The sequence below is a fragment of the Corynebacterium sp. Marseille-P3884 genome (assembly GCF_017942225.1).
In the GTDB taxonomy this organism is placed as follows: Bacteria; Actinomycetota; Actinomycetes; order Mycobacteriales; family Mycobacteriaceae; genus Corynebacterium.
Map to the genome: position 1 here is coordinate 1 of NZ_JAGKSD010000011.1, position 56140 is coordinate 56140.

General features: G+C 63.3%; 56 protein-coding genes and 1 pseudogene (1 of these 57 cut by a window edge). 35 read left to right on the forward strand and 22 right to left on the reverse strand.

The window, feature by feature from the left end; all coding sequences use genetic code 11:
* Positions 1-191 precede the first annotated feature (191 nt).
* On the forward strand, positions 192-2090 hold the full coding sequence (locus J5Y21_RS07680; RefSeq protein WP_210574172.1) for a hypothetical protein: 1899 nt from the start codon (positions 192-194) through the stop codon (positions 2088-2090).
* Between the two features lie 487 nt (positions 2091-2577).
* Here the strand turns inward: J5Y21_RS07680 and truB are convergent, their stop codons facing one another.
* Positions 2578-3486 carry a tRNA pseudouridine(55) synthase TruB gene (gene truB, locus J5Y21_RS07685; RefSeq protein ID WP_210574174.1) on the reverse strand — a complete coding sequence of 303 codons (909 nt, stop codon included), beginning with the start codon at positions 3484-3486 and terminating at the stop codon, positions 2578-2580.
* Positions 3487-3517: 31 nt separating this feature from the next.
* Between truB and J5Y21_RS07690 the strand changes: the two genes are divergently transcribed.
* The 5 genes from J5Y21_RS07690 (at position 3518) to J5Y21_RS07710 (ending at position 9700) form a co-directional block, all read left to right on the forward strand.
* Positions 3518-4501, forward strand: a complete 984-nt coding sequence (locus J5Y21_RS07690; protein ID WP_210574175.1) for a bifunctional riboflavin kinase/FAD synthetase — start codon at positions 3518-3520, stop codon at positions 4499-4501.
* Positions 4502-4564: 63 nt separating this feature from the next.
* Positions 4565-5521 carry a nucleoside hydrolase gene (locus J5Y21_RS07695; RefSeq protein ID WP_210574176.1) on the forward strand — a complete coding sequence of 319 codons (957 nt, stop codon included), beginning with the start codon at positions 4565-4567 and terminating at the stop codon, positions 5519-5521.
* Positions 5522-5704: 183 nt separating this feature from the next.
* Positions 5705-5974 (forward strand): 30S ribosomal protein S15, encoded by a 270-nt coding sequence (rpsO, locus tag J5Y21_RS07700; protein WP_210574177.1) that lies wholly within the window; start codon positions 5705-5707, stop codon positions 5972-5974.
* Between the two features lie 134 nt (positions 5975-6108).
* Positions 6109-8415 (forward strand): polyribonucleotide nucleotidyltransferase, encoded by a 2307-nt coding sequence (locus J5Y21_RS07705; protein ID WP_210574178.1) that lies wholly within the window; start codon positions 6109-6111, stop codon positions 8413-8415.
* A gap of 88 nt (positions 8416-8503) precedes the next feature.
* Complete coding sequence (locus tag J5Y21_RS07710; protein ID WP_210574179.1) at positions 8504-9700, forward strand: copper oxidase; 1197 nt, start codon at positions 8504-8506, stop codon at positions 9698-9700.
* Here J5Y21_RS07710 and J5Y21_RS07715 read toward each other — a convergent pair.
* Together J5Y21_RS07715 and J5Y21_RS07720 are read right to left on the reverse strand one after the other, a co-directional pair.
* Entirely contained in the window at positions 9697-10104 is a 408-nt protein-coding gene (locus tag J5Y21_RS07715) for a cupredoxin domain-containing protein (protein ID WP_210574181.1), read from the reverse strand. The genes J5Y21_RS07710 and J5Y21_RS07715 overlap by 4 nt on opposite strands.
* Positions 10105-10131: 27 nt before the next feature.
* Positions 10132-10770 carry a hypothetical protein gene (locus tag J5Y21_RS07720; protein WP_210574182.1) on the reverse strand — a complete coding sequence of 213 codons (639 nt, stop codon included), beginning with the start codon at positions 10768-10770 and terminating at the stop codon, positions 10132-10134.
* A 179-nt stretch (positions 10771-10949) separates the two neighbouring features.
* Here J5Y21_RS07720 and dapB point away from each other — a divergent pair, with 179 nt between their 5' ends.
* The 8 genes from dapB to J5Y21_RS07760 all read left to right on the forward strand — a co-directional run bounded on the left by dapB (position 10950) and on the right by J5Y21_RS07760 (position 21481).
* Entirely contained in the window at positions 10950-11696 is a 747-nt protein-coding gene (gene dapB / locus J5Y21_RS07725) for a 4-hydroxy-tetrahydrodipicolinate reductase (protein WP_210574185.1), read from the forward strand.
* A complete protein-coding gene (gene thyX / locus J5Y21_RS07730; RefSeq protein ID WP_210574186.1) occupies positions 11697-12449 on the forward strand; it encodes an FAD-dependent thymidylate synthase in 753 nt (250 codons plus the stop codon).
* Between the two features lie 74 nt (positions 12450-12523).
* The gene (gene dapA / locus J5Y21_RS07735; protein ID WP_210574187.1) at positions 12524-13432 is read left to right on the forward strand and encodes a 4-hydroxy-tetrahydrodipicolinate synthase; all 909 of its coding nucleotides are present in this window, start codon (positions 12524-12526) and stop codon (positions 13430-13432) included.
* Positions 13433-13434: 2 nt separating this feature from the next.
* Positions 13435-15534: a ribonuclease J gene (locus J5Y21_RS07740; protein WP_282597877.1), complete on the forward strand. Its 2100-nt coding sequence runs from the start codon at positions 13435-13437 to the stop codon at positions 15532-15534.
* Positions 15535-15590: 56 nt separating this feature from the next.
* Positions 15591-16217, forward strand: coding sequence for a TIGR03085 family metal-binding protein (locus J5Y21_RS07745; RefSeq protein WP_210574188.1), 627 nt, complete (start codon positions 15591-15593; stop codon positions 16215-16217).
* A 72-nt stretch (positions 16218-16289) separates the two neighbouring features.
* Entirely contained in the window at positions 16290-19502 is a 3213-nt protein-coding gene (locus J5Y21_RS07750) for a DNA translocase FtsK (protein WP_210574189.1), read from the forward strand.
* 3 nt (positions 19503-19505) lie between these two features.
* Positions 19506-20108, forward strand: a complete 603-nt coding sequence (locus J5Y21_RS07755; protein WP_210574190.1) for a DJ-1/PfpI family protein — start codon at positions 19506-19508, stop codon at positions 20106-20108.
* 197 nt (positions 20109-20305) lie between these two features.
* On the forward strand, positions 20306-21481 hold the full coding sequence (locus tag J5Y21_RS07760; protein WP_210574192.1) for a TerC family protein: 1176 nt from the start codon (positions 20306-20308) through the stop codon (positions 21479-21481).
* A 1-nt stretch (position 21482) separates the two neighbouring features.
* Here J5Y21_RS07760 and J5Y21_RS07765 read toward each other — a convergent pair whose 3' ends face one another.
* The gene (locus J5Y21_RS07765; protein WP_210574193.1) at positions 21483-21767 is read right to left on the reverse strand and encodes a YciI family protein; all 285 of its coding nucleotides are present in this window, start codon (positions 21765-21767) and stop codon (positions 21483-21485) included.
* Positions 21768-21791: 24 nt separating this feature from the next.
* Here J5Y21_RS07765 and pgsA point away from each other — a divergent pair, with 24 nt between their 5' ends.
* The 4 genes from pgsA to J5Y21_RS07785 all read left to right on the forward strand — a co-directional run bounded on the left by pgsA (position 21792) and on the right by J5Y21_RS07785 (position 24318).
* Entirely contained in the window at positions 21792-22370 is a 579-nt protein-coding gene (pgsA, locus tag J5Y21_RS07770) for a CDP-diacylglycerol--glycerol-3-phosphate 3-phosphatidyltransferase (RefSeq protein WP_210574195.1), read from the forward strand.
* Entirely contained in the window at positions 22367-22963 is a 597-nt protein-coding gene (locus J5Y21_RS07775; protein WP_210574197.1) for a CinA family protein, read from the forward strand. The genes pgsA and J5Y21_RS07775 overlap by 4 nt, the downstream gene beginning before the upstream one ends.
* An 8-nt stretch (positions 22964-22971) precedes the next feature.
* Complete coding sequence (locus J5Y21_RS07780; protein WP_210574199.1) at positions 22972-23352, forward strand: helix-turn-helix transcriptional regulator; 381 nt, start codon at positions 22972-22974, stop codon at positions 23350-23352.
* Positions 23353-23460: 108 nt separating this feature from the next.
* The gene (locus J5Y21_RS07785) at positions 23461-24318 is read left to right on the forward strand and encodes a PspA/IM30 family protein (protein ID WP_210574201.1); all 858 of its coding nucleotides are present in this window, start codon (positions 23461-23463) and stop codon (positions 24316-24318) included.
* Positions 24319-24328: 10 nt separating this feature from the next.
* Here J5Y21_RS07785 and J5Y21_RS07790 read toward each other — a convergent pair whose 3' ends face one another.
* The 3 genes from J5Y21_RS07790 to J5Y21_RS07800 are packed head-to-tail and all read right to left on the reverse strand — an operon-like array spanning position 24329 to position 26250.
* Positions 24329-24925 (reverse strand): energy-coupling factor transporter transmembrane component T, encoded by a 597-nt coding sequence (locus J5Y21_RS07790; protein WP_210574203.1) that lies wholly within the window; start codon positions 24923-24925, stop codon positions 24329-24331.
* Positions 24926-24942: 17 nt separating this feature from the next.
* Positions 24943-25656 carry an ABC transporter ATP-binding protein gene (locus J5Y21_RS07795; protein ID WP_210574204.1) on the reverse strand — a complete coding sequence of 238 codons (714 nt, stop codon included), beginning with the start codon at positions 25654-25656 and terminating at the stop codon, positions 24943-24945.
* A 9-nt stretch (positions 25657-25665) separates the two neighbouring features.
* Positions 25666-26250, reverse strand: a complete 585-nt coding sequence (locus tag J5Y21_RS07800) for a biotin transporter BioY (RefSeq protein WP_210574206.1) — start codon at positions 26248-26250, stop codon at positions 25666-25668.
* A gap of 94 nt (positions 26251-26344) precedes the next feature.
* Here J5Y21_RS07800 and J5Y21_RS07805 point away from each other — a divergent pair, with 94 nt between their 5' ends.
* From J5Y21_RS07805 to J5Y21_RS07815, 3 genes are all read left to right on the forward strand, one after another.
* Positions 26345-26560 (forward strand): DUF3046 domain-containing protein, encoded by a 216-nt coding sequence (locus tag J5Y21_RS07805; RefSeq protein WP_210574209.1) that lies wholly within the window; start codon positions 26345-26347, stop codon positions 26558-26560.
* Positions 26561-26727: 167 nt separating this feature from the next.
* Positions 26728-27846 (forward strand): recombinase RecA, encoded by a 1119-nt coding sequence (recA, locus tag J5Y21_RS07810; protein ID WP_210574212.1) that lies wholly within the window; start codon positions 26728-26730, stop codon positions 27844-27846.
* Between the two features lie 6 nt (positions 27847-27852).
* A complete protein-coding gene (locus tag J5Y21_RS07815; RefSeq protein ID WP_210574214.1) occupies positions 27853-28485 on the forward strand; it encodes a regulatory protein RecX in 633 nt (210 codons plus the stop codon).
* Here J5Y21_RS07815 and J5Y21_RS07820 read toward each other — a convergent pair.
* Positions 28482-29366 carry a glutamate ABC transporter substrate-binding protein gene (locus J5Y21_RS07820; RefSeq protein ID WP_210574216.1) on the reverse strand — a complete coding sequence of 295 codons (885 nt, stop codon included), beginning with the start codon at positions 29364-29366 and terminating at the stop codon, positions 28482-28484. The genes J5Y21_RS07815 and J5Y21_RS07820 overlap by 4 nt on opposite strands.
* Before the next feature lie 141 nt (positions 29367-29507).
* On the opposite strand from J5Y21_RS07820, the gene miaB reads away from it, so the two are divergent.
* The 4 genes from miaB to J5Y21_RS07840 all read left to right on the forward strand — a co-directional run bounded on the left by miaB (position 29508) and on the right by J5Y21_RS07840 (position 32497).
* Positions 29508-31025, forward strand: a complete 1518-nt coding sequence (gene miaB, locus J5Y21_RS07825) for a tRNA (N6-isopentenyl adenosine(37)-C2)-methylthiotransferase MiaB (protein ID WP_210574278.1) — start codon at positions 29508-29510, stop codon at positions 31023-31025.
* Positions 31026-31035: 10 nt separating this feature from the next.
* Complete coding sequence (locus tag J5Y21_RS07830; RefSeq protein ID WP_210574218.1) at positions 31036-31671, forward strand: hypothetical protein; 636 nt, start codon at positions 31036-31038, stop codon at positions 31669-31671.
* Positions 31672-31817: 146 nt separating this feature from the next.
* Complete coding sequence (locus J5Y21_RS07835; RefSeq protein WP_210574219.1) at positions 31818-32087, forward strand: AbrB/MazE/SpoVT family DNA-binding domain-containing protein; 270 nt, start codon at positions 31818-31820, stop codon at positions 32085-32087.
* A complete protein-coding gene (locus J5Y21_RS07840) occupies positions 32087-32497 on the forward strand; it encodes a PIN domain-containing protein (RefSeq protein ID WP_210574220.1) in 411 nt (136 codons plus the stop codon). Before J5Y21_RS07835 ends, J5Y21_RS07840 begins: the two co-directional genes overlap by 1 nt.
* Here J5Y21_RS07840 and J5Y21_RS07845 read toward each other — a convergent pair.
* The gene (locus tag J5Y21_RS07845) at positions 32494-34035 is read right to left on the reverse strand and encodes an FMN-binding glutamate synthase family protein (RefSeq protein WP_246875078.1); all 1542 of its coding nucleotides are present in this window, start codon (positions 34033-34035) and stop codon (positions 32494-32496) included. The genes J5Y21_RS07840 and J5Y21_RS07845 overlap by 4 nt on opposite strands.
* A gap of 201 nt (positions 34036-34236) precedes the next feature.
* Between J5Y21_RS07845 and J5Y21_RS07850 the strand changes: the two genes are divergently transcribed.
* Together J5Y21_RS07850 and J5Y21_RS07855 are read left to right on the forward strand one after the other, a co-directional pair.
* Positions 34237-34554 carry a DUF3592 domain-containing protein gene (locus J5Y21_RS07850; RefSeq protein WP_210574222.1) on the forward strand — a complete coding sequence of 106 codons (318 nt, stop codon included), beginning with the start codon at positions 34237-34239 and terminating at the stop codon, positions 34552-34554.
* Positions 34555-34776: 222 nt separating this feature from the next.
* Complete coding sequence (locus J5Y21_RS07855; RefSeq protein WP_055090314.1) at positions 34777-35121, forward strand: metalloregulator ArsR/SmtB family transcription factor; 345 nt, start codon at positions 34777-34779, stop codon at positions 35119-35121.
* A gap of 149 nt (positions 35122-35270) precedes the next feature.
* Here the strand turns inward: J5Y21_RS07855 and J5Y21_RS07860 are convergent, their stop codons facing one another.
* The 5 genes and pseudogenes from J5Y21_RS07860 to J5Y21_RS07880 all read right to left on the reverse strand — a co-directional run bounded on the left by J5Y21_RS07860 (position 35271) and on the right by J5Y21_RS07880 (position 40118).
* Positions 35271-36458, reverse strand: a complete 1188-nt coding sequence (locus tag J5Y21_RS07860) for an MFS transporter (protein ID WP_210574223.1) — start codon at positions 36456-36458, stop codon at positions 35271-35273.
* 85 nt (positions 36459-36543) lie between these two features.
* Positions 36544-37146 (reverse strand): TetR/AcrR family transcriptional regulator, encoded by a 603-nt coding sequence (locus J5Y21_RS07865; protein WP_042529878.1) that lies wholly within the window; start codon positions 37144-37146, stop codon positions 36544-36546.
* Between the two features lie 213 nt (positions 37147-37359).
* A pseudogene (locus J5Y21_RS07870) lies at positions 37360-37764 on the reverse strand (DDE-type integrase/transposase/recombinase); the annotation flags it as partial.
* The gene (locus tag J5Y21_RS07875; RefSeq protein WP_210574225.1) at positions 37733-38788 is read right to left on the reverse strand and encodes a GNAT family N-acetyltransferase; all 1056 of its coding nucleotides are present in this window, start codon (positions 38786-38788) and stop codon (positions 37733-37735) included. The pseudogene J5Y21_RS07870 and the gene J5Y21_RS07875, both read right to left, overlap by 32 nt.
* A gap of 1 nt (position 38789) precedes the next feature.
* Positions 38790-40118 (reverse strand): DUF349 domain-containing protein, encoded by a 1329-nt coding sequence (locus tag J5Y21_RS07880; protein WP_210574279.1) that lies wholly within the window; start codon positions 40116-40118, stop codon positions 38790-38792.
* 208 nt (positions 40119-40326) lie between these two features.
* Between J5Y21_RS07880 and J5Y21_RS07885 the strand changes: the two genes are divergently transcribed.
* From J5Y21_RS07885 to dapF, 3 genes are read left to right on the forward strand one after another with little or no spacing between them, the layout of a single operon-like run.
* Positions 40327-40923: a hypothetical protein gene (locus J5Y21_RS07885; protein WP_210574227.1), complete on the forward strand. Its 597-nt coding sequence runs from the start codon at positions 40327-40329 to the stop codon at positions 40921-40923.
* Positions 40916-41836 (forward strand): tRNA (adenosine(37)-N6)-dimethylallyltransferase MiaA, encoded by a 921-nt coding sequence (gene miaA, locus J5Y21_RS07890; protein ID WP_210574228.1) that lies wholly within the window; start codon positions 40916-40918, stop codon positions 41834-41836. Before J5Y21_RS07885 ends, miaA begins: the two co-directional genes overlap by 8 nt.
* A complete protein-coding gene (gene dapF / locus J5Y21_RS07895; protein ID WP_349236970.1) occupies positions 41833-42711 on the forward strand; it encodes a diaminopimelate epimerase in 879 nt (292 codons plus the stop codon). Before miaA ends, dapF begins: the two co-directional genes overlap by 4 nt.
* Before the next feature lie 10 nt (positions 42712-42721).
* On the opposite strand, the gene J5Y21_RS07900 is transcribed toward dapF, so the two are convergent.
* Complete coding sequence (locus tag J5Y21_RS07900) at positions 42722-43237, reverse strand: hypothetical protein (protein WP_210574229.1); 516 nt, start codon at positions 43235-43237, stop codon at positions 42722-42724.
* A gap of 29 nt (positions 43238-43266) precedes the next feature.
* Entirely contained in the window at positions 43267-44016 is a 750-nt protein-coding gene (locus tag J5Y21_RS07905; protein ID WP_210574281.1) for a hypothetical protein, read from the reverse strand.
* Positions 44017-44145: 129 nt separating this feature from the next.
* Here J5Y21_RS07905 and hflX point away from each other — a divergent pair, with 129 nt between their 5' ends.
* The 3 genes from hflX (at position 44146) to J5Y21_RS07920 (ending at position 48232) form a co-directional block, all read left to right on the forward strand.
* Positions 44146-45666: a GTPase HflX gene (hflX, locus tag J5Y21_RS07910; RefSeq protein ID WP_210574230.1), complete on the forward strand. Its 1521-nt coding sequence runs from the start codon at positions 44146-44148 to the stop codon at positions 45664-45666.
* 44 nt (positions 45667-45710) lie between these two features.
* The gene (locus tag J5Y21_RS07915; protein ID WP_210574231.1) at positions 45711-47027 is read left to right on the forward strand and encodes a solute carrier family 23 protein; all 1317 of its coding nucleotides are present in this window, start codon (positions 45711-45713) and stop codon (positions 47025-47027) included.
* Between the two features lie 119 nt (positions 47028-47146).
* Positions 47147-48232 carry an HNH endonuclease signature motif containing protein gene (locus J5Y21_RS07920; protein ID WP_210574233.1) on the forward strand — a complete coding sequence of 362 codons (1086 nt, stop codon included), beginning with the start codon at positions 47147-47149 and terminating at the stop codon, positions 48230-48232.
* 47 nt (positions 48233-48279) lie between these two features.
* On the opposite strand, the gene J5Y21_RS07925 is transcribed toward J5Y21_RS07920, so the two are convergent.
* The 5 genes from J5Y21_RS07925 to lexA form a co-directional block, all read right to left on the reverse strand.
* Positions 48280-48549, reverse strand: a complete 270-nt coding sequence (locus tag J5Y21_RS07925; protein WP_210574235.1) for an HPr family phosphocarrier protein — start codon at positions 48547-48549, stop codon at positions 48280-48282.
* A gap of 64 nt (positions 48550-48613) precedes the next feature.
* On the reverse strand, positions 48614-50638 hold the full coding sequence (locus J5Y21_RS07930; RefSeq protein ID WP_210574237.1) for a fructose-specific PTS transporter subunit EIIC: 2025 nt from the start codon (positions 50636-50638) through the stop codon (positions 48614-48616).
* Between the two features lie 13 nt (positions 50639-50651).
* Positions 50652-51617 (reverse strand): 1-phosphofructokinase family hexose kinase, encoded by a 966-nt coding sequence (locus J5Y21_RS07935; RefSeq protein WP_210574239.1) that lies wholly within the window; start codon positions 51615-51617, stop codon positions 50652-50654.
* 144 nt (positions 51618-51761) lie between these two features.
* Complete coding sequence (locus J5Y21_RS07940; protein ID WP_210574241.1) at positions 51762-52541, reverse strand: DeoR/GlpR family DNA-binding transcription regulator; 780 nt, start codon at positions 52539-52541, stop codon at positions 51762-51764.
* A gap of 131 nt (positions 52542-52672) precedes the next feature.
* Positions 52673-53347 (reverse strand): transcriptional repressor LexA, encoded by a 675-nt coding sequence (gene lexA / locus J5Y21_RS07945; protein WP_210574243.1) that lies wholly within the window; start codon positions 53345-53347, stop codon positions 52673-52675.
* A 323-nt stretch (positions 53348-53670) separates the two neighbouring features.
* Here lexA and J5Y21_RS07950 point away from each other — a divergent pair, with 323 nt between their 5' ends.
* Both J5Y21_RS07950 and nrdR read left to right on the forward strand, forming a co-directional pair.
* The gene (locus J5Y21_RS07950) at positions 53671-53997 is read left to right on the forward strand and encodes a hypothetical protein (RefSeq protein WP_210574245.1); all 327 of its coding nucleotides are present in this window, start codon (positions 53671-53673) and stop codon (positions 53995-53997) included.
* A 72-nt stretch (positions 53998-54069) separates the two neighbouring features.
* On the forward strand, positions 54070-54534 hold the full coding sequence (gene nrdR, locus J5Y21_RS07955) for a transcriptional regulator NrdR (RefSeq protein ID WP_210574246.1): 465 nt from the start codon (positions 54070-54072) through the stop codon (positions 54532-54534).
* Between the two features lie 36 nt (positions 54535-54570).
* Here nrdR and hrpA read toward each other — a convergent pair whose 3' ends face one another.
* Positions 54571-56140, reverse strand: partial view of an ATP-dependent RNA helicase HrpA gene (gene hrpA / locus J5Y21_RS07960; RefSeq protein ID WP_210574247.1) — the 3' end only. 2348 nt of this gene lie beyond the right edge of the window; the window shows 1570 of its 3918 coding nt (coding positions 2349-3918); its start codon lies off the right edge, out of view; it ends in the stop codon at positions 54571-54573.

Below are 56140 nucleotides of genomic sequence, written 5' to 3' on the forward strand. Positions count from 1 at the left end.
CACGAGCGGTTGCATTCCTCGCTCGGGCATATCCCGCCGATCGAGCACTACACCAACTACCAACGAGAACACTACGCAGGCCTTCACGCCGCGTAACACGCCACTCTCAAAAATTCAGGCCGATTCACTGGCCTGGAAGGCAAGAGAATATTATTACACTCCACTGCAAACCAAAAGGCTAAACGGGCGAAATGGCCATGTCCATTGACTATGTGCGCTGGATTGGAATTGCAGCGTGGACCAGTGGTTTAGCCGTCCCACGAAACTGCCAGGCATTGGCTGTTCTTCCGGGGGATTCTCCCGGAAGAATCTTGGTCCAGAGCGCCGGGGGACGCGCCACAACATTCGAGGATATTGAGCGTGAGTACACACATATCCAGTGGTTGCTAGCCGGAGCTCCTAGTGATGAATCTGTGCTGGATTATGTGTACCACCAGAAGCTCTGTTTAACGCATTATGAGCTCATCGACCATGACTTCGCCATCCTGGATGTCAGCGATAGCGCGTGCGAGAGCAAAAACTTCTCTTTCAGACAGTCGTCTGCCGCTGATCGCCGCCCCGACTACAGTCCCAAGGCAGCATTAGCCGCAGCTCAGCGCCTCAGCAACTCCGCAAGAGGATCGGCTCTTTCAGAACATATTCCTGCCTGGAATATGGCCGAGCCATTAGGACTGCTAGCTCTTGCTGTTCGTGAATACTTCACGGGCGCGGTAGTACGGGAACTTACTCGGAAGTATGTAAAGGATCTTCGTTCGGATTCTCGAAACACCCAGGAAGTTCTCGGTTGTGGCCGCCTTGCTTATAGCGTGGCATTCAAAGTTGATGATGACTCTGCAACCACCGCTCCGGCGATCACCCTGCACGTTCAGGACGATGATCCTCTTTTCACAGAATCAGTGTTGAGGCACATCCTTGACCGGGCACAGGCCTTCGCTAGCGCATGTGGAAGTGGCGTTCATTGTGGGTCGGTATTCCACAACATCATTTTCCACCAGGCGTTCCCTAGCACCGTCTATGAACCGGATGCTGAAGAAACACCAATCATTCTGTACCGGATCCCGCTCAGCACTGAGCTTCTCCCTGTCCAATCCTTAACGCAGGTGTTGGGGGACAGCGCCGCCCGCACAGCCGATGACGCACTGAGAGAACCTCCTCAACGGACTTCGCTAAGTATTCGTCGGCTCCCAGATAGCGGCATCATCCGGGTACGCAGCTTCATCCCAGGAACAAGTATCATCGATCGTGCAATTCACCGCGGTGGCTATCTCGCATCCTCGGAAATTGTTTCTAAGCTACAACAGGAAAAGGCGATGGCTGATCCTGATTGTCTCGCCGCAGCTGTAACACCGGCGCTGATCTGGGAATCTCTCAGCACTTGGGGTCTCGCGTCCGGCAGCACAGCAAGTTCGTGTTCCGTGCTTAGCGTGCGTGCCAATAGCATCTCCGCTGTGGAAGGTTCCATTCATCAACCACTGTTGACAGTTGAGGTCGATGCGCAGGCGCCACTCGGCACTGTGGCACATGACGTGTGTGATGTTCTCGGTGACCTGGGCATCGATTCCTTTACGGACTTCCCGATTGAGTTACTGTGGTTCGATCCGCCGAAAGAGGCCGGTGTCAGCGCATCCTCTCCGAACGCTGTACGCCCACAGGCCACGTCGCTGGAACTCCCCGTCTTATGGCCTCGTGCGTTAGGGGCACGATCAATAGCTGCCACGAATCAGGCACTCGCACTCGCTGCCGTTCGCCGAGCTCTGCGCCATTGTTGCACTAAGGGCCTGTCGTGGATCGGGGTCGCTCATGCTAGAACAACCTCTGCCAGTGGGAGGCATCTGATTAGGGTGGCGGTCGCGTTCGAGTCTGAATACGCAGACAGAGTGGCCGTCAATCAGGAATTGTACCTGGCAGTGAATGCGGTTTGTGCCGAAAACTCTATCGGTCCACATGTCACGTGCGAGGTTATCGATGCTCATCAAATAACCGACGTTTCAGCGTGGGTCACGGCGGCTGGGTACCATCCCGTTACTGGTTTCTTGCCTGCATATATTCAGCTTGAACACCTCAACACCGGCTATGCACCAAATTCTTGATCGCTATCACCCGAGGTTTGATACCCATGCTGGAGTGGTCTGAGAATTAGGGTCAGGAGGCTTAAGCGACTGCATGCTGTTCTTTCTTCCAATTCTCCAAGCCGCGCCGAGGGATTTGGCTTCCCCAAGGACAACGCCCGACCAGAACAAGTCGATGTAACCGCCACCGCCGGTGGAAACGCGCGCGGCGTCGCGCTCGAACAGATCAACACATTAAGAAATGATGCCGAAGCAGCGTAGAAGGTCAGACCAGAACTATTGCGCGTGCGACTTGTCCGTGTGCTTCTTTTTTGCCACCTTCCATTTATCAATCCGCGGCCGCCAGCAAGCGACCAAGCTGTTGATGTTGGTGCGGATGAAACCACGATCACGTGGCTCAAGAGGGTTTGAAATAACTGAACATGGCTCGTGGGTATAGTGCCCACAAGCCATGTTCAGTTAAGAACGAACAGGTGAGATCGAACCAGTGAGAGTGAGCTGGCGCGGGCTAGAGGGTTGAAGGGCGGGCGACGAAGACCGTCGATAAGCGTGAGCCTTTCTCCTTAACCAGCGCGACGGCGCGGCCGTCCGGGCCTACTGCTGCGTGAACCCCTTTCAACCCGCGGGGTTTAAGCCATTTGCCCATGGCCAACGCCGCGTACTCCTCGGAGGTCACGTCAGATACGGGCCAGCCAGTGATAAGCGCCTCGTCGATTGTCAGGGACAACGCCGGGGTGTCTGCCAGCTCGTCGAGGGTGCGGGCGTGCGTGAGGTGGAAGGGGCCAGAGGAGTGGCGTCGTAAATCAGTCAGGTGGCCGCCCACCCCCAGTGCCTCGCCCATGTCGCGGGCGAGCGAGCGCACGTAGGTGCCGGAGGAGCAGTGGACGGTGGCATCGACGTCGATAAGCGTGTCCCCGCGGCGAACGTCGGTGATTTCGAAGCTAAACACGGTGACCGGGCGCGGCGGAATGTCCACCTCCTTGCCTTCGCGGGCGAGCTCGTGTGCGCGTTTGCCGTTGATTTTGATGGCGGAGACTTTGCTGGGCACCTGCATGATCTCGCCCGTCAACGCGGCGACCTGCGCGGCGATCTGCTCATCGGTGATCCCGGACGCGTCAGTCTGTGCAATGACTTCGCCCTCCGCATCGTCCGTGCTCGTGGACACGCCGAGGCGAATCGTGGTCGAGTAAACCTTGTCATCCGCCACGAGATGTGCGAGCAGCTTGGTTCCGCGCTCAATGCCTGCGACCAGCACCCCCGTCGCCATCGGGTCGAGCGTGCCCGCATGCCCCACTTTGCGGGTGCCGAAAATACGCCGGAGACGCGCGACGACATCATGGCTGGTCAGCCCCGCTGGCTTATCGACGACAACCACGCCCGAGGTGGAGAGCGGATCTGCAGTTTGGTCCACGTTCATAGACACCACCCTATGCACTACGCTTTCCGGCGTGGATATTTTGTCTGGGCTCGGCCAGGTTCCCGCCGACATGCGCGACCCCGTGGTGACCATCGGTGTCTTCGACGGCGTGCACCGCGGCCACCAGAAACTCATCCGGCGTGCCGTAAAGCTCGCCCATGAAGCGGGAGTGGAATGCGTCGTGATGACTTTCAACCCGCACCCGGTGAAGATCTTCGCCCCCGAGCACACCCCGGATACGCTCCTGCCGCTTGCAGAGCGTGCCCGCCTCATCGCGGAGCTCGGTGTCGACCACCTGCTGGTCATCGACTTCACCAAAGAACTGGCGGGGGAGAGCCCCGAGGACTACTTCCGCTCTGTCATTGTGGACACTCTGCATGCTTCTCGCGTGGTGGTGGGGGAGAACTTCACTTTCGGGGCGGGCGCGTCCGGCACGGCGCAGACCATGCTCGCGCTCGGGCAGAAGTACGGGGTCGACGTCGACGTCGTCACGCTGCTTTTCGACGGCACCGAGCGCATCTGCTCCACCGCCATCCGCGATGCCCTGCGCGGCGGTGACGTGGCGCAGGCCTCCGAATTCCTCGGCCGCGAATTCTCCGTCACCGCCGAAGTCGAGCGTGGCGCCGGCCGGGGCGGACGCGAACTGGGGTACCCAACGGCTAACCAGTACGCCGCCGACACCGAGGCTGTTCCCGCCGACGGGGTCTACGCCGGGTGGTTCACCGTCCTGGCAGAAGATGAGCATTCCTCCTTGGGCCCGATCGAGGGCGATATGGAGCCCGGTATCCGCTACCCAGCGGCGATCTCCGTGGGTACCAACCCCACTTTCGGCGACCACCGCCGCAGCATCGAGTCTTTCGTGCTCGACCGCGATGCCGACCTGTACGGGCGGACTGCACGCGTGGAATTCATCGCGAAAGTGCGCGACATGGTGAAATTCGACTCCGTGGACGAGCTGCTGGAGAATATGGCGCGCGATGTCGCGCGGGTCCGCGAGATTCTCTCCTCGTCCTAGTTCTAGTCCGGTCTCAAGGTCCTGTCTCAAGCTGCTGCCCGCGAGAGGCTAGTGTGGTGTGCCATGACCCGCAAAATGATTCTGGATCTGGACACCGGCATCGACGATGCCCTCGCTCTCGCCTACGCCCTCGGCTCCGAAGAAGTCGACCTGATCGGCGTCACCGGAACCTACGGCAATGTGCTCGTGGAGACCGGCGTGCGCAATACCTTGGCCATCCTCGAACTGTTCGGCCGCACCGATATCCCGGTCTTTGCCGGACCGGGCCATGCCAGCGCGAAAGACGCTTTCGAGGTGCTGGAGATCTCCGAATTCATCCACGGTAAAAACGGCATCGGTGAGGCGCAGCTGCCGGAACCGCAGCGCGCGGTGGAGACGAAGTCCGCGGTCGACTTCCTCGTTGAATCCGTCGAGCAGTACGGCGATGAGCTGGTCATCGTGCCCACCGGCCCCTCGACCACCATCGCGGCGGCAGCCAAGGTCAGCGAGACCTTTGCAGACAACGCCCACATCGTCATGATGGGCGGCGCACTGACCGTGCCCGGCAATGTCTCGCCCTGGGCCGAGGCGAATGTGAACCAGGACCCGGAGGCCACCGACGCGATCTTCCGCCGCATGAAAGACATCACCATGATCGGCCTGGATGTCACCCTGCAGACCCTGCTGACGGTCGAAGAGACCGCCAAGTGGGAAGCACTCGGCACACCGGGCGGCGATTTCTTGGCGGCAGCCACGAACTACTACATCGACGCCTACAAGACCACCGCACCGCACCTCGGCGGTTGCGGACTGCATGACCCGCTGGCCGTCGGCGTGGCCATCGACCCGACCCTGGTCAACACCTTGGACATCAATCTCAAGGTCGACACCGACGGGGAGACCCGCGGCCGCACCATCGGCGATGAGACTCGCCTCAACGACGAGGAGAAGACCGCCAAGGTCGCCGTCGGAGTGGACAAGCAGCGCTTCCTCGAGGAGTTCATGCGCCGACTAACCGGCCTCGCCTCCAACTCCCAGTAAGCGCGATTAACGGTTGCTGGCCCGCATGCGCTAGCATTGCTCTCTCGGTAACGGCTCCGGTTCTGTGCCCCGCGCAGCACCGCAAATCAATGAGACTGTGGTTCGCAGCAGTCGCCGGCACCGCTTCACGGTCAGCGTGAAGATCCGCAGAATGCGAACTGAAATAACCAAGGAGATTGAATCATGGCTTTGTCCACTGAGAAGAAGGCTGAGATCCTCAAGGAGTACGGCCTGCACGAGACCGACACCGGCTCCCCGGAAGCTCAGGTCGCACTGCTCACCGAGCGCATCAACAACCTGACCGAGCACCTCAAGGGCCACAAGCACGACCACCACTCCCGTCGTGGCCTGCTGCTGCTCGTCGGCCGTCGCCGCGGTCTGCTGAAGTACCTGCGCGAGAACAACGTTGAGCGCTACCGTGAGCTCATCGCCCGCCTGGGTCTGCGCCGCTAAGAACAGCGACGCTTCACGACGGCCACCGGATTACCGGTGGCCGTTTTTCTATGCCTGCTGGTAATATGCCTGGTTGTTGCATTTGGAAACCATCAACGGGCGGCACCGATGATCGCCACTTTGAATGAGAACCCATGGAAAGGGATCTGTTGAGCAAGAACCGCACCCACACCCCCGACAACTCCGTCGAGTTCAATATCGACGAGGACTTCGGCATCACCGACGCAGTAGCCGTGCTGGACAACGGCGATTTCGGTGAGCGCACGGTCCGGTTCGAGACCGGCCAGCTCGCACGCCAGGCAGGCGGTTCGGTGACCACCTACCTCGACGACGAGACGATGCTGCTGGCCACCACCACCGCGTCGAACCAACCGCGCGAGGGCTTCGACTTCTTCCCGCTCACCGTCGACGTGGAAGAGCGCATGTACGCCGCCGGCAAGATCCCGGGCTCCTTCTTCCGCCGTGAGGGCCGTCCGTCCACCGAGGCGATTCTGGCCTGCCGCCTGATTGACCGTCCGCTGCGCCCGACCTTCGTGAAGGGCCTGCGCAACGAGGTCCAGGTCGTCATCACCGTGATGAGCTGGGACCCGGAGGAGTACTACGACGTTGTGGCCATCAACGGTGCTTCTGCCGCAACGCAGCTGTCGGGCCTTCCGGTCTCCGGTGCAGTCGGCGGCGTGCGCATGGCGCTCATCGCTGACGAGGATCACCCGGACGGCCAGTGGGTCGCTTTCCCGAACCACGAGCAGCACGAGCAGGCCGTCTTCGAGATGGTCGTCGCCGGTCGCATCGTGGAAAAGAAGAAGGGCCGCAAGAAGGTTGAAGATGTCGCGATCATGATGGTCGAGGCAGGCGCCGGTGCCAACGTGGTCTCGCTCATCGAGGACGGCGCCCCGGCCCCGACTGAGTCCACCGTTGCGGAAGGGCTCGAGGCGGCCAAGCCGTTCATCAAGACGCTGTGCGAGGCTCAGCGTGGTCTGGCCGAGCGCACCGCGAAGGAGACCCAGGAGTTCCAGCTCTTCCCGTCGTACAGCGACGAGATCTTCGACGCCGTGGAGAAGAAGGCTACCAAGAAGTTGTCGAAGCTTCTCACGATCAAGGGCAAGGCTGAGCGCGACGACGCGACCAACGAATACATGGAGGAGATCGAGTCTGATCTGCTGGGCTCCCTGCCGGTCGAGGACGATGAGGACGCCTCTAAGCAGATCCGCGCCGCTTATAACGCGGTGATGAAGCAGATCGTGCGCAACAAGATCCTCACCGAGGGCTTCCGTATCGACGGCCGCGGGGTCACCGATATCCGCGACCTCGGCGTTGAAGTCGAACTGGTTCCCCGCGCCCACGGCTCCGCTCTGTTCGAGCGCGGCGAGACTCAGATCCTCGGCGTGACCACCCTGGACATGCTGAAGATGGAGCAGCAGCTGGATTCCCTCCACCCGGAGACCTCCAAGCACTACATCCACCACTACAACTTCCCGCCGTACTCCACGGGCGAGACTGGCCGCGTCGGTTCGCCGAAGCGCCGCGAGATCGGCCACGGTGCGCTCGCCGAGCGCGCCCTCGTTCCGGTGATCCCGTCCAAGGAGGACTTCCCGTACACGATCCGCCAGGTCTCCGAGGCACTCGGTTCCAACGGTTCGACCTCTATGGGCTCGGTCTGCGCCTCCACGCTGTCGCTGTACAACGCCGGCGTCCCGCTGGCGGCCCCGGTCGCCGGTATCGCGATGGGTCTGGTCTCCGGCGAGATCGACGGCGAGACCAAGTACGTCGCGCTCACCGATATCCTCGGCGCCGAGGACGCATTCGGCGACATGGACTTCAAGGTCGCGGGCACGTCCGAGTTCATCACTGCTCTGCAGCTGGACACCAAGCTCGACGGCATTCCGTCCGATGTCCTGGCGAACGCGCTGAACCAGGCCAAGGACGCCCGCGAGGCGATCCTGGACACCATGGCTGAGATCATCGAGGGCCCGGACGAGATGAGCCCGCTCGCCCCGAAGATCACCACCGTGAGCGTCCCGGTGTCCAAGATCGGCGAGGTCATCGGCCCGAAGGGCAAGACCATCAACCAGATCACCGAGGACACCGGCGCAGACATCTCCATCGAGGACGACGGCACGATTTACGTCGCCGCCGCCACTGGTGAGGCAGCCGATGCCGCGATCGAGAAGATCAATTCGATCGCCAACCCGCAGCAGCCGAAGGTGGGTGAGCGCTACCTCGGCACCGTGGTCAAGACCGTCGCTTTCGGCGCATTCGTGTCGCTCACCCCGGGCCGCGACGGCCTGATCCACATCTCCAAGCTCGGCGGCAACAAGCGCATCGAGAATGTCGAGGACGTGGTCAACGTCGGCGACAAGGTCGAGGTGGAGATCGCCGACATCGACAACCGCGGCAAGATCTCGCTCGTCCCGGTCAACGAGGATGAGGACGACGAGTAAACAAAGCTTCTCGACGAGCGCACCCATCTCACCGTCACCATCGTCCCGTTGGGACCCGCGGGTGTGGCACCGCAAGGTGTCGCGTCCTGTGTCGGTGTGGATGGGTGTGTTCGTTCTCGTCGGCCTTGTGCACACCTTGGTGCCTGAGCCGCGCGTTCTACTGATCCACATCTTCACTCTGGGCGTTCTGACGAATTCCATCGTGGTGTGGTCGCAGAACCTCACCGAACGTTTCCTCCAGCAGAAGCTGCCGGATTCAGCGCGGCCGGCCCAATTGCTGCGGTCCCGTGTCCTCAACGCCGGAGTCGTGGCTGTGTTGCTCGGCCACCTGTTCAGCGGCGCCGACTGGCACTGGATCATTCTCTGCTTCGGCGCAGCGCTCGTCGTGGGGGCAGTGGGGTGGCATGCGGTAGGCGTCGCTAAGCAAATTGCTTCGGCGGATCCTGCGAAGCGTTTCCGCCCTGTTGTGTGGGGGTACGTGGCTTCTGGCGCGTGCCTTGTTCTCGGCGGGTGTTTTGGCGCCGCTCTTGCGCTGGATTTGCGCGGCGGCTGGCAGCAGCGTGTTTTGCTGGCTCATCTGCTTGCGAATATCGGCGGTTTCGTCGGCTTCGCGGCGATGGCTTCGCTTGTCGTGCTGCTGCCCGCGATGTGGCGAATGAAAGCGATGCTCACGCACCCGCGCGCCGTATTCGGCGTGATGGGCGCGGGTCTTTTCGCTGCCATCGCCGGGGCGCTGTCCAACAGCGGTCTCCTTTTGGGAATCGGCGTGCTCGTGTACGCCGCGGCGTGGGCGTGGGCGCTGCAAACATGGTTCGCGGGAGTGCTGTCCACCTCCTGGCGCGAACGCGTCACGTACCCGAGCTTGTCCGCGCTGCTCGCCATCGCATGGCTCGTGGCATCGCTCGTGGCTTTCGGCACGTCCACATTGCTTATCGACGGCTACCTCGACGCCCTTACTCCTCCCACCCTTCCGCTTCTCGCCGGTTTCGCCGCGCAGCTTCTCATTGGAACGATGAGCTACCTCATGCCCACGACGATCGGCGGCGGACCTGCTGCAACGCGGGCGGGCCTGGCGGAGCTGAACCGTGCGGGCGTGGTGCGCGTGGTCGTGTTCAACGCCGCGCTGCTCGGCTGGCTCTTCGCGCCGTCGTCGATCGCGCGCATCGTGTGCAGCATCGTTGTGTGCGCGTGCCTCGTCGCGTTCATTCCGCTGATGGTGCGCGGCGTGCGCGCCCAGCGCGCAGTGATCATGGCGAATGCCGCCGCGCGGAAACAGGGAAGCTAGTCCGCCATCACGACGTCGTAGACCATGCCCCGGGATTTGTGCGAGGCCATGGTGCACCAGCCTTGAGTGTTGGTGGAATACGTGCCGAAATCGCGCACGACTGTTGTACCTGGAGCGATGATGCCTGAGTAGTGCGAACCGATCTTCAGGTCGTGGTTGCGGTCGTCATTGTTCGTGATCTTGAGCACGACCGGGGTCGAGGCGTCGACCTCTACACGCGCGGGAGAAAAACGCATTCCTTCGATGGTCACTTCCTGGATCACCGGGCCGGATAGATCCCGCGCGTCGCCGGCGCGTGCATGCGACACGAGAGCTCCTGCCACCGAGGCGATCACCAACAAGGCCACGACGGCCCACGCTGCAATATTGCTGCGTCGAGTTGAGGCAGTGCGCGGAGAAGTCATGAAAGAAACCGATCGTTGGGCTATAGGCTAGTTCTGGAAGTCGACGACAAGACGTGTCGGCTCGTGCAGGATCTCGACCTTGTACGGGCGCTCGCTTTTCAGACCCACGACGTACTGGGAGGTCGCCTCGAAGGCGCCGCCGTTGTACACATCGACGATATTGCCGCTGGTCAGGCCGAGGTTGGTATTCGGCTTGTACTTTGCGTCCGGTGACATATCCGGGGCGGTTCCGTGGACAATCATCTCCAGCTTCGCGGCGCCGGGCACGTCGATGGGGAAGCCGGAGCCGTCCTGGCGGGGGTCGTTGTTGTAACCGATGTGGTAGCGCGGTTCCCCGGTGCCCTCGAATTCGATGACGAGCCGGTCGAAGCCGTCGTGGGAACCGACGCGGACATCGGTCGTGCGCAGCTCGCCGTAGCCGTCGCCGAATTTCTCGGTCGGCTCTGTGCTGAACCCGTCGGCAGCGGCAGCGGGATCCATCGCGGCCTGGCGGGTCTGGCTGTCGGCCTCGGACGTGGCGGATTCCGTCTGCTCCTGGGCTTCGGTCGTCGCCTCGGGCGTCTGCGCGGTCAGGGCGGGCTCGGCGACGTTGCCGCCTGCGCACCCGGCCAGTGCGAGTCCCGATGCGACGATGACTGCCGTTAACTGGAGTGACTTGAGTTTCATATGTTTCATTCTAGCTGGGGGAATGGCGCGAGGCGACTACTGACAGGCCGCTTGAGCGCGGAAGTGAGGCCCGCAGCGAGGTTTCGGCGGCGTGGTCACACGGCGGCGCTATGGTAGTTAGGCAGAAAGCGAACGACTAAAGAAAAGTGCCGGTGCTCATACCGGCAGGAAGGCGGATCATGTCTATCAAGGTCGGAGTGCTGGGCGCGAAGGGCCGCGTGGGCTCCGCGGTCGTTGCAGGCGTTAACGCGGCCGACGGCGTGGAGCTTGTCGCTGAGGTCGACGCCGGCGACTCGCTTGACATGCTCGTGGACAACGGGGCAGAGGTCGTCGTCGACTTCACCACCCCGGGCGTGGTCATGGACAACCTGGAGTTCTGCATTAGCCACGGCATTCACGCGGTGGTGGGCACCACTGGCTTTGATGACGCGCGCTACCAGCAGGTGCGCGACTGGTGCGCCGCCAGCGAGGGGGTGGGCGTTCTGATCGCCCCGAATTTCGCCATCTCCGCTGTGCTTGCGATGGCATTCGCCCGTCAGGCCGCGCCGTTCTTTGAGTCGGCTGAGGTCGTCGAGTACCACCACCCGAATAAGCTCGACGCACCGTCCGGTACGGCGGTGAAGACGGCGCAGGGGATCGCGGAGGCTCGTCGAGAAGTGAATATGTCCGCGATGCCGGATGCGACCGAGCAGGCGCTCGACGGCTCCCGCGGTGCGGACGTCGACGGTGTGAAGGTGCATGCCGTGCGTATGCAGGGCATGGTTGCGCACGAGGAGATCATCTTCGGCACCACCGACCAGTCGCTGACGATCCGCCAGGATTCTTATGGCCGCGATTCCTTCGTGCCGGGCGTGCTCACCGGTGTTCGCCAGGTCGCGGACAATCCGGGTCTCACTGTCGGGCTGGATAGCTACCTGGGTCTGTAGATGACGCAGAGTAGAAAGCTGGACGTTCAACTCGTCGCGGCGACCTCGTTCGCGGCGCCCGCCGACGTCGATTGGGACCAAGACCCCGCCGCAACGGATGCAGAAGCGCTCGTCGAATTCGCGGGCCGCGCCTGCTACGAGACCTTCGACAAGCCGAACCCGCACACCGCGAGCAATGAGGCGTACCTGCGCCACATCCTCGAGGTGGGCCACGACGCGCTCCTCGAGCACGCCACCGCGACGCTGTACGTGCGCGGGCTGTCGCGTGCGGCGGGCAATGAGCTGTTGCGTCACCGCCACCTGTCGTTCTCCCAGCTCTCCCAACGTTTCGTGCCGGCGGGGGAGGCCGATGTCGTCATGCCCGACGCGATCGCGGAAGATGAGGACCTAGCGCGCATGTTCCTCGCCGCAGTCGACGAACAACGCTTCATCTACGAGGAACTCCTCCAGGCGCTCGAGAACAACCTCGAGGCCGAACCGAACGCTTTGCTGCGCAAGAAGAAAGCGCGCCAAGCCGCGCGCGCAATCCTGCCCAACGCGACCGAAACACGCTTCGTGGTCACCGGAAACTACCGGGCATGGCGCGAATTCATCGCCGCGCGCGCCAGCGAGCACGCCGACACCGAAATCCGCGAACTCGCCGTTGCCTGCCTGGAGATCCTCAAAAAACAAGCACCTGCGCTTTTCGACGACTTCCTCATCAGCACGCTTGCCGACGGCTCTGTCATGGCCACCAGCCCATACGCCGGATGAGAATTCTGCCCCCGCCACAAAAGCCCGATAGGGCTACACAGATTGGCGGGGAAGAGAATGTACCCTAGATAACCATGGGCATTTCAACGAAAGCACAAACCGGTGCAGAAGAACTCGGCACTGTCGGTGTCGCAATGGTCACCCCGTTCGATCGAAACGGCGAACTCGACCTAGAGGCCGGGCGAAAGTTGGCTGCCCACCTTGTCGACAACGGTGTCGACTCTCTCATCCTCGGTGGCACCACCGGCGAATCCCCGACGACATCCCCGGACGAGAAGATCGCACTGATCAAGGCCGTCCGTGAGGAGCTCGGCGACCGCGTCAAGATCATGGCTGGCGTCGGCACGAACGACACACGCTCCACGATCGCGCTGGCCAAGGTTTCCCGCGATGCTGGCGCTGATTCGCTTCTCGTGGTCACGCCGTACTACTCCAAGCCGTCCCAGGCTGGATTGCTCAAGCACTTCACGGCCGTGGCTGAGGCGACCGAACTGCCGATCTGCCTGTACGACATTCCGGGCCGTTCCGGCATTCCCATCGCCGGGTCCACGATCCGCGCTCTCGCCGAGTTGCCGACCGTGAAGGCAGTCAAGGACGCCAAGGGCGACATGCTTGAGGCGACCGCGATTATCAACGATACGGACCTTGCCTGGTACTCTGGCGACGACGTTCTCAACCTGCCGTGGTTCTCCGTCGGCGCGACCGGAGTCATCTCCGTGATCGGCCACGCAGCCCCAGGTCTGATGAGAGAAATGGTGACAAGCTTCGAGGAAGGCGACCTCGCCCGCGCGCGGGAAATCAACGCCACCACCATGAGCGTGCTCGCTGGACAGCAAGCAGCGCTCGGTGGAGTGACATTTGCAAAAGCGGCCCTGCGTCTGCAGGGCATCGAGGTCGGAGACCCCCGCCTGCCTGTTGTCGGAGTAGATGACACGCAGCTGGAGGCTCTGCGCCGCGACATGGAAAAGGCTGGAGTCCTATAAGTATGAACGAACCCCGCAATCGCTCCCGTAAAGTGACCCGCAAGGCGGGCCCGCCGGAGGCCGGCGATCAGCAGCCGGTCTTCCAGGCTGCGGATACCCAACCCGGCGACAACGGGGGCAACAACGGTTCCGGCAACGGAAACGGCAACGGCGGCGGCAACCGCGACAACAACGGTTCTGGCAACGGAAACGGAAACGGCAACAACCGCGGCGGTGGCAACGGTGGCAACCGTGGCGGACGCGGCAATAACGGCGGCGGCAACGGCCGTGGTCGTGGACGCGGTCGTGGCCGTGGACGCGGCGGTCGCGGTGGCGGCGACAACCGCCGTAACCCGGTGAAGGGTATGCAGGGCGCCGACCTGACCAAGCGTCTGCCCGCACCGCAGAAGCCCCCGCAGAATGGTCTGCGTATTTACGCCCTTGGCGGTATTTCCGAGATCGGCCGCAACATGACGGTCTTCGAGTACAACGGGCGTCTGCTCATCGTGGACTGCGGTGTGCTCTTCCCGTCTTCCGACGAGCCGGGCGTGGATTTGATCCTGCCGGACTTCGGCCCGATCGAGAACAAGCTGGACAAGGTCGATGCGCTCGTGGTCACCCACGGCCACGAGGACCACATCGGCGCTATCCCGTGGCTGCTCAAGCTGCGTCCGGATATCCCGATCTACTCGGCGAAATTCACCAACGCGCTCATTGCCGCGAAGACCAAGGAGCACCGCCAGCGTCCGAAGCTGAACGAGGTCAACCCGAAGTCCGAGGTGACAGTCGGCCCGTTCAACCTGCGCTTCTTCCACGTCGGTCACTCCATTCCGGACTGCCTCGGCGTGGTCATCAAGACTGGCGCTGGCACGGTCTGCATGACCGGCGACGTCAAGGTCGACATGACTCCGTACGACAACAAGCCGACGGATCTCCCGGCGCTGGCACGCTACGGCGACGAGGGCATCGACCTGTTCCTCTGCGATTCCACCAACGCCACGATTCCGGGCATCTCTGCTTCTGAGGCCGGCATCGAGGAGACCCTGATCCGTCTCGTGCAGGCTGCGAAGCAGCGCGTCGTCTTGGCATCCTTCGCGTCGAACGTGTCGCGTGTCCAGATGGCGGTCAACGCGGCCGTCGCCTCGGGCCGCAAGGTCGCCTTCAACGGCCGCTCCATGATCCGCAACATGGAAATCGCCGAGAAGATGAATCTGCTCAAGGCTCCGAAGGGCACGATCATCCCGATCGAGGAAGCCGCGAAGATGGCTCCGCACCGGGTCATGCTGATCACGACCGGTACGCAGGGCGAGCCGATGGCTGCTCTGTCGCGCATGTCCCGCCGCGAGCACCGTCAGATCACCGTGCGTGACGGCGACACGATCATCCTGTCCTCTTCGCTCATCCCGGGCAACGAGGAAGCGGTTTTCGCCGTGATCAACAACCTCGCCCAGATCGGTGCGAACGTGATCACCAGCGATGACGCTCACGTTCACGCATCCGGCCACGGTTACGCCGGCGAGCTTTTGTTCCTCTACAACATGGCCCGCCCGCGCAACGCAATGCCGGTGCACGGTGAGTGGCGCCACCTCCGCGCCAACAAGGAGCTGGCGATCGCTACCGGCGTGAAGCCGGAGAACACCGTCCTGGCGCAGAACGGTGTCGTCGTGGACATGGTCGACGGCAAGCTCAAGGTCGCTGGCCAGTACCAGGTGGGCAACCTGTACGTGGACGGCACCACGATGGGCGATGTGGATCCGGACGTCCTGACCGACCGCACGAACCTCGCTGCCGGCGGCGTCATCTCCATCACCTGCGTGATCGACGACCGCACGAGCCGCCTCATCGAGCGCCCGGTCGTGTCCACCACCGGTCTCGTCGATGACGATCGCGGTGTCCTGCCGGACCTGGTCGAACTGGTGGAAAACACCATGTTCGATCTGGCGGCGGAAGGCGAGAACGATCCGTACCGCATGGTGCAGCAGATCCGTCGCCGCGTGTCCCGCACGATCGAGCAGAAGTACAAGCGTGAGCCGGTGATCCTGCCGACGGTCGTTCCGATGAACGCCGACGACACAGCACCGCTCAGCAACGAGGACGTCGAGGCATCGCGCGAATCCCTGTAATTCGCTTCACGACGAACCCCGGAACCATAGGCCCCAGCCACGCTAGGCTGGGGCCTATGTCGTTTCAGCAAAAAGAACGTGAAAAGCTGGCCCAGCTGATGCTCGAAAAGGGGCCCGATGCCCCGACGTTGTGCGACGGATGGACGACCGCTGATCTCGCCGCGCACCTCTACCTCCGCGAGCGCAAGCCGCACTTGGCTGGCGGATACTTCCTGCCGGCGCTGTCGAAGACGACAAAAGACGCTCAAGCCAAAGTGAAGCAGCGCCCATTCGACGATGTAGTCAAAGAGTGGGCAGCAGGACCGCCGGTGTTCATGAAGCCCTTGGACAAGGCAATGAACACCTCGGAGCACTTCATTCACCACGAGGATGTCCGCCGGGGTGGGGGAGAGGTTGCGCCCCGCGAGTTTTCCCGCGCGGTGGAAAACGACCTCATGAAGGCCGCGAAATTAATGGGGCTGATGGCGCTCAAAAGTTCCGCTGTGCCAGTCGTCTTGACTCCACCGAACCACCCGCCAGTCACGCTCGGCGGCAAACGGGGTGTGGTGGACCAGGGCGACCGGGTCGTCCGCGTCTCCGGCGAGCCCGGGGAACTGCTGCTGTGGGTCACCGGCCGCGATGCGGTCGAGGTTCGCATTGACGGCAACGAGCAGGCGGTTCAGGAAGTCAAGCGTCGACTCTAGACTCAATGAAAATTGAGCGCGCCGGTGTGGCGCATGTGACTTGAGGTGTAACTGGGCATTACAGTGGTGGCCATGTCTGTCACCAGTACCCAGCGCCGCCAGAAAGGTCGCCCCAAGACCGGGCCGAAGAGCCGTGATACCCGCACCACAGGCGGGTACTCGCGCAATTCTGCATCCGGAACCATGGTCGCCGCCGCTTCCGCTGATGAGCGCGTCGGCTCCGCTGTCGGTGCGGTCGGGCGAGGAATGGGCAATGCTGCCCGGGAGGTGACGGGAGCGTTTTCTGCTGTCGGCCGTAAGGCCACAGGCTCACAGAAGCGCCGCGCCGACGATGAGATGGATGGCGCACCTGCGCGCCGCCGCCGGAGGCGTGCGGCGCAGCCGGAGGGGTACGACGATTCCTACGACGCACCCGAGGAGGCTGGGGACATGGATGATTCCTTTGATGCTCATGACGGACACGACGACGTCCCGGGGCGCGGTCGCCATGTCGATGCCCTCGGCCTGATCCTCATCGGCCTCGCAGCTGTGCTCGGCGCGTCTGTCTGGCTGGATATCGCAGGTCCTGTCGGTGCCGCTATCGCAAGTGGCGTGCACTGGGTGATCGGTGCTGGTGCACTTGTTCTTCCCGTGATCCTCGTCGGCATCGCCGTCGCCATCATGCTCGGGCTCGGCAGGACCGCGTCCGAACGCGCCCACAGCGGTGCAGGTCTCACGATCATTGCGGTCTGCATGCTCGGTCTGATCCATATCTTCGCCGGTACGCCGGAAAGCTGGGCTGACAGGAAGATCGCTGGCGGCGCCATCGGCGCCATTATCGGTGGACCGCTCAGTGCTGGATTCACTCCATTTGTCGCAGTTCCGCTGCTCGGTCTCGTCATTGTCTATGCGGCACTTCTCGCCACCGGAATCACCGTGCGCGAATCCTTCGACTACATCCGGAACGTGCTTCGCAGCATCGTGTCGAATGCGCACACTCCGGATCCGCACGAAGATGAGGCCGAAGACGACGACATGTACGGCTACGTCGACGGCGATCTCGACGACATCGCCGAGGGGCGTGAGCGTCGCCCGCGCGAGCGCGTCCAAGGCCGCAGCCAGCCGCGTAAGCGCCGCACGCCGATGGACAATTACCCAGTCGAGCCCGCCGACGAGGAAGCCGGCGACCCGACGCTTTTCGACGCCCCCGCCGAGCCCGCTCCCCGTCGCCGCCGGACCAACTCCCGTCCTTCGGCAGCCAACGAGACCCGTGCGATGTCCCGTTCGGCAGCGCAGGACGAGGTGTACGACTTCAGCAGCGAGTTCGACTTTGACGATCAGTTCACTGAGCAGATCCCGGCTTCTCCGGCGGTTTCTGCTGCTGAGGCTCTGGCACCAGCTCCGGCTGAAGCACCGCGCCGCAAGCCGGCACCGAAGGCTAAACCTGCGTCGAAGCCGTCTGATACCGCACCGATCCAGAAGGTCGGCGGTGCAGCGACCGCTGCTGGTGCCGGGGCTGTTGCTGGGGCGGCCGCTGCTGGTGCCGCCGGCGCAAGCGATGCAGTGACGCAAGCGCGCGAAGAAATGCGCAAGCAGATCGTCGCTCGTTCGGGCATCGATGCCTCGGCTATCCCGGCGTCCACGCCGAATTCCGAGAAGGAGCAGCAGGCAGCCAATGCTCCGGCCGCACGGGAGCCGGAGGGGGCAAGCGACTACAACCTGCCGTCGACAAGCTTGTTGCTGCCGGGCAACGCACCGAAGACCCGTACTGAAACCAACGACCGGATGATCGAAGCGATCACCGACGTCTTCGACGAGTTCAAGGTCGACGCGGCGGTGACCGGTTTCTCGCGCGGCCCGACAGTGACGCGCTACGAGGTCGAGCTTGGCCCAGGCGTGAAGGTTTCCAAGATCACGAACCTGCAGTCCAACCTCGCGTACGCTGTGGCCACCGATAACGTGCGTCTGCTGACTCCCATTCCGGGCAAATCTGCCGTGGGTATCGAGGTGCCGAATGCCGACCGCGAGATGGTCCGTCTGCGCGATGTGCTCGATGCGCCGCAGGTGCGCAGTGAGCAGGACCCGATGCTCATCGGCCTGGGCAAGAATATTGAGGGCGATTTCGTCTCCGCCTCCGTGCAGAAGATGCCGCACCTCCTTGTCGCCGGTTCGACCGGTTCCGGTAAATCCGCGTTCGTGAACTCCATGCTGGTTTCGTTGCTGACGCGCGCGACGCCGGAGGAAGTCCGCCTGATTCTTGTCGACCCGAAGATGGTGGAGCTGACTCCGTACGAGGGCATCCCGCACCTGATCACACCGATCATCACCCAGCCGAAGAAGGCTGCCGCGGCTCTCCAGTGGCTCGTCGAAGAGATGGAGCAGCGCTACATGGACATGAAGTCCGCGCGCGTGCGCCACATCAAGGACTTCAACAAGAAAGTCCGCTCCGGCGAGCACACCGCTCCTTTGGGCTCCGAGCGTGAGATGCGCCCGTACCCGCTGATCGTCTGCGTTGTCGACGAGCTCGCCGACCTCATGATGACCGCGCCGAAGGAAATCGAGGACTCGATCGTCCGCATCACCCAGAAGGCGCGTGCGGCGGGCATCCACCTCGTGCTGGCAACCCAGCGTCCGTCCGTGGACGTGGTCACCGGCCTGATCAAGACGAACGTGCCGTCCCGTCTCGCCTTTGCGACATCCTCTCTTACCGACTCCCGCGTCATCCTCGACCAGGGCGGTGCGGAGAAGCTCATCGGTATGGGCGACGCGCTGTTCATTCCGCAGGGTGCCGGTAAGCCGCAGCGTCTCCAAGGCGCATTCGTCTCCGATGAGGAGATCCAGGCCGTCGTCGATGCCGTCAAGGAGCAGGGCGAGCCGCACTACACCGAAGGCGTCACAGAGGAAAAGGCTCCGGAGAAGAAGGAGATCGACGAGGAGATCGGCAAGGACATGGACGACCTCCTCGAGGCCGTCGAGCTCGTCGTCACCTCCCAGCTCGGCTCCACGTCCATGCTGCAGCGTAAGCTCCGCATCGGCTTCGCCAAGGCCGGCCGCCTCATGGACCTCATGGAATCCCGTGGTGTCGTCGGCCCGTCCGAAGGCTCCAAGGCGCGCGAGGTCCTGGTCAAGCCCGAGGAACTCGAGACCATCCAGTGGATGATCAAGGGCGCCGACCCCGCCGAAGCGCCTAAGGAAGTGCTCGAAGAGCAAGCCGCGGCAGAAGAAGCGTCCAGCGATTCGGATGCAGCAGATGGCGACACCCAGACCGTGAAGGCCACCTACAACCCGACCGGGGGTGCGTTCTAACCGATGGGTGCTACTCCTGGGCTTCGGTTCTCTGTCGTCCTTTTCGACAATGTTGAGCTGCTCGATGTGGCTGGCCCGGTTGAAGTGCTGTCCAAAGTTGACGACTTCGACGTGGAAATGCTTTCAGCGGACGGTGGTTCCGTCGCGAGTTCTCAAGGCGTCCGGCTCGGCGTGGACGGCGACTTTAGTTCGGCAACCGGGGATGTGCTGTTCGTGCCGGGTGGCATGGGGACGCGCCGGCTGGTCGAAGACGACCACTTCCTCGCCCAGTTGAATGCGCTGGCCGACCAATCGCAGATCTTGATGTCAGTGTGCACGGGATCCGCGCTTCTCGCTGCAGCCGGCCTGCTCGAGGGATATGCAGCGACGAGCAATAAGAGAGCCTTCGAGTGGGCCACGAGCTTTGGCGAAAATGTCGAGTGGCACCGGTCGGCGCGGTGGGTGCATGACCGCGACCGGTGGACATCTTCGGGAGTAGCCGCAGGTACCGACATGGCCGCGGCGTTCATCGCCGACTGCCGCGGCGATCATCTTGTAGCCGAGATCGCCGATGCGATTGAGCTCCGGCTGAATCTCGATGCCGACGACGATCCCTTCTCCGTTTAGGCCGCGGCTCTGAGGGTCGGGCTATGTGCTCGCCGGGGCGATCAAGTAGTCTTGCTCTCTGTTGGAGGGGAGTACCCCGAAAGCGCCTCGGATCGTCAACACGGCCAACCTATGCGGTTCCCGGTCCGGGTGGCCCATCACGTGAGAGGGTGGGGGAGACCTCCGGTTAGTTTTCGTTCCAACCGGAGGTTCTATTCATGCATGTGCCTGTGTCTATTTGGTTGATCACCTCGGCGGTGATCTTGGGCTTTTTCATCTTCGACTTCGTCTCGCACGTGCGCACCCCGCATGAGCCGACGATGAAGGAATCGGGTGGCTGGGCCGCGTTCTACATGACGATGGCGTGCGTCTTCGGCGGCCTCGTGTGGGTCATGTGGGACTCGGAGCACGCCGTGCAGTTCTTCACCGGCTACATCACGGAGCTGTCGCTCAGTGTGGATAACTTGTTCGTGTTCGCGCTGATCATGGGATCGTTCAAGATCCCGCGCGCGTACCAGCAGAAGGTGCTTCTCATCGGCATCGTCATCGCCCTGATCTGCCGTTTGCTGTTCATTCTGCTCGGCGCAGTGATCATTGAGGCGTGGTCGGACGTCTTCTACATCTTCGCCGCCTTCCTTCTCTACACCGCGATCAAGCTGGTGTACGACGAGGCGACCGATCAGGAGGATCCGGACCCGAAGGACATGTTCGTGGTCAAGACGCTGCGCAAGGTCATTCCGGTGACCAGGTCCTACCACGGCGACCGGTTGTTCTCCATGACGGTGGCAGGCAGGAAGGCGGTCACGCCGCTGTTCGTTGCGCTTTTGTCTATCGGCTTCATCGACGTGATGTTCGCCTTTGACTCCATTCCGGCGATCTACGGCATCACCCAGGAAGCATTCCTGGTGTTCACGGCTAACGCATTCGCACTGCTGGGACTGCGCCAGCTGTACTTCCTGCTCAACGGTCTGCTGGACAAGCTCGTTTACCTGCCGTACGGCCTCGCGGTGGTGCTGGGCTTCATCGGTGTGAAGCTGTTGCTGCATGCCCTGCACGAGAACAACCTGTCGTTCATCAACGGCGGTGAGGGCATGAATGTGCCGGAGGTCGGCACCGTGCTGTCCCTGGCGGTGATCGTCGGCGTGCTGGCGGTGACGGCGGTGGCCTCGATCATGAAGGATCGCGCCGATGTGAAGGCGGGTCGTTCCAGCCGCGAGGAGCAGAAGTACCACATCGACTTCGATGACCACGGCAACCGCCGCAAGGTGGACAACCACGGTCACCATATCGAGTGGATCGATGACCCGGCGACTTCGGGCAAGGGCGATCACACCGCGACCGGTTCGCGCGAGACCGACCACTTGGACGTCGCGCGCGGCGGCCGGAAGAAATAAGTCAGTCCCAAATATTGATGACTGGGGTCCATTCACGGATGTCCCGGTCGGTCAGGGCGCCGGCGGCGAGGTAGGGGTCGTCGTCAAGCAATGCTTCGACATCGGCCTGTGTTGCGCCCTCAGCAAGGCGCACGATGATCGCGGATTGCGTATCGCCGCCAAAAGGTCCGGCTGCGACGATCTTTCCTTCGTCTTTGAGCGAAGCTATGAAGTCGCGGTGTGCCGGGCGCGTGTTGTGGATGAGCGCTTTCTTGCCGTACGTGTACGTCGCAATGAAGTAGGCCATGGGCGCGAAGTCTAGCGCGGGAGCATGGAATGTAGGGTTGAAGGCGTGAATGCTCCGAGCCAGACCACACAGTCGAACTGGAATCTGCCCAATATCTTGACGTCGTTGCGCATCCTGTTCATCCCCGTCTTCGCGTGGCTAGTGCTCACGGAACGGTGGTGGTGGGCGTTCGGGCTCTTTGTCGCGCTGATGATCACCGACAAACTCGACGGCGATATCGCGCGCTCGCGGGGCCTGGTCACGGACTTCGGCAAGATCGCCGACCCGATTGCGGATAAAGCGCTGATGATCACGGCGCTGGTCACGCTCAATATCGCGGGCCCGCTGCCGATCTGGATCACCGTCGTGATCATCGCGCGCGAGCTGGGCATCACCTTCTGGCGAATGGGCATGCTGCGAAACGGCAAAGTCGTGCCCGCATCGAAGGGCGGCAAACTCAAGACAGTGCTCCAAACCATCGGCGTGGCCATGTATCTGTGCCCGCTGCCTGGCTGGATGGATATCCCGACGCTCGTTGTCATGCTCATCGCCGTCGTGGTCACGGTGGTCACGGGCGTGCAGTACCTCGTCGACGGTGCCAAGGCGAACAGGAAGGACGCATGACACAGGACACGCTTATCGACGTCCCCGCTGCCCCCGACCTCATCCGCACCCTCGCGTCACGCGGCGAGACCGTCGCTTTTTGCGAGTCCCTGACAGCGGGACTGGCCAGCGCGACCGTGGCGAAAGTTCCCGGTGCCTCCAATGTGCTGCGCGGGGGATTGATCACGTACGCCACGGACCTGAAGGCATCACTGGCAGGTGTGCCCGAGTCTGTGCTGGAAAAGCACGGCCCTGTGGCCGCGGTGACTGCCCGGCACATGGCCCGTGGCGCGCGCGAGAAATGCGGCGCGACGTGGGGTGTGGCTTTAACGGGTGTGGCCGGCCCCGATCCGCAGGACGGGCACCCGGTCGGCGAGGTCCACATTGCGGTCGCGGGACCGTCACGCACCGTCTCACTGCCGGCCGCGGACATTCTCGCCGGTAATTCCCAGGAAGCGCTAGCGACGCAGTTCGCGCTGGTTCCGGGGAGCCACGAACCAGTGCGAGTGCTGGTGGGGCAGCGGCAGGAGATCCGCGAACTGGCCGTCGCTGCGGCTATCGTGGCAGTACTTCATGAAACTGATCGGGAACAAAAACAAGAGGACGATCGTTGAACGACGTGATGGCAACTACGACGACGCTCAATTACCAACCTGTTACGACCCGAACTGAGGACGGTGCGCACGGAAATTCTGCGAAGAAGACGCAGACGAAGGTACGCGAACCGCTGCTGCGCGAGGCATTGGGAATGTCGCTTCGCGCCTTCCGTGCCGACAAGGGCGTGACGCTGCGCGAGCTGGCGAACGAGGCACGCGTCTCACCGGGCTATATCTCCGAATTGGAACGCGGCCGCAAGGAAGTCTCCTCCGAGCTTTTAGCCTCCGTGTGCATCGCGTTGGACACCACCGTGGCCGAACTGTTGCTCGAGGCGGCGGCGAACCTCTCCCTGCAGTCGATGGAGCACGAGCTGGCTCATACCCCGCCGGCAGCCGCCGAGGTTTAGAAAAACTCCCGCGCGCGACCTGTCGTGCTCCGCTACCATTGAACCGTTAGCGATTAATCACGTGACGTGGTGAAACACCACGCGGTAGAAAGGCGAGACTGAAACACCATGGCGAATCCTTTCGTTAAAGCCTGGAAGTACCTCATGGCGCTCTTCGACAACAAGATCGAAGAGAATGCCGATCCGAAGATCCAGATCGAGCAGGCGATCGGTGAGGCTCAGCGTCAGCACCAGGAGCTGTCTCAGCAGGCTGCGGCCGTCATCGGCAACCAGCGTCAGCTGGAGATGCAGCTGAACCGACGTCTGGCTGATGTGGAGAAGCTGCAGGCGAACACCAAGCAGGCTCTGAAGCTGGCTGACAAGTCCCGCGCCGACGGCGATAATTCCAAGGCCGTCGAGTACGAGAACGCCGCTGAGGCTTTCGCTGCCCAGCTGGTCACCGCTGAGCAGGGCGTCGAGGACACCAAGAGCCTGCACGACCAGGCTCTCCAGCAGGCAGAGCAGGCCAAGCAGGCTGTGGAGCGCAACTCCATGAAGCTGCAGCAGCAGGTCGCTGAGCGTTCTAAGCTCCTGTCCCAGCTCGAGCAGGCCAAGATGCAGGAGAAGGTCGCCGAGTCCCTGCAGTCCATGAACTCGCTCACCGATGGTTCCTCCCCGAACCTGGACCAGGTGCGTGAGAAGATCGAGCGCCGTTACTCCAACGCTCTCGGCCAGGCCGAGCTCGCCCAGAACTCCGTCCAGGGCCGCATGGCCGAGGTGGAGCAGGCTGGCATCCAGATGGCCGGCCACAGCCGTCTGGAGCAGATCCGCGCCGAGATGGGCGGCGAGCTCGAGTCCGGCAAGAAGCCCGCCATCGAGCAGGGCACCTCGTCCGCGTCCAATGCTGCTAATTCCGCCACTGACTACTCCAACGTCGACCAGGACGCAGTCGCAGCGCGCATGCGTGAGCTGCGCGGCGAGCGTTAATCAGTAGCTATTAATCCACCGCACCGCGCGCCATGAGCGCCTCGCCCGTGAGCTGGGCGTGGCGGACGCTGCGGATGACAAGCGGGGTACCGAAGGCCAGGAGCGATAGATTCGCGCCCCTGGCCTTTCGTGCGTCGAGGGACTCGTTGGCGGTGCCGAGCAACACCGGAATCTGGCGAATGGTCAAAGCGATAGCCAGGCTGATGGTGTCCACGGGCACGCCGATGCGCTCGAGCGGAGCCATATTGGTCTCCAGGGCCTCCATGAGGTCCTCGATAGTGGTGGTCAGCGTGAACAGGCTCGCAGCCATCAGGGCGGCGATGAGACCGAAGACGGTGATGAGCATCTTCGCCAGGCCGTTTTGCCACCACAGGAAGGCGCCGATGAAGGCCATGAACGGCAGGATCGGCAGGACTTGGCGCAGGGCAGTTCGGAGCGGAATCTTGGCGACGGCGTACAGCACAGCGACGCCGCCGGCCGCGGCGAGCGGGTGCCACGGCTTCGTCGGCAGCACCGTGATCAAAATGATGAAGAGCAACAGCCCTGCGAATTTCGTGGCGGGAGAGGCGCGATGAACAGGCGTCGTGCCAGGGACGTAGACGCCCATGGGAAGTTCTCTGATTCTCACGTCTCACCGTCCCAGTCAACGTCGTCAAGCTTGTCCATCAGGTCGGTGTAGAACGCGATGGCCTCGCGCGCTGGGCCGTCAAATACGATGTCGCCGTCGTTGACGCACAGGACGCGTTCGAATTCGGTGAGCATGTCGATGTCGTGGGTGACCACGATGACCTGCTGGTCGAGGGATGTCAGCTCGCGAATGATGCGGCGGCGGTTGCGCATATCGAGCAACGTCGTCGGCTCGTCGGCGATGATCGTCTCAGGCTCGATGACCATGACAGCTGCTAGGGCGAGCATCTGCTTCTCGCCGCCGGAGAGAGTGTGCGGGGAATTCTCGGCGCGGTCGACAAGCTGGAAGCGCTCCAGCATGTCGTCCACGCGCGCATTGACTTCAGCCTTGGGCAGCTTGAACCGGCGCAGGGAGAACGCGATGTCGTCGCGGACCCGCGGCATGACGATCTGTGCTTCGGCGTCGGAGAAGATGAAACCGACCTTCTTGCGCACGTCTTTGCCGTGCTCGGCGACGTCGAGGCCGTTGTAGGCCACGGTGCCTGATGACGGCTCGATCAGCCCGTTGATCAGCCGCACCAGCGTTGATTTGCCGGAGCCGTTGGAGCCGATGATGCCGATGCGTTGCTCGCTCAGCTCGAGCGTCTGCGGCTGCAGTATGACATCAGAGTCGTAGGCGACGCTGGCGCGGTCGAAAGAAATAGTGGGCACAGCGAGAGACTAACGCGTGCGGTGCAGCTGCGGGAACGCAGAGTGCACAGCGAATGCGATCGCGACCATCACGGCGAGCTTGCCCAGATCGGGGAGGATGAAGGCGAGCTGAGCGGCGAATGCGGCACCTGCGCCCATGTCGGCACGCCACATGAGACCGAAGGAGCCGAGCACGTACTGGAGGGCGAGAGCGGCAAGACCGCCGAGGAAGAACACAGCGATCGTCGCGCCCTTGTTTTTGAACGGAGCGCGGTACGCGATCAAGCCCGCAATGCCGGAGCCGATGAGGTAACCGCCAAGGTAGCCGACAGTCGGGCCCGCAAACGCGTGAATGACGGTGCTGCCGCCGGAGAGCACCGGCAGGAAGCAACCGACGAGCAAGAACAGGGCGGTGGCCAAAAAGCCGCGGCGGCCGCCGAGAACGAGGCCCGCGAGAATCGTCGCGGCATTCTGCAGCACGATAGGAACGCCGGCCGCGCCGATGGGAATGGAGAAGAAGCCGAGGACGGAGATCAGCGCAGCGAAGACTGCGATATATGCGATGTCGGTGGCTGCGCTGGTCCCGCGCGCGCCGGGGGTGCGTGTAGTCGTCATAAAGGAAACATTAGCGGCCCACTTGAACGCCGTTCAATTCGAGGGGAGGGGCAAGCGTCGAGAAGCGAAAATCGGGGCGCGTAAGGTGGTGCGCATGCGATTGACGGAATTCCACCAACTCGTCGTCGACGAATTCGGCGACGCGAAAGGAAAGTGGGTCGTGTCCTCGCACGTTTTCTCCGGCGAAGGGAAGACAGCGGGCGAGCTTATCGACGCCGGCGTGGACCCCCGCGACGTGTGGGACCACCTGTGCGACGACTTCGATATTCCCGAAGAGCGCCGACTGGGAATTGATCGCCCGGGGGAGTGAATCATTCGAACATTCGTGCGTGTATGTTCGATGGTGGTGTCGCAAAGCCCACTAGTGTGATTTTCAGTGAACGGGGAACCGGACACCGCTTGAGGCGGTCTAAGAAGATGAGACTGCTTTAACCGGGGGTTGAACCGGGGAACACACGAAACGAAAGGAACCACGCCATGGCAACGAAAAAGAAAGCTGCCTCCGCTGCGAATGACCGCCAGAACGCGCTTGACGCGGCGATGGCGATGATCGAGAAGGACTACGGCAAGGGCGCGATCATGCGCTTGGGCGACGAGAAGCGCCCGCCGATCCAATCCATCTCCTCTGGAAACACCGCCATCGATGTCGCGCTCGGCATTGGCGGCTGGCCGCGTGGCCGCATCGTGGAGATTTACGGCCCGGAGTCTTCCGGTAAGACGACCGTTGCGCTGCACGCCATCGCGCAGGCGCAGCGTACCGGCGGTATCGCCGCATTCATCGACGCGGAGCACGCCCTCGACCCCGACTACGCCAAGAAGCTCGGTGTGGACACCGACAACCTGCTGGTCTCTCAGCCGGATACTGGTGAGCAGGCTCTCGAGATCGCGGACATGCTCGTGCGTTCCGGTGCGATTGACATCATCGTCATCGACTCCGTGGCCGCGCTGACCCCGAAGGCGGAGATCGAAGGCGAGATGGGCGATTCCCACGTCGGTCTTCAGGCGCGCCTGATGTCCCAGGCTCTGCGCAAGATGACGGGTGCTTTGTACAACTCCGGCACGACCGCCATCTTCATCAACCAGCTGCGCGAGAAGATCGGTGTCATGTTCGGCTCGCCGGAGACCACCACAGGCGGTAAGGCGCTGAAGTTCTACTCGTCAGTGCGTTGCGATGTGCGCCGTATCCAGACGCTCAAGGACGGCCAGGATTCCATCGGCAACCGCACGCGCCTCAAGGTGGTCAAGAACAAGGTCTCCCCGCCGTTCAAGATCGCCGAATTCGACATCATGTACGGCGAGGGCATCTCCCGCGAGTCCTCCATCATCGATCTCGGCGTGGAAAATGGCGTGATCAAGAAGTCCGGTTCGTGGTTCACCTACGAGGGCGACCAGCTCGGCCAGGGCAAGGAGAAGGTCCGTCTCTTCCTTAAAGAGAACCAAGACTTGACCAACGAGCTCGAGCAAAAGATCTTCCAGAAGCTCGGCGTCGGCGAATTCGCTGGTAAGGATGACGAACTGAGCGACGAGGCCATCGACATGGTGCCCAATATCGACTTCGACGATGAAGACGAGGGCGCTGCGGCCGGGGAGAAATAACGCCCTATGCCGCAACGGCGCGAACCTGACCCGGAAAAGCTCCGCAAGCTGCAAGAGGCCCTCGACGCGTATGCGGCTGGCGGGGGACCGGGACTGATCGACCACGAGCACGAGAAGGCCGCCGCGAAAGTGCGCGAGCGTGCTCTGCGTCTGCTCGATCAGCGGTCCCGCTCCCGCCACGAGCTACGCGAGCGACTCCTCGATCAGCGGCGCGTCAAAGAAGGAGAGGAACCTCCCGCGCCAGAGCTTATCGACGATGTCCTGGACTCCCTCCAGCGCTCCGGCCTCATCGACGATGAAGCCTTCGCCCACGAATGGGTCCGCCAGCGCTTTGAGCGCCGCGGCAAATCATCGTCGGTGCTGCGCCGCGAATTACAGGACAAGGGTGTCTCTGCCGCGGACCAAGACGCTGCCTTGGAGCAGATCGACGAGGACGACGAACGCGAGCTCGCACGCGGACTCGCGCAGAAAAAAGCCCGCTCCGTGAAAAGCGTGCCAGTCGATAGGGCTGGCCGTGATAAGGAACTTCGGCGCATCGTCGGGGTGCTTGCCCGGCGCGGTTTCCCTGAGTCAATGGCGCTGCAGATCGCCAAGGACGCGCTCGACGAGAGGTGCGAGGAACTTCAAAATGTCGGCTAAGGGCCGTCGAGGAACGACGTGTCGCCTGGGGTGTCACGCATCGTGTCCGGGTCGGCCTGCAGGTTTTCAGACACGAACCGGTCAAAGGACCCGTCGTCGTACATCTGCGTTAGGGCATCGTTGACAGCCCGGATCGTTTCCTCGTCGTGGTGGTGGAGTCCGAGGCCGTAGTGCTCGTCGGTAAGCGGGCGCCCGTCGACCTCGAGCGGGACGACGTCGAAAACTCCGGGCTCCTGCGCTTCGAAGCCTTCGAGAATCGCCGCGTCTGTGGTCACGGCGTCCACATGGCCCTCGCGCAGGGCGCCCAAGCACGCCTTGTAGTTGTCGTATTCTTCCAACACCACGTCAGGAAGCTCGTCTTGGATCGTGCCCGCCGCCGTGGTGCCGGTGACGAAGCACAAGCTGCGGCCGCTCAGCGTGTCCAACCCGGTGATGGTGTTCTCGCCGTCGCGCACGAGCAACGCCTGGTGCGTGACCAGATACGGACCTGCGAAAGCCGTCTTGTCCGCGCGTTCGCTATTCATTGAATACGTCGAAGCGATCATGTCCACGTACGCGTGCTCCAACATGGAAGCGCGCTGGCCGTGCGGCACCCGTCGCCATTCGATGCTCGGGCGGTCCCAGCCCTTGTCATCAGCGATCGTGTTGATCACGTATTCGGCAATGTCAGTGTCTAGTCCCGCGACCGAGCCGTCGTCGAGGAGGATGCTCAACCCCGGGTTCGTGAACGCGGACCCAACGGTCACCTGGCCGTTTTCGATCTGGTCGAGCAGATCCGCATCGTTGGTGCTGCCGGGGAAAAGGGTGCAGGCGGTGAGCGTCGATAAGCTGAATGCGCTAACGGTGACGCACGCTGCCCGTGAGTGCCCTGTGCTGGACATGAATCCCTCCGAAGGTGGGAACCGACATCGGCGCCGGCCCCCTTGAAGATCGCTATCAAGCGTAGCGTGGCTGCGCGCCCGCGGTGAGCAGTTATGCGATGAACGCGGAGGGCAATACACTGTTGCACCGTGACAACCGGGATGACAACGACGCAGGCAGCTCCGCGCACCTACGAGGTGCGCACGTTCGGCTGCCAGATGAACGTGCACGATTCCGAGCGACTCTCCGGCTTGCTGGAAGACGCTGGCTACGAGGCTGCTCCCGCCGACGCGGAACCCGACCTCGTGGTCTTCAACACATGCGCTGTCCGCGAGAATGCCGACAAGCGTCTCTACGGCACCCTCGGTCAGCTGCGCGAAGTCAAGCGCAACCACCCGGGCATGCAGATCGCTGTGGGCGGCTGCCTGGCGCAAAAAGACCGCGACACCGTGATCGAGAAGGCGCCGTGGGTCGACGCTGTCTTCGGCACACACAACATGGCGGCGCTGCCCGCGCTGCTCGACCGCGCGCGTGTCAGCGAGGAAGCGCAGGTCGAGGTCGTCGAAGCCCTCGAGCACTTCCCGTCGGTCCTGCCCGCCAAGCGCGAGTCCTCCTACGCCGGCTGGGTGTCGGTGTCGGTGGGATGCAATAACACGTGCACGTTCTGCATCGTGCCGTCGTTGCGCGGCAAGGAGCAGGACCGCCGCCCGGGCGACATCCTCGCCGAGGTCAAAGCCCTCGTCGACCAAGGCGTCACTGAGGTGACTCTGCTCGGCCAGAACGTCAACGCGTACGGCGTGAATTTCGTGGACCCGGATTTAAAGCGCGACCGCTCCGCATTCTCGAAGCTGTTGCGCGCCTGCGGTGACATCGAGGGCCTGGAGCGCGTGCGTTTCACCTCGCCGCACCCGGCGGAATTCACCTCCGACGTGATCGACGCGATGGCTGAGACGCCGAATGTGTGCCCGCAGCTGCACATGCCGCTGCAGTCCGGCTCCGACAAGGTGCTCAAGGACATGCGCCGTTCATACCGTTCGGCGAAATTCCTCCGCATCTTAGACGAGGTACGCGAGAAGCTTCCGCATGCTTCGATCACGACCGATATCATCGTCGGCTTCCCGGGGGAGACGGAGGAAGATTTCCAGGCGACGCTCGACGTCGTCGAGAAGGCGCGTTTCACCTCGGCGTTCACGTTCCAGTACTCGCCGCGTCCCGGCACGCCCGCAGCGGAGATGGCCGACCAGATTCCGAAGAAGGTTGTCCAGGAGCGCTTCGAGCGCCTGCTTGAGCTGCAGGAGCGCATCAGCGCCGAGGAGAACGAAAAGCTCGTGGGCACCGACCAGGAGTTGCTTGTCCAGGAGACGCACGACAAGAAGGACACCGGCCGCATGTCGGGCCGCGCGCGCGACGGCCGCCTCGTCCACTTCACGGTCGAGGGCAATATCGACCGCACCGTGCGCCCTGGCGATATCGTGCACGTCACGGTCACCGATTCGCGTCCGCATTATCTGATCGCCGATTCCGGTATTCACTCCCACCGCCGCACGCTCGCCGGCGACAACGCCGAGGCGGGCCAGGTTCCCACCACGGCGCCCGTGGGCGTCGGTTTGGGTATTCCGAGCATCGGCGCGCCTAAGCAGGCCCCCAGCGCCGCCAACGCGTGCGGCACGTGCGGTTAACATGAGCAGCATGCTTGACGACGCCACCTCCCACCCCGACCTCGCCTCCCTCGAGAAGCAACGCGCCGGCACCGTCGACCTCGGCGCCCGCCGCTGGGTCTTAGCCGCCGCGGTGGCCGTCTATGTGGTCGCTTTGATCCTGCCTTTCGCCGGCGACGCTGCCGGGTGGCAGATGCTCACCTTCACCGAGCCGGACGGCGTCGACGTGGCGATCGGGGAGCGCGTCTTCGCACTCCTGTCGTTCCTTTGCCTCGCCGTGTTCACCTTGTTGCTCGTGATCGTGCGTCGCACGTCGTTCGCTCTCTTCGCGTGGATGGCCGGCTGCGTCTCACTCGTGGCGGCGCTGCTCGGCCTCTGGCTGCGCCAGACCGGCACCACCGGCGATTCCACCGGCGCCGGCATGTATCTCGCGATCTCCTGCGTCGCGGTTGCCGTGCCGCTGCTCACCGCCGCTTGGATGCGCCGCGACCCCGAGCAGCAGAAGATGGAAGCGCTGCGCCGCGAGCAGACTGACTTCAACCCCGTCGCCGAAGCCCAGGCGGACGCCGGCCACCAGTCCGTCCGCCGCGCCGAGGACGCAGACACGCTTATCGACGACCGCCGCGCCCGCGCCGCCCAGCGCCACCGCCGCGACGAAGGGCGTTAACCTATCCCCGCACGCAGAGTGGCGAAAGGATAACATGTTATCCTTTCTCGCTTTCTTGTTGGACATCGCTCTAGAGTTCGTTGGCGATGCCGGTATATACTCATCGTGTATTTGCGCATCATGCGAGGTGAGAAGGTGAGATTGCTATGACTTCGCCCAGAGACTCGAATCAATTGAACACGACTGTTTTTCAGTCGGGTAACAGCCAAGCCGTTCGAATCCCCAAGCAGTTTCGTCTCGATGTGGACCGCGTCGCCATTAGAAAAGTCGGCCAGAATTTGGTCATCATCCCATCCCAGATGTCAGCCCTGGATGCCATTGACCTCATAACAGCGGACCTCCCCGAAGGCTGGGCTGATTCCCTGAATCGTCCGGCAGACGCACCGCCTGCGCCGGTTCAGTCAGTGGGGGATTAGTGGGTTATTTACCAGACACGAACGTTTTCATTGAAATCCTGCGGGGCAGGAATCAGCGGCTTCGCGAACGCCTTGCGGGAGAGCCTCTCGACAATGTGAGGTTGTCGGCCGTCGTCTTGGGAGAGCTGATGGTGGCAATCGAGAAAGGAGCGGCTGCACCACAACGCATTGCACTGGGGCGGTTGAAGGATATTTACACGGTTGCGCCGATCGACACCGATGCAGCGCTCGCATACGCCCGAGTCCGCGCCGACTTGGAACGGCGCGGGCTGGTCATCGGGGCCAATGACATGTGGATCGCTGCCCAAGCGCTTGCTCACGATTTGACCCTCGTCACTGCGAATACGAGGGAGTTTTCGAGAGTGTCTGGTCTGAAGATCGTGAACTGGCAGGCTGACGCAGAAACTTAACGTACCTTCGTGATCACCGGCAGACGGAATTCGTCGGGGCTGGCCTGTTTCCAGGCGTCGGCCCAGGCCTCGGGCGCGTCGTCGATAAGCTGGCCGGGCTCGAGCCAGTTATAGAGAGCCTCGTAGGACCGGGTGACACCCGGCGCGATGACTTGGCGGAGCATATTCGGCGAGAGTTCGTCCGGGGTGGTGGCGCCGCACGATGCCATCATGGACACCGCCTGCTGGACGGTGGCGTTGTGGTAGTTCTTCACGCGGATTGCCTTCGAATCGACGTCGAGGGCGCGCTGGCGCCACTTGCTCTGCGTGGCCACACCAGTGGGGCAACCGCCGGTCTGGCATTTTTGGGCCTGAATGCAGCCGACAGCCATCATCATCGAACGGGCGGAGTTGGTGAAGTCTGCGCCCTGGATGAGGCGTTTGACAATGTCGTTGGCGGCCGCGACTTTGCCTGATGCGCCGATCTTGATCTGGTCCCGCAGGCCAGTTCCAACGAGCGCGTTGTGCATCATCATCAGCCCCTCAGTGAGCGGCAGGCCAACGTGGTCCTCGTACTCGAGGGGTGCGGCGGCAGTACCGCCCTCGGAGCCATCGATGACAATGAAATCGGGCGCGGTGCCCACTTCACGGATCGCCTTGCAGATGGACAGGACGTCGATCATCGAGCCGACGCACATCTTGAAGCCCGCCGGCTTACCGCCGGAGAGCTCGCGCATCTCTGCGATGAACTCGATGAGTTCGGTCGGGGTGGAAAACACCGAGTGGCGGGACGGGGAGACGCAGGTTTCGCCTTCCGGCACGCCGCGGACCTTCGCGATCTCGGCACTGACCTTCGAGCCGGGCAGCACACCGCCGATGCCGGGCTTCGCGCCCTGGGAGAGCTTCAGCTCGGTCATCTTCACCTGGTCGATGGCGGAGAGCTCTTTGAATTTCGCCGGGTCGAATTCACCGTCTTCGGTGCGCGCGGAGAAGTAGCCGGTGCCGATTTCCCACACGAGATCCCCGTTATTTTCCATGTGGTAGCTACTCAGACCGCCTTCGCCGGTGTCGTGGGCGAAACCGCCGAGCTCTGCACCCTTGTTGAGTGCGCGGACGGCGTTCGCGGACAGCGCACCGAAAGACATGGCGGAGATATTCATTAGCGACATGTCATAGGGCTTCGTGCAGTCTTTGCCGCCGATGTGCGCGCGAGGAGGTTCTGCAGGCATCTTCGCCGGCATCATGGAGTGGACGAGGTATTCGAAACCAGCCTCCATGACATCGCGCTCGGTGCCGTAGGACATTTCGCCCTCGGTGCCGTCGGCACGCTGGTTGATCATCTCGCGGGTCTGGAAGTTGAAGGGGCGGCCGTCCCAGTTGCTCTCCACGAAGTACTGGTGGATCTCGGGGCGGATGCGGTGTGCGAGATAACGGGCGTGGCCCAGCACCGGGTAGTTGCGGAAGATCGCGTTGTTCTTCTGACGCAGATCTCGTACCGCCAGGGATGCCGTCGCGGCGGCGGCTGTGCCAGCGACGACGGCCCTCGGCTTCTTCGCCATGAATTTTCCGAACGACGACACGGGGTTCTTCATTTCTCACATCACCAATTCACACATCGCACGAGCAAATACAGTCAATTCCCAGGATACCGGGGATGTCATACTTTGCGCCGCCGGGGTTGTCCGAGCGTCCCCGCCGCCCGGAGCTTGGTATGAATTGATTCATCGCCCCCGCACCGATGAGGAAAGAGGAGTCGAACCATGCCGCAGGAAGTGATCGTCGGCATCGTGATCGCCGTAGTCTCGATTGTCGTCGGCGTGACTGTCGGCATCGCGCACCACAAATTTCGTTTCAGGAACAGTCGCGCCGGCGAGATTACGCAAGGCCGGGTGATCTCGGTGCGCCAGAACGGCAGGTATTTCGAGGAGACGGTGCAATTCACCACGAAGGACGGTCGGACGATCACAGGGACTCCCATGGTCGCAATCACGAAGCGCAGCCGAATGGGCGAGACGGTCGGCGTGTTCTACGACCCCGAAAAACCGGAGAGATTCGCCGCCGGCCCTGACCCCAAGTAGAAGACAAGGGGGCGTGCTCGCGCAGGCCTTGGACAACTGGTTGCGTGGTTAGCGCGCCTGAGCGTTTAGAGTTCGTCGAGCTCCGCGCGCAGCGGCGGCGATGTCTCCGACGGGGGCGGGGGAGACGGCTCGGTGGCGGGCGTTCGCAAGGATCTCGGCGCCTTCATCGCGCGATTTCATGAATGATCGTTCGATAGGCGGCGAACAAGGTAGGATCGAGGCATGCCCCCGACCGACCATGCGGACACCAAGCACCCGGCCACCGCGGACCTCTCGCTCACGCGAGTGCTCTCCGCGCTGTCCGATCCGCTACGCCTCGGCATCGTCCGCCTGCTCTCCGACGGGCAAGAGCGGCAGTGGGGCGAACTGGATGCCCCCGTGTCGAAGTCGACGCTGAGCCACCACATGAAAACGCTGCGCAGCGCGGGCATCACCCGCACCCGCGACGAGGGCACCCGCTGCTACGTCCATCTGCGCGCCGACGACCTCGAAGAACGCTTCCCCGGACTCCTGGCATCCGTCCTGAGTTCGGCGGACGAGGACGCCGCACCCGTCGGGCTCAAGTAGTCCGACCCGCTCGACCAAGTGTCATAAGCGACACAGCGCTACATGGAGACGAGAACGCCGTTGGGATGCGAAAGTAGCTACGTCTGTTTGATGGTCCAGGAGATCGACGGGCCTGCCGATTGGAGATGTGATCTGATCAGATCAGCAGATCAGACACAATCTACTGTTTCAGTTGCATGGGGCGGTCGAAGAGGTTGTCTTCTGCCTCGTGCTTGTGTTGCGAGGGTGAGTGTGGCGAGAACGGCGAAGGCTGCTCCGATCCACATGGCTGCGGAGGGATCGTCACCGGCTCGGCCGATGGCGAGCGCGCCGATTGCTGATCCCAGGGCGACGCCCATGGTAATGACGGAGGTGTGCACCGTGCTGACCATGTTCCCGGTTCCTCCGATTTCGGCGACGCGGGCGACCATGGCGGGGTTCATCGGCACTCCGGCGACGCCTACGATGAGCACCATGGCCAGCACGAGCGGCTGTGCGTTGCTGAAGGCTCCAAGGAGCGCGAGTGAGATGAATAGCAGTGTGTGTCCGATGCGCAGGATGCCGATGGCGTGCTGGTCGGCGAACTTGCCGACGATGAGGTTGCCGATGAAGGACACGATCCCGTAGGCGAGCAGGATCAGGGTCGTCGTATTCGTCGCGAAGCCGGCGTTCTGTTCCAGCAGCGGGGTGAAGTAGGAGAAGCCGGCAAAGGCTGCGCCGATGGTCAGCAGGCTGACCAGGTATCTGGACCAGAGTTTCGGCGAGCGCAGCTTGCGCAGGTCCTGTGCGGCGGCTTCCTGGGTGGCGGCTTCACGGGCGGGCAGGGTGAGCAGGCTGATGAGGAACACGGCGAAGGCCGCGATGCCTAGGATGTAGAAGCTGGACTGCCAGCCCCAGCGGGCCGCGAGGAAGTGCGACAGCGGCAGGCCGATGACGGTTCCGATCATGATGCCGCCGAGCACGATGGACACTGCTTCGCCGATCTTCTCCGGACTCGGGGCCAGTCGGGCGCTGTAGGACACGGCGATGCCATAGGCGGCGCCGGAGAGGCATCCGGTCAGGACGCGAAGCAGTGCCAGCCACCAGAACTCGTGGATCAGCGGGACCAGGACCTCCAGCGCGGCATAGGTTCCGATGACGATCAACAGCGAGGCTTTGGGTGGGCGATGCCGCAGGAGGTACACCAGCAGCGGGCCTCCGAGCGCCATGCCGAGCGCGTACAAAGTGACCACCGTCCCGACCTGGCCGGTCGAGACGCCCAGGTCTACGGCGATCTGCGGCATCATCCCCGCGGTCTGGAACTCGCTCATGACCACCACCATGATCGTGAGCATCAGTACGTACAGGTATTTCTTCATTGCTCGGTCTCCAATGTGGATTCTCTAGTACAAAATAAAGGTGCAGGTGAGCCCGACAGCTCACGGATTTCTCAGTAGTGGCGTATCAAGGTGTCAGGGCACTGAGGCCGAGTGCGACGATCCGCCGCAGTTCCTCGGGTGCGGAGCCGGCCTGTGCCATGACGCGAATCCCTGAGATCAGGGTGACGACCAGCAGTGCGGTGTCCCGAGCGTCCAGGTCCGGCCGGAGGCTGCCGTCGAACCTGCCGGCCCTGACGGCGTGCTCCAGCATCGCGAGCTGGCGTCCCAGTGCACGGTCGAGGATGCGGGCGACGCGCGGGTCCTGACTGCCGCGGTCCGGCGTCATGCGTGTCGTCACGACCATGCACCCGGCCGCGTGCCCTTCAGTGGACGCCTCGTACTCCTCGGCGATCATGAGATTCAGAACGCCGCTCACGCGTGCGAAGCCATCCAGTTCGGCATCGGCGAGCACCGCCTCCTGGCTCTCACCAGTGACCTCGACATAGCGCTCCAGTGCTCGAACGAACAGCTCATCCTTGGAGTCGAAGGCGTTGTACAGGCTGCTCCGCCGCACCCCGGCCGCCGCGCACAACTGCTCAGTCGACGTGTCCGCGAATCCACGCACTCTGAACTGCGCGGCCGCGGCATCCAACACTGTCGCCTCGTCAAACGTTCGTGGTCTACCCATGTCCGCGATGCTAGCAGTTGATGGACTATGGAGTACAAAACAAACACAGGCCGCGACCGACGCAGCGTCGACTGGTGCAGCCGTTGTTGAATGGGCTGCCCGCATGACGCGCACCTGGCTCGTATGGGTGCCGTTGCAAAGTTGGGGGGAGAGCAGCGAAGACTCAGTTTCTCATTCCCTGATGGCCGCTGCGTGTGGGCGTTATCAGGCCGTCTAGAAGACCCGGTTGACGATCACCGCGTCCGGGTTCGGTTGCCCGTAGGCTAACATCGTGCCTTGCCCTTTCCGCAATGAGTGCATCGCCTCCATCCCTTTCAACGTCCAATATGCAGATGTCCGGTTCTTAAACGCGTCTTTCGGCCCGAGGATCCGCTTCAGCCGACCATGGTCGCCTTCCAGGATGTTGTTGAGGTATTTCACCTGCCGGTGTTCCACTGTTGGCGGGCAGATTCCCTCTGACTTCAACTCGGCGATTGCCCTGGCTAGGGAGGGTGCTTTATCGGTGTTGATCACTCTGGGATACCCGGCTGACGCAACGGATCTTCAATCCAGCACCCTAACTGTAATAACTGCAATTGCGACTCGGTTACGCGCGTTGCCAAGCGGTCGTCGCGGAGATCGGTTGCGCGTGCGCGGCATCGCTTATCGACGGATACGAGCTGTACCCCGTCTCCACCTCCGGCCACCGGCTCTTCGCGGCGGCCAATACGGATTCCATCAACGCGGTGCCGACACCCGCACCGCGGTAGGCGGGCAGGACAAAGACGAGGCCGAGCTCGATGAGTGAGTCGTCGTCGGCATCGTAGTGGACGGCTTCGGCGAGACCGACAGCGCGACGTGCTCCGTCTTCACCGGTGCCGTACGCGATCGCGGTGAACTGGTTGCCGCCGCGGTCGAGTAGCCGCGCCTGGGCATCGCGAAGACGCTGCTCGGTCCATTCCACCGTGTCGAGCTTCAAGTCCCCGCGCGGGTACCCCTCGGACGCGGCGGTGAGAAGTGTACGGAACAAGGTCAGATTATCGGCGGAAATCTCGTTATTGAACACCACGTCAATGGAGTCGACGGGGAGCTGATCGACGGCTGCGGGTTGGGCAATTGCATCGACCGAGAATGTGGCTTGGTCCTCGCGGTAAGCGGGGGTGTAGCCGGCGGCGGTCAGGATGTCGGAGGCAGCGGAGTCGGCATCAGGGGCATGGGTCTCCCAGATGTGGCGGGTGGGGCGGTGGTGGGTGTGGGAGAGGGCGTCGATAAGCGATAAAGCGGCGACCCACGGCTCTTCTGGGACGGGCTCACCGGGCAGCGGCGCGATGGCGGCGTCGAGCGTGACGGAAGCTTCGATGACGCTGGTGTCTTCCAGAAGCGGCAGGGAGATGAAGACCCAGGCGTCGATATCGGCGAGGTCGTCGACCGTGATCTCCGGGTACCCGCGCGCGCCGAGCGGACGCGGCGCCCGAACACTGGTCAGCGCGAACAGGTACGACTCGGACTCCGCGGAAGCCTCGAGCCGTTTCGCGATGTGAGAGGCCGTGATCCCCGAATGTGCGTCGCCGGTGATGTCCTGGATCGCGAGTGTTGCCGAAAACGCGTACGCGCCGACGACCTCTTCGGCATCGGCGCCAGCGGAAAAGAGAAGCGGCTGCAAGCTAGTCGTCGAGAGCCTTCGCCGCGACGTCCGCGAACTCCTGCCACTGCTCAGCCTGCGCGCGCAGCTCCGCTGCCTTCGCGGCGTTGCCCTTGGCTTCGGCGGCCTCAGCCTTCGCGCGGAAGTCGTCGGCCTTGACCTGGAACTGGTTCGCCTTGTCCTGCTGGACCGGATTCGACTTGCGCCACTGGCGCTCCTCGGCGTCGGAAACGCGCTTTTCGATCTCGCCGATCTTGTCCTCGTACTCGCGGATCTTGCCGCGCGGAACGAAACCGATCTCGTCCCACTTCTCCTGCAGCTCGCGCAACTTCGACTTCGCGGCACCCAGGCCCTTCTCTGGCTCGATCAGCGGGCCGTATTCGGCGATGAGGTCGTCCTTCGCCTTCGCGTTGGCCTCGAACTCGCGGTCGCGCTCCTCATTGACGGCGTTGCGCGCGGCGAAGAAGTGGTCCTGCGCGGAGCGGAAGCGCTCCCACAGCTTGTCGTCCACGTCGCGGGGTGCGCGGCCGGCGGCCTTCCATTCCTTCATCAGGTCGCTGAATGCGCGGGCCGTTTCGTTCCAGTCCGTGGAGTCCTTGATCTTCTCGGCGCGCTCGATGATGTCTTCCTTGGCGGCCTTTGCAGCTGCGCGACCACGGTCGAGCTCGGCGAAGTGGGCGCCGCGACGGCGGTTGAACGAGTCGCGGGCCTTGGAGTAGCGCTTCCACAGTGCGTCGTCGGTCTTGCGGTCGATGCCGCGGATCGTCTTCCACTCGTCGAGGATCGCGCGGATACGGTCGCCGGCGGCTTTCCACTCGGTGGAATTCGCGGCGATGTCCTCGGCCTCGGCGGCGAGGGTCTCCTTGCGCTCGATCGCTTCGGCGCGGCGGGTTTCCTTGGCTTCTTTTGCCTTCTCGCCGGCGATATCCGCCTGGCCGAGGAGCTCCTTCAAGCGCTTTTCGACGGCGTCGAGGTCACCGACCACCGCCTGCTCATCAAGCGAATCGATGAGCTGCTGCGCCTGCGTGCGCACAGAGTTGGCGTCCTCCGGGCGTGCAGCGAGACGGTTTTCCAGCAGACCGACCTCAGTGGTCAGGTCGCCGAAACGCTGGGCGAAGTGTTCCAGGCCCTCTTCCGCGGTGCCGGCCTGCCACGAACCGACGGCGCGCTCGGTACCGCCGCGGGTGACGTAAACGGTGCCTTCGTCGTCGACGCGGCCGAATTTCTTCGCTGCGGTGGTGTCGACGGCGGGTGCGGCCGGCATCGCAGGAACCGGCGACGGAGTGGACGCCCCCACCTTAGCCGGGCGGGCCCCCGGGCGCGGTCCGGGCTTGGGTGCCTTCGTCGGCATCGATCCGGGCGAAGGTGCCGCAGGCTTCGGAGTCGGCTTCTGTCCGTCGGTAGGGGGCTGCGTCATGGTGGGGGCCAGTCCTTTCATCTTTGTGCCGCGCGACACGGCTGCCGTAACGCTTTGAGACTTTACCGGCCCCCGCGCCTCAATGTCAGGCGGTTGGAACCGTTTGCCCGCGGATCGGGAGGCACTGGATAGGGTGGTGGGCGTGAATCAGTTCAATGTGTGCGTCGTGCCGGGATCTCCGGCGCTGGTGGCGGAGCTCGCGCCGCGGGATGAGGCCGGGCGCGATATTGTGCGCACCATCCGTGAGCTGACCGCTAACGACGCGCGCGACATCCACATTGTGGGCTCGCGCGACGCGCAGTGGTACACGGAACGCACGGGTTCGTTCGCGGCGTGGGGCGCGCCGCAGATCACCGTTGGCGAGGGCAACTACATGGCGGAGCTCGTCGCGCGGTACGTGCTGGGGGACGCGGCCGAGCGAGTAACGGATTCGCGTGGCACGATCGCCCCGCTCGACCCGGAGGTGCTCACGGTGGTCGTCGTCGACGGGTCGGCAGGCCTGACGCAGCGCGCGCCGCTCGCGTTCATCGACGGTGCGCTGGACACGCACGAGCAGATGGCGCGCTTTTTGGACGGTCGCGGCGCGTTGCCGGACGACCTTTCGGCGCGCGGCGTCATCGAGCCGGCACTGTGGCACGAGCTCGCCGTGCTCGACGCGACGAACCAGCGGCTCATCGCGCACGATGCGACGCACGGCGTGGGGCGCTTCGTTGCTACGTGGCAGGTGGACCATGCCTGATCTGCCCGTCACCCCCATCGCGGTTGTCGGCCCGACGGCGTCCGGCAAATCGGATCTCGGCATCGCCCTGGCACGCGAGCTCGGCGGGGAGGTGGTCAATGTCGACTCGATGCAGCTTTACCGCGGCATGGACATCGGCACCGCGAAGCTCCCGCCCGCCGAACGCGGCGGAATCCCGCACCATTTGCTGGATATTTGGGAGGTCACGCGCACGGCGTCGGTCGCCGAATACCAAGCCCGCGCGTGCGAAGTCGTGGAGGAGATCGCCGCGCGCGGCACGGTCCCGATCCTCGTCGGCGGGTCCATGATGTACGTGCAGTCGCTCATCGACGACTGGCAGTTCCCTCCCACCGATCCCGCGGTCCGCGCCAAGTACGAGGCACGCCAGGCCGAGATCGGCGTGCAGGCTCTCCACGCGGAGCTCGCCGAGGTGGATCCGCAGGCCGCGAGCATCATCGAGGACAACGACCCGCGCCGCACCGTCCGCGCACTCGAAGTCATCGAGTTGACCGGCAAGCCCTTCCAGGCCTCGCAACCGCCGAAAGACGCCCCGCCGCGCTGGGGCACGCGCATCATCGGGTTGCGCACGAACGCGGAATGGCTCAATCCCCGCATCGAAAAACGCACGCAGCTCATGTTCGACCGGGGCTTCGTCGATGAAGTGCGCACGCTTATCGACGACGGCCTCACCCCCGACTCCACCGCCGGCCGCGCCATCGGCTACGCGCAGGTCTTGGACTATCTCGCTGGGGACTGCACCCTCGCAGAAGCAGTCGAATCCACGATCACCGGCACTCGCCGTTACGTGCGCCGGCAGCGGTCCTGGTTCAACCGCGATAAGCGAATCGCCTGGGTCGACGCGGATCAGGACCCGGAGGCGTTGCTGCGCGCCGCGCTAGACTCGCTGGCGTGACTTACAGCAACAAGTATTTGTCCACCCTGCCGTTCATCAAGGCGCACGGCACGGAGAACGACTTCGTCGTGCTTATCGACGTCGACGATCAGCTCGACACCCTCGGTGTCCTGACCGACGACCTCGTCGCCTCCCTCTGCGATCGCCGCGCAGGCATCGGCGGCGACGGTTTTCTGCGCGTCGTCCGCGCAGACGGTGACGGTGCGAAGTGGTTCATGGACTACCGCAATGCCGACGGTTCGATCGCGGAAATGTGCGGCAACGGCATCCGCGTCTTCGCGCACGTTCTGATGGCTCAGGGGCTGGAGACGGAGCGTGAATTCGACGTGGTGACCCGCGCGGGCGTCAAGCATATCGTCGTTCACGAGCTGACGGGCGAGGGCCCGCACGGTCCGTCGCACGCCCAGGTGGAAGTCGGCATGGGGCCCGTGGAGGTCACCGGCGTATCCACCGCGCGCATGGGACAGTTCGATTTCGCCGGCCTCGGCGTAGATGTGGGAAACCCGCACCTCGCCGCAGTCATCCCGGGGCTGACCGCCGCAGAACTTGAGGCGATGAAGCTGGTCCAGCCCGCCTTCGACCACGACTTCTTCCCCGAGGGCGTCAACGTGGAAATCCTCACCGAGATGGCCGACGGTGCCGTACACATGCGCGTGTGGGAGCGCGGAGTGGGAGAGACGCGCTCCTGCGGAACAGGAACCGTCGCCGCGGCACGGGCAGCGCTTGCCGACGCCGGCATTGAGAACGGCTCCGTCACCGTCAACGTTCCGGGCGGTGCCTTGACCATCGCCATAGAAGGCGGTCAGGCCACCATGACGGGACCTTCGGTGATCGTGGGGAGGGGAGAAGTGGAGCTGGGGGCGCTTCGTCGATAAGCGAAATGCTTTAAGCGGGACCTAACCTGCGGGCGGCGCGACGCGCATCAGCCCACGAGTCCGCGAGCTCCATTGCCCGCTGATCCGCAATATTGATCATGCGTTCCAGTGCGTGGCGGTCCAGATCGTCGTTGCGCAAATGCGTGTCCACCCTTGACAGGAAACGCCGCGACGAACCGAGGCGCAGGTGGAAATCCTCGATCGCCGGAATATCACTGTGGGGCGTCGCCAACGCGCGGTAGGTGAGGGTGCGCTCCGCGAGCGCGTCCGTGCTGGTGCCCGACTTGAAATCCTCGTACTCGGCGACCACTTGGGCGATATCGTCGCGGGCGACCCGCAGCGACGATTTCAGTGACTCCACCTCCGGGTCCACCGTCCTTTTGCGATACGCCACGAACGCCACCGCAGCCAACGCGATCCCGAGGAGCAGACCCGGCGGGCCGAGCCGTGTGCCCAGCACAATCGCGACGACGAGTGCGAGCGTCAGCCAAATCGCCGACTCCACATTGCGGCTGCTCCCGCCCATCGTCTCCGTGTCCTTGCTTTCCTAGCTGACTAGTGTCCGCCGCAACCGCAGCTGCCGCCACCGCAACCGCCGCCACCGCCGCAACCGGCAGCCATTGCGACCTGGCCAGCGAGCACCGCGGTGCCAGCAATGACTGAATTGCGCTCCGGCAGCTCGGCGCCGGAGTCGGGCAGGACTACGTCGAAGGGGAACGCGCCGTCGACGGAGACGTGAACGAAGCGCTCGCCGGTCAACGTGTTGGTGCGGTACTCAGCCTCCAGGACGCGGGCCGAGAATGCCGCGGCGGCGTCCGGGGCAGCAGCGGCACCGGAATTGACGCGCTCAGCTCCCTCGGACACGATCGTCCCCAGGGTCTCGCCGGTGGCGGCGAGGTATTCGTCGACGCTGCCGTAGTGCTGCACGTCAATAGCCAGGGCAGTGAAGCCCATTTCTTGCCACTCGAGGGTGGATTCGTCGACAAGCAATGGGCCCTGCGCAATATTCGCCGTGACGGACGCGATCGCGTTGCCCATCGGATCGACGACATCGCAGAGCCCCACGACATCGTTGAGCATCGTGACATGCGCGTACGTGCGCGTCGTCGAATCGAAACCGGCGAATGTCGCGAACGGCTCAACAGCCAAAATGTTCAGCTGGGCGCCCGACGGGTCCGAAAACTGGATCAGCTGGCCGCCGCGCACCTCGCCCGTCACCGCGAGCTGATTCGACGCGATCGCGGCTTCGACGGCGTCCTGCCACCGCGAATAGCCCATGCCGATGCTGGATAGATCTGTCGTGATCGTCTCACTCATAACTCCCGATCCTAGTGCCGGGGTGGCGGAAGGGAACAATCCGCCGTCGCACGCGGTTGCGAATGAGGAAGGCGTTTGTTTTGCCTGGACATGCAGCCATGCGACAATAAGGACTCAATGACGAAACCTTTTTCCGTATTCTCCGCCGACTCTGACGATGAGACGGCCCACGACAAGCTCCTCGCGGAAGCGTTCCGCCACAACGCGCCGCCTGCCGCGCGCGACAGCGCGGACCCGACGGTCGGTTCGCTGGACCTCGCCGAGCGCAACGCTTTTCGACGCGTCATCCGCGACACCGAGATCCGCTCCGAAGACCACGAGGACATCTACGAGGTTGAGTACCGCAAGCTGCGCCTCGAGCAGGTCATTCTGGTCGGCATGTGGACCGAGGGAACGATCGCCGAGGTCGAAGCGAACATGAACGAGCTGGCCGCGCTGGCCGAGACCGCTGGCGCCGACGTCGTGGAGATGCTCTACCAAAAGCGCGACAAGCCGGACCCGGGCACTTACATCGGCTCGGGCAAGGTCAGCGAGCTGCGCGACGTCGTGCACGCGACCGGTGCCGACACGGTGGTGTGCGACGGTGAGCTCTCGCCCGGCCAGATGGTGGCGCTCGAGGAAGCGCTGAAGGTCAAGGTGATCGACCGCACCATGCTCATTCTCGATATTTTCGCGCAGCACGCGAAGTCGAAAGAGGGCAAGGCCCAGGTCAGTCTCGCGCAAATGGAATACCTCTATACCCGCACACGCGGTTGGGGCGGCAACCTGTCGCGCCAGGCAGGCGGACGCGCGGGCTCCAACGGCGGCGTGGGTCTGCGCGGCCCCGGTGAGACGCGCATCGAGGCGGACCGCCGTCGACTGCGTTCCGAGATGGCGAAGCTGCGCCGCGAGCTGGCAGGCATGAAAACGGCCCGCGACGTCAAGCGCGCCCAGCGCCAGCGCTCGACCATTCCGAAGATCGCGATCGCGGGTTACACCAACGCGGGCAAATCCTCGCTCATCAACGCCATGACGGATGCGGGCGTGCTGGTGGAGGACGCGCTATTCGCGACGCTGGATCCGTCGACACGCAAAGCCGAGCTTGCCGACGGCCGTTCCGTCGTGCTCACCGACACCGTCGGGTTTGTGCGCCACCTGCCCACGCAGCTTGTCGAAGCGTTCAAGTCCACCCTCGAGGAGGTCGCGGGCGCGGATTTGATGTTGCACGTCGTCGATGGTTCCGACCCGTTCCCGCTGAAGCAGATCAAGGCCGTGACCGAGGTGCTCGCCGAAATCACGCGCGACACAGGCGAGGAGATCCCGCCCGAGATCGTCGTGGTGAACAAGATCGACCAAGCTGATCCGGTCGTGTTGGCGGAGCTGCGCCACGCATTCGCCGATTCGGGTCGCGACGTCGTGTTCGTCTCCGCTCGCACGGGCGAAGGCATCGCGGAGCTCGAGGGCCGCATCGAGATGTTCCTCAACACGCTCGACGCACACGCGAGAATGCTCGTGCCGTACACGCGCGGCGACATCGTCTCCCGCCTCCACGAAGAAGGCACAGTACGCAGCGAGGACTACAAGGAAGAGGGCACGCTTATCGACGTCCGCCTGCCCCGCGTCCTCGCCGACCAGTACTCCGAATTCGTGGTCGGCTGAGACGAATTCGCCGTGGCCGGACGCGGTGCTAGATTTGTGAGTCTGTGAGCTTTATTCCCTCCTGGACCGTCCACGGTGACGGCAAAACCATCCAACCTGGATCTGTTGTTGCGCCAGAAGAGCGCTTGAGCTGGTCCCGCACAATCGGAATCGGCATGCAGCACGTCATCGCCATGTTCGGCGCAACGCTGCTGGTGCCCACCCTGACCGGCTTCCCGGTGAACACCACGCTGCTGTTTTCCGGTTTGGGCACCATCATCTTCCTGTCAATTACGCGCAACCGGTTGCCCAGCTACCTGGGGTCGTCGTTCGCGTTCATCGCCCCGCTGACAGCCTCGCAGCAGCACGGCATTGGTGCGCAGCTCGGCGGCATTCTCGTGACAGGTCTCGCGCTTATCGGCGTGGGGCTGCTGGTCACCTGGGCCGGCAAGCGCGTCATCGACGCTGTCATGCCGCCCGTGGTCACAGGCGCGATCGTCGCGCTGATCGGTTTGAACCTGGCGCCGACTGCTGTGGCGAACACCCAGACGCAGCCCGCCGTCGGCCTGGTCACCTTGGCGACGATTCTGATCGCCACCGCGTGTCTGCGCGGCATGGCTACGCGCTTGTCCATCCTCATCGGTGTGGTCACTGGGTGGGTGTTCGCGGCTGTGACCGGCAATCTTGCCGAAGACGCGGGCGAGACCATCGCCGCTGCTCCGTGGATCGGCCTGCCGACGTTCCACACCCCCGAATTTCATCTCTCGGCGATCCTGGTGACGCTGCCGGTGCTCGTCGTCCTCATCGCCGAGAATGTCGGCCACGTCAAAGCGGTCGCCGAGATGACACGCCGCGACCTCGACGACCTCGCCGGTCCCGCTCTTATCGGCGACGGCATCGCGACAACCCTCGCAGGTGGCTTCGGCGGCTCCGGCACCACCACTTATGCCGAGAATATCGGCGTCATGGCGGCCACCCGCGTCTACTCCACGGCCGCCTACTGGGTGGCGGCAGTCTTTGCCATCCTGCTCGCGTTCGTACCCAAATTCGGTGCTTTGATTTTCACCATTCCCGCCGGCGTGCTCGGCGGCGCGTGCCTGGTGCTCTATGGGCTCATCGGCATGCTGGGCGTGCGGATTTGGCAGGACAACCACGTCGACTTCAACAACCCCATCAACCTCACGATGGCGGCAGTCGCCCTGATCGTCGGCATCGGCAACCTCACTTTCGAGATCGGCAATGTCACTTTGGAGGGCATCGCGCTCGGCTCCATCGGCATCATGGTTTTGTACCCGGTCATGCGGTGGGCGTATGGCACCCTCGGCGAAGGTCGGCTCCTTCCCGCCGGCGACCGCGCTGCCACGATCGAAACCCGCGATTAAACCACGCGGGAGACACCGCGCGCATCCCGGGGCCTGTCAGCCTGTGGACAACTCGCGTTATCCACAGGCCCACATCCGTCTCGATTGACGGTTCCGCGCTGATCTTTAGTCTGCGGGGTATGAGCACATTTGCTTCATTCCTCGACACGCAGACTGCCGACGCCTTAGACGTCCTCGCCGATTTCGACCGCGAGGCCGCTCTTGCCGCCGGCATTCGACCGAGCCATGTCGACGAATGGCAGCTCGTCCGTGATACCTACTTCGGAACCACCACATGGACCGCGCAGCAGCGGCTCGCCGTGGAGGTGGTGCGCTCGCGGAAGATGAGTATCGACCAGCTAGCGCTTATCGAGAAACAGCTCAAGAAAGTCAAAGATCCCCGCCAGAAGTGGGAGCTGCGGTTCGAGCTGTTGGGGGTGAGCGGGAGGTATGAGACGGTGCGTCGTAAAGCGAAAGCTTTGATCGGCGAGGAAAAGAAACCCGCGCGGAAGCAACTGTGCTTCTCGAAAACGCGCAACGGACGCCGCACGATGACCGTCACCGCCGACGAACGCGACCTCGCCGACCTCGAGCACGCGCTTCTGCGCGGCATCGACCCGTCGAAAGCCGCCGCACCGCAAATGCTCGCAAACTTCCTGCAGCTCATGCGCAGCGGTAATGCCGGTGTCCCGGCCGCTGTACCGCGACCCATCGTGCTCGTTCCGCTGCCCGCATACAGCCGGATCATGGCGGGCGACGGCGACGATATCCGCCTCGGGCTTACCGACGCCACCACCATGACCGGTGCGGAATTCCTCCAGCAATGCGTCAGCGAAGAACTCGAACTCGCCGCAGTGCACCCGCAAGAAGGACCTGTGAACCTTTACCGGGCGCAGCGGTTGGCGAACCAGAAGCAGCGCGACCTCGCGCGGGTGTCCTCGCCTGTGTGCCCGGTGCCCGGCTGCCGCCACGGCGCTGACGCGTGCGAAATCCACCACATCACAGCGTGGAAGAACGGGGGAGAGACCAACGCCGCGAATCTCGCGCCGCTGTGCAGGTACCACAACCGCGTCAACGACGACGACCCGTGGCGCGCGAAACGCGGCCGCATCGAACGCGTGCGGGGAACACCGATGTGGCGCTCGCCCCGCGGATACCTCGTGCCCAACGACTACCACCCGTACGCGGCAGTAGACACCCTGTTCGGGCCGAGAGGGCCGACATAGAAAAAGCTCCGGCACTTAAAGCCGGAGCTTGGACAGGCGACGTTTTCTTATTCGTCGTCCAGGTTGGACTCGATGAGTGCCGCGATCTTCTCAACGGCCTCGTCGTTATCGGACGAGACAGTCACCTCGGCGCCGTGCTCTGCTCCCATGGCCATGATCATCAGGGACGATGCGGCATCCGTCTCATCGTCCTCGTCGCCGCCGACGAGGGTGAGAATGATGTCGTCGTCGTACTCGCCGGCCGCTTCCGCGATCACGGTCGCTGGGCGGGCGTGCAGCCCTACGGTGGAGCCGACGGTGACTGTTTTGGAAGCCATGTGAAGTCCTTTCTCTGGGGCGCGTTTGCGACCTATCGTAGGAGATTTTTGCAGTGCCGAACGGTTACGCGGCGGAGGCTGTCGGTGTCGGTTCGGGAGCCACAGCGTTGTGCGCTGCCTCCTCAATGGTCTTGTTAGGCCACAGGCGCTTGGCGGCGATGACGGCAAGTGCTGCGACTGCCACGCCGGCTGCCAGGGCGATGAAGAGGCCCCACCACGGCTCATATGCGAAAATGACGAAGATGCCGCCGTGCGGTGCCTTCACACCCACGCCGAGCGCCATCGAGGTCGCGCCGGCAGCGGCGCCGCCCAGCATCATCGACGGAATGACGCGCAACGGGTCGGCCGCGGCGAACGGGATCGCACCCTCGGACACGAATGACAAGCCGAGCAGCCACGCTGATTTTCCGTTCTCCTGCTCAGCGGGGGTGAAGAGCTTTGCGCGGAGGAATGTCGCAACAGACAGGGCGATCGGCGGGACCATGCCGGAGATCATGACAGCAGCCATGACCTCGTAGGCGGCGTCGGTTCCCGCTGACAGGCCTGCAGTACCGAAGAGATAGGCAGCCTTGTTCACGGGGCCGCCGAGGTCGAAGCACATCATGAGACCGACGATGACGCCGAGCAGAATTGCCGACGAGCCGCTCATCGACTCCAACCACCCCTGCAAGCTCGTCATGATTGCGCCAAGCGGGCGACCGAGCAGCAGGAACATGAGCAGACCCACGGTCAGCGATGTCAGCAGCGGAATGATCACCACCGGCATCAGCGAACCGAGCCAGCGCGGCACCTTCCACGAGCCGATCCAATACGCGATGAGACCGGCAAGCAGACCGGTAACCAAACCGCCGATGAAACCGGCGCCGACCATCACGGAGATAGCGCCGCCGATAAAACCAGGAGCGATGCCGGGGCGCCCGGCGATGCCGTAGCCGATATAGCCGGAGAGAGCAGCGACGACGAATTGCATTGCCAATTGCCCGATGGCGAAGAGGACCGCGCCGAGGTACAAGGCCCAGCCGGAGCGGTCGAAGTGGACGGGGGCTCCGTCGATAAGCACATCGTTGCCCGGCAAATTCGTCGGCGAATACTCGAGCGGAATGACCTGCCAACCACCTGCGACGTCGTAGCCGCCAACGAGGAAACCGAGCGCGAGCAACAACCCGCCGGCTGCGACGAACGGCACCATGTAGGACACGCCCGTCATGACGGCTTGCTGGATGCGCTTCGGCCAGCCGACGTCGCCGCGCGTTTCGACAGCGGTGGCGGCAACGCGCCGGGCGTGCGGGTTGTCGGCGGCGGCAATCGCCTCGTCGATCATCGCGTTGGGCTCGTTGATGCCACGCTTGACAGGGCTGTCCACGACAGGTTTGCCCGCGAAGCGCTCCCGGTCGCGCACGGCAACATCGTGGGCGAAGATGACGGCATCCGCCGAATCGATGAACTCCTGGTCGACCCGGCCCCCGCCCGACGACCCCTGAGGTTCGATGCGTAGCTCGACATCGTCGCGGCCTTGCGCCGCCTGTTCGAGAGCGTCGGCGGCCATGTAGGTGTGCGCGATGCCCGTTGCGCACGACGTGACGGCGACGATGCGCTTCTTCGGCGCGGATGCTGCGCCCGAGCTGCTTTTCTTCGTCGCGCTGAGCACCTCGTCGACGGCTGCGACGATGTCCGCAGGGGTCGCGGCAGTGCGCAGCTTATCGACGAAATCCCCCCGCACCAGCGCCCGCGCCAACTTCGACAGAATCTTCAAGTGTTCCTTGCCGCCTCCCTCAGGGGCGGCGATGAGGAAGACGAGTTCGGCGTCGCCGTCTGGGCCTGCGAAATCGACGGGGCGGGACAGACGCGCAAAAGCAAGCGTCGGTTCTTTCACCGCGGAGGTGCGGCAGTGGGGGATTGCCACGCGGCCGTTGACGCCGGTGCCGGTTTTCTCTTCGCGGGCGGTGGCGGCGTCGGCAAGCGTGCTCGGCTCGTTGGTTCGTCCTGCCTCCGCAACGATCGAAGCGAGGTGTCCGATGACATCGCCGGGCGTTTCCCCGAAGTCGCAGTCGAGCCGGACGAGGTCCGGGGTGATGGTGGGTGAAGACACGGTGTGGCCTTTCTTAGAGTTCGCGCACTAGGGTGCGTTCGAGATCGATGTCGTCCGGGGAGGGGCTTTCAGTGCCGGGGTTCGCGGCGGCTGCGGTGCCGTAGGCGACGGCGTGGCGGAGCGCGTCGGGGAAATCCGCGCCGTTCAGGCGCGCTAGGACATAGCCTGCCAGTGCGCTGTCGCCCGCACCGACGGTGGAGCGCACCTGCGCGGGTGGGGCGGCGGCGTGCCATGCGCCGTGCGCGGTGACAAGGCATGCGCCGGCTCCGCCGAGGGTGACGAGCACGTCGCTCATGCCCTTTTCGACGAGCTCCCGCGCGGCATCTGCGACCTGTTCGAAACAGCCGCTTTCTGCTTGGCGTTGGAGTTCGGCACCGTCGCGTCCGCAGAGTTGACCAAGCTCAAAAGCATTCGGCTTGACGACGTCCGGCGCCGCCCCGTCCACCTGTTCCCCCAACTGTTTGAGAGGTTCGTCCGAAGTGTCAACAGCGATCAGCACCTCGGGGCAGGTCGTGCGCAGAGCGCGGATGAGCGTCGGGTACCAGTCTGCCGGTGCTCCTGGCGGAAGCGACCCGGCGAGGACCACTGCCTTTGTCGCCGGTGCGGATGCAGCCGTAGTGAGCTCCGCTTCAAGCGCTCGCATGACGGTCTCCGTGAGCGCTGCGCCGGGCTCGTTGAGCTTGGTCGTTCGTCCGTCGGCTTCGGTGACGGTGGTATTCGTCCGGACTGCACCGTCGACCGGAATCGTCCGCAGTCGGAGACCAGTCCGAGCCGTAAGAGCGACAAAGGGGTCGTGCTGGGCGGCGGGTGCGATGGCAACGGTGTCGCGGCCGGCTTTCACCATGGCGCTGGCGACGTTGATTCCTTTACCCCCGGGCTGCCGGAGACTGCGCGTCACGCGGAGTACTCCGCCGAGTTCAAGACGGTTGACGCACATTGTCACGTCGATGCTCGGGTTGGCGGTGAATGTCACAATCACGTGGAGTGTCCCTTCCTGGCCCTTGGCGTGCGCAGGGTGAGCCTCCTCCGAATATGGGGGTAGAGGAGTCGTGTCCCTTCATGTCCGAGTATGCCCGGTTGTGTGACTGTGCTCAACAATCGGGGCACCAGTGCGGGAGGGGGCTTACTCGGCCAGGATCACGTCGACACCGAGCTCGGTCAGCTCATCGACGAAGGATGACGGTGCGTCGGTGTCCGTGACAACGACGTCGACACTGTCGAGCCCCGCGAAGCTGACCAGGTAATCGCTTCCCAACTTCGAGGAATCGCACAGCACAACTACCTTGCGGGCATTGGTCACCATTGCTGATTTCACTGCCGCTTCCTGTGCGTCGGCCGTCGATAAGCCGTGATCGACGGTGAGGGCATTGGTGCCGATGAACGCGACGTCGGCACGCAAAAGCGCGAGCGTGCGAAGCGCTGTGTCCCCGACAACTGCCTGCGTAATGGCGCGCACAGTACCGCCGAGCAACTGGATGTTGAGCTTTCCCGAGCTGGACAGGTCGACTGCGATCGGCAAAGAATTCGTCACGAACGACAATGACGGTGCACCAGGCGCGTCTTTGATCAATCCTGCGAGGACGTTGGTCGTCGTGCCCGCGTCGAGGAAGACCGACCCTTCGCCGGAAGGCAGGAATTGCAGCGCGGCTTTCGCGATCGCTGACTTCGCCGTCGTCGCCGAGCGGAGGCGGGTGTCCAAGGGAAGCTCTGTGGTCAGGTACGACTGACTCGACACCGCACCGCCGTGCACGCGCTGAACAATGCCGTCGCGGTCGAGGACAGCAAGGTCGCGGCGGATTGTTTCAGCTGTGACGTCGAATTTATCGGAGAGTTCGGTAACGTTGACGCGCCCCTCGACTGCTGTCAGGGACGCGATTTGGCGGCGCCGCTCTTCGGCGTACATGGGCACTTCCTTCCAGGGCCTCGAACATCGCGTGCGAGGCACTCACGCTCGTGCACCATTATTCCCACAAAGAGAACGCAATCGGGCCAGCGGGTGTCCGGGTGTGCCCGATTCACCCCCGGACGGGGAGGTTAGAGCCGGCGGAAAACAGAGACAACCAGGCCCATGATTTCCGCATCGTCGCCCTTAATGGGGGCAAAAGCTTCGTTATGGGGCAGAAGCCACACACCGGAGGAGTCTTGGTGGAATTCCTTGACGGTCGCCTCCCCGTCGATAAGCGCGGCGACGAATTGCCCTTCTTCCGCGACGGGCTGCGTGCGGACGGCGACCCAGTCCCCGTCGAGGATGCCCGCATCGCGCATGGACTCGCCGACGACCTGGAGGAGATAGAGATCGCCGTCGCCGACGAGCTCCTCGGGCAGCGGGAAATACTCCGACACATTCTCTTCCGCCAGGATCGGGTTGCCTGCTGCTATCTGGCCGAGCACCGGAATGTAGCGCGGGGCAGCTGCATCTTCCGGCGTCGGTTCCGGCTTGCGGGTCTTGCGACCGGCGGTCTCGGGAAGGTGGCGCAGGTCGACGGCGCGCGGTTTATTCGGGTCGCGCCGCAAAAAGCCCTTCTTCTCGAGCTCCTTGAGTTGGTATGCCACCGAGGATGTCGACTGCAGACCCGCAGCATCCCCGATCTCGCGGATGCTCGGCGGGTAGCCCCGGAGCACCACCGCATCCTGGATGACCTCCAGAATGCGACGTTGGCGCTCGGTCAACGACTTCAGGTCAGGTTTCTTGTCTTCTCGTTTCGGCATTGGCTGCGTCCTCTTTCTTTCCGTGATCGTCGTTAGCGGTGTGGCGGGTGAAAACCCTCACATACTTCGACGACGCGGCCCGGCGTTCGGTTCCCTTGCCTCCTGTTTACCACGTATGAGCAAATTTGTTCGAAATATTTCGCGTGCGCCTAGACAAAAATTCGGAGCCTTGCTATAAATCGAACATAGAATCTATCGAACATCTACTCGAACGGTGTGGCGGCCGTGGTTCAACGGGGCCATAGAATCGCAACCACACAACAAGAAAGGGAACGACAATGACCATCTCCATCGCACGCACTAACAGCACTGATTCTTTCTCTATGGCAACGCCGCAACGCGTTCAGCCGGCGGATGTCTGGGACCTGGATCGCCGCCGATCCGGCAATGCCGCGCCGGTGCATGTTCGAACGTTGGAATCATCGAATCGAAAATACGGTCCTATCCCGGACGGTCACTCCGGCAGGGATGAGGGCGGCGCCGATAGTTTCGAAACTCGCCGCGAGAAGACCGGGGCGGCGCTCATGGGTGCGCTCTTCGGTTTGGCCCTGATTGTCGGATCGGCTTTCGGCGGAGCGTTCTCCGGCGGGGATGCCGGCTTCGTCCCGCAGGATGCGGGCAACCAGATTGCGGCTGTCTCGCAGCGCTAGCAAGCAGGGGGGCCCGTTCGGCCGGGCCGGGGGCGAAAATATGGCCACAGCGAACGGGTAAGATGCAGTGTCGTGCACTGCCCTTTTTGTCAGAACGATAGCTCCCGCGTCTCAGACTCGCGTCTCGTGGACGGCGGAGCAGCCATCCGCCGCCGTCGCGAATGCACGGAGTGCGGGGGACGTTTCACCACCATGGAAAAAGCGGTGTTGACGGTGGTGAAGCGCAACGGGGTCAGCGAGCCCTTTGACCGCGACAAGCTCATCGTCGGCGTGCGCCGCGCGTGCCAAGGTCGCGACGTGTCCGATGACTCGCTGAAGCGCCTCGCGCAGGAAGTCGAAGAGATCGTGCGCAGCCACGGCAGCTCCCAGATCCCGTCGAATGAAATCGGTCTTGCGATCTTGGAGCCGCTGCGTGCGCTGGATGAGGTCGCGTACCTGCGTTTCGCGTCCGTGTACAAGTCCTTCGAAAGCGCCGACGACTTCGAATCGGAGATCCGTCTCATGCGTCGCAAGGATCGCGGGATGGACGAGCTCTAGCGAACGGCCCGGGATGATCCACTTTCTGAGGCGTGGCTAGAGCTTGTCGATCATCTTCTCGATGCGCCGCGGACTCACCGGCTTCGCAGTACCCAGACGCTGGGCGAACAGGCTCACGCGCAGCTCTTGGATTCGCCAATTGATGTCTTTGACTGCCCGGGATTTCGCGCGGTTAGCGGGCAGGCGTTGGAGCTTGGCATCGCGGTATGCCTTGACGTCATCGATAACGGATTGGCGGTCGGCATCGCGGTCGGGGTCGAGGTTCATGTCGTCGAGACGCGCTTGGATCGCCGACATATAGCGCGGCAGGTGCTGGAGATTCTCGGTGCCGTGAATCGTGATCGCGTTCTTCGGCAGCAGGAAGCGCATTTGCTGCTTAATGTCGTCGATGGCGGGGCCGTCCCAATTGTCGATTTCGGCGGCGATGTTGACGTATTCGACAATTCCGCCGGCGAGTGCGACGACGGAGCGGCGAACGGCACCAGGAACCTGGGGTTTGACCGCGCCCAGCAGTGTCTTGAACTCGTCGGGAGTGCGCACGGGGCCGCCATTTTTCATCATGAGGTCGCGGATTGCGGCCACGCGCGCATCCTCGACGAGTCCAGCGGCACCACCGTGGGGATACTTATCGACGGCCACACGCTGCCGCAACGGCAACCCCTTCGTCATGTGGGAAACGTTGACGGGGATCTGGCGCATCAGCATAGTTAGCGTGGCCGTCATCATGGAGGCGTCGGCGGCAGCCTTGGTGGGGAAGACCTTGACGCGAACGCCGTCGGCAGTCGCTTCCAGGGCGGGATACGCATCGACGTCGTTGCCTTCGATCGTCGTAGTGACGGTTTCAGGCACGTCGCCGAGGGTATCGGCAGTCCAGTCTTTGGCGGAGTCGGATTCCGCTTTCTTCGTCGCCTTGGCCACAGAAGACGTAATGTGGCCAGCCTGGCGGTTTTTGAGAGCGCTGAGGCTCTTGTCGTGATCGATGATCTTGCCGCGGCGGTCGACGGCGGCGAAGGTCATCGTGAGGTGCGCCGGTAGCGCATTGGGGCGGAAGTCGGACCCGTTGATGCCGTGGCCGCCGAGAGATTGCAAAACGTCGGCGAGTTGTTCGGTGATGGGAGCTTCGAACGGGACGAGCTTGCCCATCGCCCGGTCGGCGAATTCCGGGGCCGGGACAACCGTTTTGCGCAGCGCTTTCGGAAGAGAACGGATGAGTTCGGTGACCAGTTCCTCGCGTAGTCCGGGCACGAGCCAGTCGAAACCGGTGTCTTCGAGTCCCGCGAGGAGAGGAACGGGGACGAGCACCGTCACACCGTCGAAGGGGTCGCCGGGCTCGAATTTGTACTGGAGGTCGTAGTCGATGGAGCCGTGGCGCCAAGTGTCGGGGAAGGCGGTGTCGCCGGCGTCGGGGGAGGCGTCGTTAAGCAATGCCTCGGGGTCGAAGTCGAGGAAAGACGCGTCGTGCTGGCGCTTCTTCTTCCACCATGCGTCGAAGTGACGGCCGGTCCCGATGTCGTCGGGGATGCGCTGGTCGTAGAAGTCGAACAGGGTGTCTTCGTCGACGACGATGCCGCGGCGGCGCACCTTTTCCTCGACGGCAGCGGCTTCT

What these genes read in the sequence shown, in the direction of transcription:
- J5Y21_RS07680 (WP_210574172.1), top strand. Translation starts at nt 192, where the DNA reads ATGGCCATGTCCATTGACTATGTGCGCTGGATTGGAATTGCAGCGTGG.
- truB (WP_210574174.1), bottom strand. Translation starts at nt 3,486, where the DNA reads ATGAACGTGGACCAAACTGCAGATCCGCTCTCCACCTCGGGCGTGGTT.
- J5Y21_RS07695 (WP_210574176.1), top strand. Translation starts at nt 4,565, where the DNA reads ATGACCCGCAAAATGATTCTGGATCTGGACACCGGCATCGACGATGCC.
- rpsO (WP_210574177.1), top strand. Translation starts at nt 5,705, where the DNA reads ATGGCTTTGTCCACTGAGAAGAAGGCTGAGATCCTCAAGGAGTACGGC.
- J5Y21_RS07705 (WP_210574178.1), top strand. Translation starts at nt 6,109, where the DNA reads ATGGAAAGGGATCTGTTGAGCAAGAACCGCACCCACACCCCCGACAAC.
- J5Y21_RS07715 (WP_210574181.1), bottom strand. Translation starts at nt 10,104, where the DNA reads ATGACTTCTCCGCGCACTGCCTCAACTCGACGCAGCAATATTGCAGCG.
- J5Y21_RS07720 (WP_210574182.1), bottom strand. Translation starts at nt 10,770, where the DNA reads ATGAAACTCAAGTCACTCCAGTTAACGGCAGTCATCGTCGCATCGGGA.
- dapB (WP_210574185.1), top strand. Translation starts at nt 10,950, where the DNA reads ATGTCTATCAAGGTCGGAGTGCTGGGCGCGAAGGGCCGCGTGGGCTCC.
- thyX (WP_210574186.1), top strand. Translation starts at nt 11,697, where the DNA reads ATGACGCAGAGTAGAAAGCTGGACGTTCAACTCGTCGCGGCGACCTCG.
- dapA (WP_210574187.1), top strand. Translation starts at nt 12,524, where the DNA reads ATGGGCATTTCAACGAAAGCACAAACCGGTGCAGAAGAACTCGGCACT.
- J5Y21_RS07740 (WP_282597877.1), top strand. Translation starts at nt 13,435, where the DNA reads ATGAACGAACCCCGCAATCGCTCCCGTAAAGTGACCCGCAAGGCGGGC.
- J5Y21_RS07745 (WP_210574188.1), top strand. Translation starts at nt 15,591, where the DNA reads ATGTCGTTTCAGCAAAAAGAACGTGAAAAGCTGGCCCAGCTGATGCTC.
- J5Y21_RS07750 (WP_210574189.1), top strand. Translation starts at nt 16,290, where the DNA reads ATGTCTGTCACCAGTACCCAGCGCCGCCAGAAAGGTCGCCCCAAGACC.
- J5Y21_RS07755 (WP_210574190.1), top strand. Translation starts at nt 19,506, where the DNA reads ATGGGTGCTACTCCTGGGCTTCGGTTCTCTGTCGTCCTTTTCGACAAT.
- J5Y21_RS07760 (WP_210574192.1), top strand. Translation starts at nt 20,306, where the DNA reads ATGCATGTGCCTGTGTCTATTTGGTTGATCACCTCGGCGGTGATCTTG.
- J5Y21_RS07765 (WP_210574193.1), bottom strand. Translation starts at nt 21,767, where the DNA reads ATGGCCTACTTCATTGCGACGTACACGTACGGCAAGAAAGCGCTCATC.
- pgsA (WP_210574195.1), top strand. Translation starts at nt 21,792, where the DNA reads ATGGAATGTAGGGTTGAAGGCGTGAATGCTCCGAGCCAGACCACACAG.
- J5Y21_RS07775 (WP_210574197.1), top strand. Translation starts at nt 22,367, where the DNA reads ATGACACAGGACACGCTTATCGACGTCCCCGCTGCCCCCGACCTCATC.
- J5Y21_RS07780 (WP_210574199.1), top strand. Translation starts at nt 22,972, where the DNA reads ATGGCAACTACGACGACGCTCAATTACCAACCTGTTACGACCCGAACT.
- J5Y21_RS07785 (WP_210574201.1), top strand. Translation starts at nt 23,461, where the DNA reads ATGGCGAATCCTTTCGTTAAAGCCTGGAAGTACCTCATGGCGCTCTTC.
- J5Y21_RS07790 (WP_210574203.1), bottom strand. Translation starts at nt 24,925, where the DNA reads ATGGGCGTCTACGTCCCTGGCACGACGCCTGTTCATCGCGCCTCTCCC.
- J5Y21_RS07800 (WP_210574206.1), bottom strand. Translation starts at nt 26,250, where the DNA reads ATGACGACTACACGCACCCCCGGCGCGCGCGGGACCAGCGCAGCCACC.
- J5Y21_RS07805 (WP_210574209.1), top strand. Translation starts at nt 26,345, where the DNA reads ATGCGATTGACGGAATTCCACCAACTCGTCGTCGACGAATTCGGCGAC.
- recA (WP_210574212.1), top strand. Translation starts at nt 26,728, where the DNA reads ATGGCAACGAAAAAGAAAGCTGCCTCCGCTGCGAATGACCGCCAGAAC.
- J5Y21_RS07815 (WP_210574214.1), top strand. Translation starts at nt 27,853, where the DNA reads ATGCCGCAACGGCGCGAACCTGACCCGGAAAAGCTCCGCAAGCTGCAA.
- J5Y21_RS07820 (WP_210574216.1), bottom strand. Translation starts at nt 29,366, where the DNA reads ATGTCCAGCACAGGGCACTCACGGGCAGCGTGCGTCACCGTTAGCGCA.
- miaB (WP_210574278.1), top strand. Translation starts at nt 29,508, where the DNA reads ATGACAACGACGCAGGCAGCTCCGCGCACCTACGAGGTGCGCACGTTC.
- J5Y21_RS07830 (WP_210574218.1), top strand. Translation starts at nt 31,036, where the DNA reads ATGCTTGACGACGCCACCTCCCACCCCGACCTCGCCTCCCTCGAGAAG.
- J5Y21_RS07835 (WP_210574219.1), top strand. Translation starts at nt 31,818, where the DNA reads ATGACTTCGCCCAGAGACTCGAATCAATTGAACACGACTGTTTTTCAG.
- J5Y21_RS07845 (WP_246875078.1), bottom strand. Translation starts at nt 34,035, where the DNA reads ATGGCGAAGAAGCCGAGGGCCGTCGTCGCTGGCACAGCCGCCGCCGCG.
- J5Y21_RS07850 (WP_210574222.1), top strand. Translation starts at nt 34,237, where the DNA reads ATGCCGCAGGAAGTGATCGTCGGCATCGTGATCGCCGTAGTCTCGATT.
- J5Y21_RS07855 (WP_055090314.1), top strand. Translation starts at nt 34,777, where the DNA reads ATGCCCCCGACCGACCATGCGGACACCAAGCACCCGGCCACCGCGGAC.
- J5Y21_RS07860 (WP_210574223.1), bottom strand. Translation starts at nt 36,458, where the DNA reads ATGAAGAAATACCTGTACGTACTGATGCTCACGATCATGGTGGTGGTC.
- J5Y21_RS07865 (WP_042529878.1), bottom strand. Translation starts at nt 37,146, where the DNA reads ATGGGTAGACCACGAACGTTTGACGAGGCGACAGTGTTGGATGCCGCG.
- J5Y21_RS07880 (WP_210574279.1), bottom strand. Translation starts at nt 40,118, where the DNA reads ATGCCGACGAAGGCACCCAAGCCCGGACCGCGCCCGGGGGCCCGCCCG.
- miaA (WP_210574228.1), top strand. Translation starts at nt 40,916, where the DNA reads ATGCCTGATCTGCCCGTCACCCCCATCGCGGTTGTCGGCCCGACGGCG.
- J5Y21_RS07900 (WP_210574229.1), bottom strand. Translation starts at nt 43,237, where the DNA reads ATGGGCGGGAGCAGCCGCAATGTGGAGTCGGCGATTTGGCTGACGCTC.
- hflX (WP_210574230.1), top strand. Translation starts at nt 44,146, where the DNA reads ATGACGAAACCTTTTTCCGTATTCTCCGCCGACTCTGACGATGAGACG.
- J5Y21_RS07920 (WP_210574233.1), top strand. Translation starts at nt 47,147, where the DNA reads ATGAGCACATTTGCTTCATTCCTCGACACGCAGACTGCCGACGCCTTA.
- J5Y21_RS07925 (WP_210574235.1), bottom strand. Translation starts at nt 48,549, where the DNA reads ATGGCTTCCAAAACAGTCACCGTCGGCTCCACCGTAGGGCTGCACGCC.
- J5Y21_RS07940 (WP_210574241.1), bottom strand. Translation starts at nt 52,541, where the DNA reads ATGTACGCCGAAGAGCGGCGCCGCCAAATCGCGTCCCTGACAGCAGTC.
- lexA (WP_210574243.1), bottom strand. Translation starts at nt 53,347, where the DNA reads ATGCCGAAACGAGAAGACAAGAAACCTGACCTGAAGTCGTTGACCGAG.
- J5Y21_RS07950 (WP_210574245.1), top strand. Translation starts at nt 53,671, where the DNA reads ATGGCAACGCCGCAACGCGTTCAGCCGGCGGATGTCTGGGACCTGGAT.